58 protein-coding genes (2 of these 58 running past the window's edge) are annotated in these 55,422 nt (G+C 60.0%); 32 read left to right on the forward strand and 26 right to left on the reverse strand.

The features are described 5' to 3' along the window. Positions 1-1,245, forward strand: the 3' portion of a protein-coding gene (locus HCG46_RS01090) for an APC family permease (protein WP_023000893.1). Its footprint begins 333 nt before the window's first position; 1,245 of the gene's 1,578 nt are visible here — the last part of the coding sequence; its start codon lies beyond the left edge, outside the window; its stop codon occupies positions 1,243-1,245. Between the two features lie 18 nt (positions 1,246-1,263). Here the strand turns inward: HCG46_RS01090 and HCG46_RS01095 are convergent, their stop codons facing one another. Next, positions 1,264-1,746 carry an NUDIX domain-containing protein gene (locus HCG46_RS01095; protein ID WP_031269247.1) on the reverse strand — a complete coding sequence of 161 codons (483 nt, stop codon included), beginning with the start codon at positions 1,744-1,746 and terminating at the stop codon, positions 1,264-1,266. Between the two features lie 158 nt (positions 1,747-1,904). Here HCG46_RS01095 and purB point away from each other — a divergent pair, with 158 nt between their 5' ends. The 5 genes from purB to HCG46_RS01120 all read left to right on the forward strand — a co-directional run bounded on the left by purB (position 1,905) and on the right by HCG46_RS01120 (position 6,019). Then, positions 1,905-3,233 carry an adenylosuccinate lyase gene (purB, locus tag HCG46_RS01100; RefSeq protein ID WP_023000891.1) on the forward strand — a complete coding sequence of 443 codons (1,329 nt, stop codon included), beginning with the start codon at positions 1,905-1,907 and terminating at the stop codon, positions 3,231-3,233. Between the two features lie 237 nt (positions 3,234-3,470). Then, on the forward strand, positions 3,471-3,872 hold the full coding sequence (locus tag HCG46_RS01105; RefSeq protein ID WP_168684170.1) for a DUF4260 domain-containing protein: 402 nt from the start codon (positions 3,471-3,473) through the stop codon (positions 3,870-3,872). Between the two features lie 3 nt (positions 3,873-3,875). After that, positions 3,876-4,625: a metallophosphoesterase family protein gene (locus HCG46_RS01110; protein ID WP_168684172.1), complete on the forward strand. Its 750-nt coding sequence runs from the start codon at positions 3,876-3,878 to the stop codon at positions 4,623-4,625. 94 nt (positions 4,626-4,719) lie between these two features. Beyond that, positions 4,720-5,235: a BA14K family protein gene (locus HCG46_RS01115; protein WP_082444564.1), complete on the forward strand. Its 516-nt coding sequence runs from the start codon at positions 4,720-4,722 to the stop codon at positions 5,233-5,235. Between the two features lie 229 nt (positions 5,236-5,464). Further along, positions 5,465-6,019 (forward strand): alpha/beta fold hydrolase, encoded by a 555-nt coding sequence (locus tag HCG46_RS01120; protein ID WP_075284787.1) that lies wholly within the window; start codon positions 5,465-5,467, stop codon positions 6,017-6,019. A 6-nt stretch (positions 6,020-6,025) separates the two neighbouring features. On the opposite strand, the gene HCG46_RS01125 is transcribed toward HCG46_RS01120, so the two are convergent. The 3 genes from HCG46_RS01125 to HCG46_RS01135 form a co-directional block, all read right to left on the reverse strand. Then, the gene (locus tag HCG46_RS01125) at positions 6,026-6,241 is read right to left on the reverse strand and encodes a hypothetical protein (RefSeq protein WP_168684174.1); all 216 of its coding nucleotides are present in this window, start codon (positions 6,239-6,241) and stop codon (positions 6,026-6,028) included. A gap of 185 nt (positions 6,242-6,426) precedes the next feature. After that, positions 6,427-7,233 (reverse strand): aldolase/citrate lyase family protein, encoded by an 807-nt coding sequence (locus HCG46_RS01130; RefSeq protein WP_168684176.1) that lies wholly within the window; start codon positions 7,231-7,233, stop codon positions 6,427-6,429. A gap of 220 nt (positions 7,234-7,453) precedes the next feature. After that, the gene (locus HCG46_RS01135; RefSeq protein WP_023000884.1) at positions 7,454-7,777 is read right to left on the reverse strand and encodes a DUF1476 domain-containing protein; all 324 of its coding nucleotides are present in this window, start codon (positions 7,775-7,777) and stop codon (positions 7,454-7,456) included. A gap of 307 nt (positions 7,778-8,084) precedes the next feature. Between HCG46_RS01135 and purC the strand changes: the two genes are divergently transcribed. From purC to HCG46_RS01165, 6 genes are all read left to right on the forward strand, one after another. Beyond that, positions 8,085-8,849, forward strand: coding sequence for a phosphoribosylaminoimidazolesuccinocarboxamide synthase (gene purC / locus HCG46_RS01140; protein WP_006932454.1), 765 nt, complete (start codon positions 8,085-8,087; stop codon positions 8,847-8,849). A 121-nt stretch (positions 8,850-8,970) separates the two neighbouring features. Further along, positions 8,971-9,510, forward strand: a complete 540-nt coding sequence (locus tag HCG46_RS01145) for a hypothetical protein (RefSeq protein ID WP_055655057.1) — start codon at positions 8,971-8,973, stop codon at positions 9,508-9,510. Between the two features lie 106 nt (positions 9,511-9,616). After that, positions 9,617-9,859 carry a phosphoribosylformylglycinamidine synthase subunit PurS gene (gene purS / locus HCG46_RS01150; RefSeq protein WP_168685526.1) on the forward strand — a complete coding sequence of 81 codons (243 nt, stop codon included), beginning with the start codon at positions 9,617-9,619 and terminating at the stop codon, positions 9,857-9,859. 28 nt (positions 9,860-9,887) lie between these two features. Next, positions 9,888-9,995, forward strand: coding sequence for a phosphoribosylformylglycinamidine synthase-associated small membrane protein (locus HCG46_RS28490; protein WP_023000881.1), 108 nt, complete (start codon positions 9,888-9,890; stop codon positions 9,993-9,995). A gap of 18 nt (positions 9,996-10,013) precedes the next feature. After that, positions 10,014-10,679, forward strand: coding sequence for a phosphoribosylformylglycinamidine synthase subunit PurQ (gene purQ / locus HCG46_RS01160; protein ID WP_023000880.1), 666 nt, complete (start codon positions 10,014-10,016; stop codon positions 10,677-10,679). A gap of 19 nt (positions 10,680-10,698) precedes the next feature. Further along, the gene (locus HCG46_RS01165; RefSeq protein ID WP_006932460.1) at positions 10,699-10,953 is read left to right on the forward strand and encodes a DUF2164 domain-containing protein; all 255 of its coding nucleotides are present in this window, start codon (positions 10,699-10,701) and stop codon (positions 10,951-10,953) included. Positions 10,954-11,647: 694 nt separating this feature from the next. Here HCG46_RS01165 and HCG46_RS01170 read toward each other — a convergent pair. Beyond that, positions 11,648-12,448, reverse strand: a complete 801-nt coding sequence (locus tag HCG46_RS01170) for an AraC family transcriptional regulator (RefSeq protein WP_023000879.1) — start codon at positions 12,446-12,448, stop codon at positions 11,648-11,650. A 107-nt stretch (positions 12,449-12,555) separates the two neighbouring features. Between HCG46_RS01170 and HCG46_RS01175 the strand changes: the two genes are divergently transcribed. Next, a complete protein-coding gene (locus HCG46_RS01175; protein WP_023000878.1) occupies positions 12,556-13,092 on the forward strand; it encodes a peroxiredoxin-like family protein in 537 nt (178 codons plus the stop codon). A gap of 123 nt (positions 13,093-13,215) precedes the next feature. Here the strand turns inward: HCG46_RS01175 and HCG46_RS01180 are convergent, their stop codons facing one another. Then, positions 13,216-13,455: a DUF1127 domain-containing protein gene (locus HCG46_RS01180; protein ID WP_209009262.1), complete on the reverse strand. Its 240-nt coding sequence runs from the start codon at positions 13,453-13,455 to the stop codon at positions 13,216-13,218. A gap of 102 nt (positions 13,456-13,557) precedes the next feature. On the opposite strand from HCG46_RS01180, the gene HCG46_RS01185 reads away from it, so the two are divergent. From HCG46_RS01185 to HCG46_RS01200, 4 genes are all read left to right on the forward strand, one after another. Continuing rightward, a complete protein-coding gene (locus tag HCG46_RS01185) occupies positions 13,558-15,069 on the forward strand; it encodes a PLP-dependent aminotransferase family protein (protein WP_023000876.1) in 1,512 nt (503 codons plus the stop codon). Positions 15,070-15,092: 23 nt separating this feature from the next. After that, positions 15,093-15,563, forward strand: coding sequence for a hypothetical protein (locus HCG46_RS01190; protein ID WP_168684178.1), 471 nt, complete (start codon positions 15,093-15,095; stop codon positions 15,561-15,563). A gap of 105 nt (positions 15,564-15,668) precedes the next feature. Continuing rightward, positions 15,669-16,181: a hypothetical protein gene (locus HCG46_RS01195; protein WP_168684180.1), complete on the forward strand. Its 513-nt coding sequence runs from the start codon at positions 15,669-15,671 to the stop codon at positions 16,179-16,181. Positions 16,182-16,307: 126 nt separating this feature from the next. After that, positions 16,308-17,273 carry a calcium/sodium antiporter gene (locus HCG46_RS01200; RefSeq protein WP_168684189.1) on the forward strand — a complete coding sequence of 322 codons (966 nt, stop codon included), beginning with the start codon at positions 16,308-16,310 and terminating at the stop codon, positions 17,271-17,273. A 97-nt stretch (positions 17,274-17,370) separates the two neighbouring features. Here the strand turns inward: HCG46_RS01200 and HCG46_RS01205 are convergent, their stop codons facing one another. Then, positions 17,371-18,348, reverse strand: a complete 978-nt coding sequence (locus tag HCG46_RS01205) for a cyclase family protein (protein ID WP_168684191.1) — start codon at positions 18,346-18,348, stop codon at positions 17,371-17,373. 533 nt (positions 18,349-18,881) lie between these two features. Between HCG46_RS01205 and purL the strand changes: the two genes are divergently transcribed. From purL to grxD, 3 genes are all read left to right on the forward strand, one after another. Further along, positions 18,882-21,080, forward strand: a complete 2,199-nt coding sequence (purL, locus tag HCG46_RS01210) for a phosphoribosylformylglycinamidine synthase subunit PurL (protein WP_055655071.1) — start codon at positions 18,882-18,884, stop codon at positions 21,078-21,080. Between the two features lie 42 nt (positions 21,081-21,122). Continuing rightward, a complete protein-coding gene (locus HCG46_RS01215) occupies positions 21,123-21,356 on the forward strand; it encodes a BolA family transcriptional regulator (RefSeq protein ID WP_006932469.1) in 234 nt (77 codons plus the stop codon). Between the two features lie 89 nt (positions 21,357-21,445). Beyond that, positions 21,446-21,781 (forward strand): Grx4 family monothiol glutaredoxin, encoded by a 336-nt coding sequence (gene grxD / locus HCG46_RS01220; protein ID WP_023000869.1) that lies wholly within the window; start codon positions 21,446-21,448, stop codon positions 21,779-21,781. Here grxD and HCG46_RS01225 read toward each other — a convergent pair. Further along, the gene (locus tag HCG46_RS01225) at positions 21,778-22,329 is read right to left on the reverse strand and encodes a hypothetical protein (RefSeq protein ID WP_168684193.1); all 552 of its coding nucleotides are present in this window, start codon (positions 22,327-22,329) and stop codon (positions 21,778-21,780) included. The genes grxD and HCG46_RS01225 overlap by 4 nt on opposite strands. A gap of 60 nt (positions 22,330-22,389) precedes the next feature. Here HCG46_RS01225 and HCG46_RS01230 point away from each other — a divergent pair, with 60 nt between their 5' ends. After that, positions 22,390-22,671, forward strand: a complete 282-nt coding sequence (locus HCG46_RS01230) for an antitermination protein (RefSeq protein WP_168684195.1) — start codon at positions 22,390-22,392, stop codon at positions 22,669-22,671. Between the two features lie 157 nt (positions 22,672-22,828). On the opposite strand, the gene HCG46_RS01235 is transcribed toward HCG46_RS01230, so the two are convergent. Further along, entirely contained in the window at positions 22,829-24,409 is a 1,581-nt protein-coding gene (locus HCG46_RS01235) for a DUF427 domain-containing protein (protein WP_208992479.1), read from the reverse strand. A gap of 205 nt (positions 24,410-24,614) precedes the next feature. Between HCG46_RS01235 and HCG46_RS01240 the strand changes: the two genes are divergently transcribed. From HCG46_RS01240 to HCG46_RS01255, 4 genes are all read left to right on the forward strand, one after another. Continuing rightward, the gene (locus HCG46_RS01240; RefSeq protein ID WP_062488373.1) at positions 24,615-24,968 is read left to right on the forward strand and encodes a hypothetical protein; all 354 of its coding nucleotides are present in this window, start codon (positions 24,615-24,617) and stop codon (positions 24,966-24,968) included. A 118-nt stretch (positions 24,969-25,086) separates the two neighbouring features. Continuing rightward, positions 25,087-25,368: a hypothetical protein gene (locus tag HCG46_RS01245; RefSeq protein WP_075284709.1), complete on the forward strand. Its 282-nt coding sequence runs from the start codon at positions 25,087-25,089 to the stop codon at positions 25,366-25,368. Then, positions 25,361-25,825, forward strand: a complete 465-nt coding sequence (locus tag HCG46_RS01250; RefSeq protein WP_168684197.1) for a DUF411 domain-containing protein — start codon at positions 25,361-25,363, stop codon at positions 25,823-25,825. Before HCG46_RS01245 ends, HCG46_RS01250 begins: the two co-directional genes overlap by 8 nt. A 79-nt stretch (positions 25,826-25,904) precedes the next feature. Beyond that, complete coding sequence (locus tag HCG46_RS01255) at positions 25,905-26,495, forward strand: L,D-transpeptidase (RefSeq protein ID WP_077292536.1); 591 nt, start codon at positions 25,905-25,907, stop codon at positions 26,493-26,495. 93 nt (positions 26,496-26,588) lie between these two features. On the opposite strand, the gene HCG46_RS01260 is transcribed toward HCG46_RS01255, so the two are convergent. Together HCG46_RS01260 and HCG46_RS01265 are read right to left on the reverse strand one after the other, a co-directional pair. Continuing rightward, a complete protein-coding gene (locus tag HCG46_RS01260) occupies positions 26,589-28,013 on the reverse strand; it encodes an aldehyde dehydrogenase family protein (RefSeq protein ID WP_152506201.1) in 1,425 nt (474 codons plus the stop codon). Further along, entirely contained in the window at positions 28,010-29,005 is a 996-nt protein-coding gene (locus HCG46_RS01265; RefSeq protein WP_168684199.1) for an NAD(P)-dependent oxidoreductase, read from the reverse strand. The genes HCG46_RS01260 and HCG46_RS01265 overlap by 4 nt, the downstream gene beginning before the upstream one ends. A 114-nt stretch (positions 29,006-29,119) precedes the next feature. Between HCG46_RS01265 and HCG46_RS01270 the strand changes: the two genes are divergently transcribed. Next, entirely contained in the window at positions 29,120-29,998 is an 879-nt protein-coding gene (locus HCG46_RS01270) for a LysR substrate-binding domain-containing protein (protein ID WP_168684202.1), read from the forward strand. A 461-nt stretch (positions 29,999-30,459) separates the two neighbouring features. Here the strand turns inward: HCG46_RS01270 and ttcA are convergent, their stop codons facing one another. The 8 genes from ttcA to HCG46_RS01310 all read right to left on the reverse strand — a co-directional run bounded on the left by ttcA (position 30,460) and on the right by HCG46_RS01310 (position 38,715). Next, positions 30,460-31,398, reverse strand: a complete 939-nt coding sequence (gene ttcA / locus HCG46_RS01275) for a tRNA 2-thiocytidine(32) synthetase TtcA (RefSeq protein ID WP_062488367.1) — start codon at positions 31,396-31,398, stop codon at positions 30,460-30,462. 107 nt (positions 31,399-31,505) lie between these two features. Then, positions 31,506-32,888 carry an FGGY-family carbohydrate kinase gene (locus HCG46_RS01280; RefSeq protein WP_168684204.1) on the reverse strand — a complete coding sequence of 461 codons (1,383 nt, stop codon included), beginning with the start codon at positions 32,886-32,888 and terminating at the stop codon, positions 31,506-31,508. Between the two features lie 6 nt (positions 32,889-32,894). Then, the gene (gene rhaM, locus HCG46_RS01285; protein ID WP_168684206.1) at positions 32,895-33,209 is read right to left on the reverse strand and encodes an L-rhamnose mutarotase; all 315 of its coding nucleotides are present in this window, start codon (positions 33,207-33,209) and stop codon (positions 32,895-32,897) included. Between the two features lie 3 nt (positions 33,210-33,212). Continuing rightward, positions 33,213-34,229, reverse strand: a complete 1,017-nt coding sequence (locus tag HCG46_RS01290; protein WP_075283903.1) for an ABC transporter permease — start codon at positions 34,227-34,229, stop codon at positions 33,213-33,215. Further along, complete coding sequence (locus tag HCG46_RS01295; protein ID WP_168684208.1) at positions 34,226-35,209, reverse strand: ABC transporter permease; 984 nt, start codon at positions 35,207-35,209, stop codon at positions 34,226-34,228. The genes HCG46_RS01290 and HCG46_RS01295 overlap by 4 nt, the downstream gene beginning before the upstream one ends. Then, a complete protein-coding gene (locus tag HCG46_RS01300) occupies positions 35,206-36,759 on the reverse strand; it encodes a sugar ABC transporter ATP-binding protein (protein WP_168684211.1) in 1,554 nt (517 codons plus the stop codon). Before HCG46_RS01300 ends, HCG46_RS01295 begins: the two co-directional genes overlap by 4 nt. Before the next feature lie 101 nt (positions 36,760-36,860). Further along, entirely contained in the window at positions 36,861-37,853 is a 993-nt protein-coding gene (gene rhaS / locus HCG46_RS01305; RefSeq protein WP_023000853.1) for a rhamnose ABC transporter substrate-binding protein, read from the reverse strand. 55 nt (positions 37,854-37,908) lie between these two features. Then, entirely contained in the window at positions 37,909-38,715 is an 807-nt protein-coding gene (locus HCG46_RS01310) for a DeoR/GlpR family DNA-binding transcription regulator (protein WP_031269240.1), read from the reverse strand. 184 nt (positions 38,716-38,899) lie between these two features. Here HCG46_RS01310 and HCG46_RS01315 point away from each other — a divergent pair, with 184 nt between their 5' ends. Further along, entirely contained in the window at positions 38,900-41,002 is a 2,103-nt protein-coding gene (locus tag HCG46_RS01315; protein ID WP_168684213.1) for a bifunctional rhamnulose-1-phosphate aldolase/short-chain dehydrogenase, read from the forward strand. Between the two features lie 153 nt (positions 41,003-41,155). Then, positions 41,156-42,439 carry an L-rhamnose catabolism isomerase gene (gene rhaI / locus HCG46_RS01320; protein WP_168684215.1) on the forward strand — a complete coding sequence of 428 codons (1,284 nt, stop codon included), beginning with the start codon at positions 41,156-41,158 and terminating at the stop codon, positions 42,437-42,439. Between the two features lie 51 nt (positions 42,440-42,490). On the opposite strand, the gene HCG46_RS01325 is transcribed toward rhaI, so the two are convergent. The 7 genes from HCG46_RS01325 to HCG46_RS01355 form a co-directional block, all read right to left on the reverse strand. Next, entirely contained in the window at positions 42,491-43,498 is a 1,008-nt protein-coding gene (locus tag HCG46_RS01325) for a LysR family transcriptional regulator (protein ID WP_023000849.1), read from the reverse strand. A 59-nt stretch (positions 43,499-43,557) separates the two neighbouring features. After that, positions 43,558-44,469: a dihydrodipicolinate synthase family protein gene (locus tag HCG46_RS01330; RefSeq protein ID WP_077292526.1), complete on the reverse strand. Its 912-nt coding sequence runs from the start codon at positions 44,467-44,469 to the stop codon at positions 43,558-43,560. An 81-nt stretch (positions 44,470-44,550) separates the two neighbouring features. Then, entirely contained in the window at positions 44,551-45,723 is a 1,173-nt protein-coding gene (locus HCG46_RS01335) for an L-rhamnonate dehydratase (protein WP_023000847.1), read from the reverse strand. A gap of 13 nt (positions 45,724-45,736) precedes the next feature. Next, entirely contained in the window at positions 45,737-46,759 is a 1,023-nt protein-coding gene (locus HCG46_RS01340; RefSeq protein ID WP_168684218.1) for a 4-hydroxythreonine-4-phosphate dehydrogenase PdxA, read from the reverse strand. Then, positions 46,756-48,036 carry a TRAP transporter large permease gene (locus tag HCG46_RS01345; RefSeq protein WP_023000845.1) on the reverse strand — a complete coding sequence of 427 codons (1,281 nt, stop codon included), beginning with the start codon at positions 48,034-48,036 and terminating at the stop codon, positions 46,756-46,758. Before HCG46_RS01345 ends, HCG46_RS01340 begins: the two co-directional genes overlap by 4 nt. Further along, a complete protein-coding gene (locus tag HCG46_RS01350) occupies positions 48,033-48,596 on the reverse strand; it encodes a TRAP transporter small permease subunit (protein ID WP_023000844.1) in 564 nt (187 codons plus the stop codon). The genes HCG46_RS01345 and HCG46_RS01350 overlap by 4 nt, the downstream gene beginning before the upstream one ends. Before the next feature lie 65 nt (positions 48,597-48,661). Further along, positions 48,662-49,645, reverse strand: a complete 984-nt coding sequence (locus HCG46_RS01355) for a TRAP transporter substrate-binding protein (protein WP_023000843.1) — start codon at positions 49,643-49,645, stop codon at positions 48,662-48,664. Positions 49,646-49,942: 297 nt separating this feature from the next. Between HCG46_RS01355 and HCG46_RS01360 the strand changes: the two genes are divergently transcribed. The 4 genes from HCG46_RS01360 to HCG46_RS01375 all read left to right on the forward strand — a co-directional run. Next, positions 49,943-50,845 carry a LysR family transcriptional regulator gene (locus HCG46_RS01360; protein ID WP_168684220.1) on the forward strand — a complete coding sequence of 301 codons (903 nt, stop codon included), beginning with the start codon at positions 49,943-49,945 and terminating at the stop codon, positions 50,843-50,845. 116 nt (positions 50,846-50,961) lie between these two features. Further along, a complete protein-coding gene (locus tag HCG46_RS01365) occupies positions 50,962-52,617 on the forward strand; it encodes a sulfatase-like hydrolase/transferase (RefSeq protein ID WP_168684222.1) in 1,656 nt (551 codons plus the stop codon). A gap of 1 nt (position 52,618) precedes the next feature. Beyond that, positions 52,619-54,730, forward strand: a complete 2,112-nt coding sequence (locus HCG46_RS01370; RefSeq protein WP_168684224.1) for a TRAP transporter fused permease subunit — start codon at positions 52,619-52,621, stop codon at positions 54,728-54,730. 28 nt (positions 54,731-54,758) lie between these two features. Next, positions 54,759-55,422 carry the 5' portion of a TAXI family TRAP transporter solute-binding subunit gene (locus HCG46_RS01375; protein ID WP_168684227.1) on the forward strand. Its footprint extends 311 nt past the window's final position, so only the first 664 of its 975 coding nucleotides appear in the window; its start codon is at positions 54,759-54,761; its stop codon lies beyond the right edge, outside the window.

The raw sequence follows: 55,422 nt of genomic DNA on the forward strand, positions 1-55,422 counted from the left end.
GCGCCCTGGCTTTACGGGTCAGACGGACTCCTCAGCCCTGCCGGTCTGGCGGTTGCCTGCGTCCTGCTGGCGGTCTTCACGGTTCTCAATGCCTTTGGCGTCCGCTTCTTTGCCCGTCTCAACACGGCGCTCACCTGGGTCAAGATCCTTGTTCCGGCCGGACTGGCCGCCGTAATCCTCACCTCCGAGTTCCGATACGCCAATTTCAGCGAATACGGCGGCTTTGCCCCCGAGGGACTGAAGGGCATCCTGTCGGCGATCTCAACCGGCGGCGTGATCTTCGCCCTGATCGGGTTCCGCCACGTGATCGATATGGCCGGGGAAGCCCGCAATCCGAAGGTGAACGTGCCGCTGGCGCTGGTGATCAGCCTGGTCGTCTGCCTGCTGATCTACGGCGGGCTGCAGCTCGCCTTCCTAGGCGCCCTTGATCAGTCACAGCTCAAGCAAGGCTGGGCGGCGCTCAGCTTCCCGGGCGAGCTGGGCCCCATGGCGGCCCTTGCGACCGCCGTCGGCGCGCTCTGGATCGTCAGCATTCTGGACAGCAGTGCCCGCATCTCCAGCTTTGCCTCGGCGCTTGTTTCCGTCGGCTCGAATGCCCGCCTCGGCCTTGCCATGGCCCAGAACGGTCTCTTTCCGAAGTTCATGGAAACGCTTTCGGCGCGCGGCGTGCCGCTGTTCGCTTTGCTGATCAACTTCGTTGTCTCGGCTCTGTTCTTCTTCATTCTGCCATTCAACGAAGTGCTCGCCCTCAACACGTCATCCATCGTGTTGTCTTTCGTCGTCGGCCCTGTCGCCGTGCTGGCCTTCCGCCAGCTGATGGCCGACGCCCCGCGCGCCTTCGTGCTGCCGGCCGCGCCTGTCACCGGGTGTCTTGCCTTCGTCGTCGCCAGCCTGATCATCTACTGGAGCGGCTGGGACACCATGCTGCATCTGGGCGTCTGCCTGGTCATCGGTTTCCTGCTGATGATCTACCGCAACAGCAGAGGCGGCTTCGACAGCCTGGACTGGCGCGAGGCGGCCTGGCTTGCTCCCTATCTTGCAGGTCTTGTGCTCATTTCCTGGCTTGGTTCCTTCGGCGGCGGCGCGGGCTACCTGCCGGTCGGGCCGGATATCGCCGTGGTTTCTGCTCTGGCAGTGGCGGTCTACATCCTTGCGGTGCGACTTCGCCTTCGCCAGGACAAATTCGATCTCTACATGGCCGAGGAAAAGGCTGACGAGCGGATGGAATACGGCGACGGCGCGTGAAGCCTTTCAGGATCCAGCCTAGCTGAAACGACGGCCCGGCACGGGTTTCCCCGCCTGCCCTGGCAGCTTGTCCTTCAAACCCGAGGGATAGAGCTCAAGACCCTTGGCGGCCAGCTCGTCAAGCGTGATCCAGCGGGCTGTCCCGACCGTGTCATCATTCACCTCGTAAACGATGGTATCGGTCCGGTAGTAGCTGTTGTCGGTAAAATGGGCGTGGCACAGGAAAACGATCTCGTGGCCTGCCACGCCATGATGATCGTAGATGTTCTCCATGACGATATACTCGTCGAGCAGAGTGATCCTTGCTCCCAGTTCTTCCAGGAACTCACGCTGGAGCGTATCGCGCCAGGGCTCGCCAAACTCCACGGTGCCGCCGAGCGGCCGCATGCCGGTGATACGTCCCGTATCGTTCCGCACGTCTGACAGAAGCAGCGCGTCATCCTGCCAGATCAGGGCAAGAGCCTTGACCGCAATCGTGTTAGCCGGCCGCCAGATTGTCATCCGTGTCTCCTCAAAGACAGTCGCATCGCGCTCGTGTGCACCGTAAAATTCACATTCGGGCACTTTGCTGCAAGCAAAAACCGCGTCTCCGCATTGAAGGGGCAGCGCCCCTCTGCTATTCCGCAGCCAGATTTTCCACATACGAGGTCCATTCGCCGATGATCCCGCGCTATTCCCGTCCCGACATGGTTGCCATCTGGTCGCCGGAATCGAAGTTCCGCATCTGGTTCGAGATCGAGGCCCATGCCTGCGACGCACTGGCCGAGCTCGGGGTCATTCCGAAAGAAGCGGCCAAGACCATTTGGGAAAAGGGTGGCAGCGCCACGTTCGACATCGACCGCATCGACGAGATCGAGCGCGAGACCAAACACGACGTCATCGCCTTCCTGACCCATCTGGCGGAAATCGTTGGCCCGGATGCCCGTTTCGTGCACCAGGGCATGACCTCGTCCGATGTGCTCGACACCTGCTTCAACGTCCAGCTGGTCAAGGCAACCGACATGCTGTTGGCCGACATGGACGCCCTGCTTGCCGCGATCAAGCGCCGGGCAATGGAACACAAGGACACCGTCTGCATCGGCCGCTCCCACGGCATCCATGCCGAACCGGTAACCTTTGGCCTGAAGATGGCCGAAGCCTATGCAGAGTTCGACCGCTGCAAGAAGCGCCTGCTGGCAGCTCGTGAGGAAATTGCCACCTGCGCCATTTCCGGTGCGGTCGGCACCTTCGCAAACATCGACCCGGCCGTGGAAGAACACGTCGCCAAGGCCATGGGCCTCCAGGCTGAACCGGTCTCCACCCAGGTGATCCCGCGTGACCGTCACGCGATGTATTTCGCAACCCTCGGCGTGATCGCCTCCTCCATCGAGCGCGTGGCAACGGAAGTCCGCCACCTGCAGCGTACCGAGGTTCTGGAAGCCGAAGAATTCTTCTCCAAGGGCCAGAAGGGCTCGTCGGCAATGCCGCACAAGCGCAACCCCGTCCTGACCGAGAACCTGACCGGTCTTGCCCGTATCGTCCGCGGCTTCTCCATTCCCGCAATGGAAAACGTGGCTCTCTGGCACGAGCGCGACATTTCGCATTCGTCCGTCGAGCGCATGATCGGTCCGGACGCGACCATCACCCTGGATTTTGCTCTGGCCCGCCTGACCGGCGTTATCGACAAGCTGCTGGTCTATCCGGAGCGCATGATCGGCAACATGGACCGTCTCGGTGGCCTCGTGCATTCCCAGCGTATCCTGCTCGCTCTCACCCAGGCCGGTTCGTCGCGCGAGGACGCATACCGTCTGGTCCAGCGCAACGCCATGAAGGTGTGGGACAGCTACCAGGTGGCAGGGGCCGCCTCGGTCGACTTCCTGACCGAACTTCTGAATGACGCGGATGTGCGCAAATATCTGTCAGAAGAAGAAATCCGCGACCGCTTCGACCTCGGCTACCACACCAAGAATGTCGATGTGATCTTCGAACGGGTGTTCGGCGAAGCGTAAGGCTTCCGCCATTTGGCGGCGTAAATTTGCTTTCCGTCGTCATCCCGGCCAAGCGAAGCGCGAGCCGGGACCGGGGAGCCACAGAATTTTGTATTCGCACAGGAAGTTTGACCGATAGACCTCGGCTCCCCGATCCCGGATCTCCGCTTCGCTGCGTCCGGGATGACGATCCGAGGTCTGTAGTCGGGCTTCGGGGAGGCATCGGCCTCCCCTTCTCTTTCCGCGGAAGGTAAAGCGATGTCCGGCGAAAAATCCCTTGTTGCCTGGCAGCGCATCGAAGCGCTTTTTATCCTGATTGCTTCGCTGGTCCTCTATTTCTGGACAGGGGCGCCGTGGCTGACGTTTGTCATCCTCATTCTGGTGCCCGACCTGTCGATGCTGGGCTATTTTGCCAATCCACGCGTTGGCGCCGTGATCTACAATCTCTTTCACACCTACATCGGCCCGGCCCTCCTGATGGGGCTTGGCGTCCTGCTCACGGATTATGATCTGGATCCCTACGCCTTCTGGGATTTTGCTCCAATCGCGATCATCTGGACCGCCCACATTGCGTTCGACCGGGTTCTGGGCTACGGCCTGAAGAGCCCTGAAGGGTTCAAGATCACTCACCTTGGCCGGATCGGCCGTCAGGATAGCTGAATCATGAAAATCGCCGTTGTCTCGGACATTCACGGCAATGTCCTGGCCCTTGAAGCCGTGCTTGCAGACCTGAAACTGGAAGCACCGGACCTGATCGTCAATCTGGGTGACTGCATTTCCGGTCCGCTCTGGCCGGAGGAAACTGCCGCCATCCTGCGTGAGACTGCCTGGCCGACTGTTCGCGGCAACCATGACCGCATCGTCCTGGACGATCCGATCGACAAAATGGGACCGACCGACGTCTTTGCCGCTGAGCGTCTTTCCCAGTCAAGCCGCGACTGGCTGGCAACAAGTCAGCCGACCATACGCCTGACGGACGAGATTTTCCTGTGCCACGGCACCCCGGACAACGATGACCGCTACCTGACTGAAAAGGTGGAGGGACCGAAGGGACACCTGCCGGACGAACAGACCTTGCTGGACGAGTTGAAGGGCGAAACCGCTCCCGTCATCTGCTGCGGTCACACGCATATTCCCAGGGTCATCCGACTTCAGAAAACCGGGCAGATCCTGCTCAATCCGGGCAGCGTCGGCTTGCCGTCCTACGAAGACGACCATCCGCACCGGCATGTCATGGAGGCCGGCAGTCCGCATGCCCGCTATGCCCTGATGACAAACAATCACGGAGCATGGAACTTTCAGGAAAAGATCCTGACATACGATTGGGACACAGCCTCCGCCGAGGCGGAAAAGAACGGGCGACCGGGTTGGGCCCGGGCTCTGAAACACGGTTTTTACGGCCCACTTTCCTGAGATCTTCGCGATCACAAATGACGGAGCATGAGCATTTCGGGGAACGAAGCCGGGCGCTCCACGTTTTATACCCATGATTAGCATGGAGTATGTGATGTCGATCTGGAAATCCGTTTTAAGTCACGCCGCTATCGGCGGTCTTGCCGTGAGTCTGGCTTTGCCGGCCTTCGCCGCTCCGCTGCCGCTGCTCAAAACCGCGCCGGTGCCGGTTCAGACGCACTCGGAAGCCCCGGCGAACGTCCTCAAGGTCGACCACAGAAGAGGTCATAACCCGCATCGCGGCTACAACAATCGTAACGGACGCCACTATTACAACGGGCACCGGGGTTACCGGAAATATCGCCAAGGCTATCGCCAGTATAACGGCTGGTGGTTCCCGCCGGCAGCTTTTGCCTTCGGCTTCGGCGTTGCTCCCGGCCCCCGCTATGCGGCCCCACCTCGCTACGCAGCTCCCCCGCGCTACGCCGCCCCGCCTCGCTACGGCCGCGGCTACAGCCCCGCGCACTATCAGTGGTGTGGTCAGCGTTATCGGTCTTACCGCCCTGGCGACAACAGCTTCCAGCCCTATCACGGACCACGCCGTGTGTGCGTCTCGCCCTATGGACCGTGATTCAAGCTGAAGCCGACAAACATCGAGCCGGTCCTTTGGGCCGGCTCCTTTCATTTGCCTCAGCCGTCAGCCCGAAGGCTTGAACGCAAACGGCGCTGAGATCCGAAGGCCTCTGGTTGCTTTTCCAGCCTTCCGAACATCCGTCACCTTCCTTGCCGCGATTGACAAGCGCCCGGAAAAACTGCGAGACAGCGGCACATCTTCGACAGCCACGCAAAAGGTGTAGCCCGTGAAAATTTCAGACACCGATATTCTGCTTGTTCCAGGTTACGGTCAGACGCTGCCGGGCCATTGGCTGTTGCGCTGGCGCGACAAGATGCCGACAGCCCGGGTCGTGAAACAGGCAGAGCTGCATCGTCCGAGCAAGAAGGAATGGCTGGAAACGCTGGTGAAAGCGGTTGATGCCGCCGAACGGCCCGTTGTGCTTGTCGCACACTCGCTTGGCTGCATCCTGGTTGCCCACGGTGCCCATGCGCTGAAGGACAAGATTGCCGGCGCCTATCTCGTTGCTCCTTCCGACTGGGACCGCGAGGGGCTGGTGGCGGAATTCGATGGCGGGGACTTCAAGCCCATTCCCGAACATCCGTTGCCCTTCCCCGCGCACCTTGTCGCCAGCCGGGACGACCCATATTGCGACTACGCCCGTGCCGAGCATTTCGCCAAGGTCTGGGGCACCACCTTCCAGGACGCCGGAGCCGCCGGTCACATCAACCTGGAAAGCGGCCACGGCCCGTGGCCGGAAGGCATGATGTCCTTTGCCCATTTCATGAAGAAGCTCGGCTGACGGCTGTCAGGTCCGTGCAGAGGAAGCGTCCATCAACGCTCCGAGGCGCGTGGCCACCCAATAGCTCACCGGAATGGCGATCGCGGCGCCTGTCGCCGCGCCGCCGACCAGAAGCAGAGCATTGAATGAGCCGACACCGTAGATCGATAACGGAACCAGTGCACCAAGGCCGGCAAGCGTCGGGCCGATGATGATGAACAGGATCATTGCCAGTTTCCACATGAGGATCTCCCATCGGGAAAGCGGCGGTTCTCCGTCCTGAGCTACAGCGGCAACAGTGGTTGATTATGAGACATAATCAACTTTGTCGTTGAAGCTCAGAACCGTCGCGGTTTCGATACCTGAATACTTTCGCAATATCGAAACTATAACATTGACCCAGGTCAAGCTTCCGCAAGAAGAGCAAATCAATATCCGGCGGCGGGTCTCGTGCCCTGCTCCGCCAGCCAGGCCACTTCCTTGAGCGCCGCCCTGGCGGAATGATCAAGAAAGAGCGTATCGACGCCGTGTGACATCAACCGGAACCCCTGATTATAGGCTTCCTCGACCTTGTCGGCGTTGAGGCAGAATATCCCGGCAAGTTTCCCGGCCGCGAGCGCCTTTTCCGCAATCTCACCGGCAACTTCGCCGGTATGTGCCCCGTTCGGATCGAGCGAAGCGCCTTTCGACAGCGCAAGGGAAAGATCGCTCGGACCAACAAACACGCCATCAAGACTGTCGACGCTCAGGATCTCGTCCAGCGCGTCGATCGCGTCCTGGGTTTCGATCATGGCAAAGGCAAGGGTCTGGGCATTGGCGTTTTCGAGATACTGGTCCCGCGTCTGGCCGCTCAGCATGGCTGCCCGGAACGGCGACCAGCTGCGGTCGCCGATCGGCGGATACTTGACAGCCCGCGCAAAGGTTTCCGCGTCCCGAAGGGAATTGATCATCGGCGCGATGATGCAATCGGCCCCCATGTCGATCAGCCGTCCCGCAAGGGCGTTGTCACCGACGGGAATGCGGGCGATGCGGTGCGCCCCGGCAAGAGCAATGGCTGCCATCGCCTCGCACGCCGATGCAAAATCATACATGCCGTGCTGAAGATCGAGCGTAACCGCCTCGTATCCCGAGCGCGCAAACAACTCCGGAACCATGGGCGCGGACAATTGGGACCAGCCGGTAATGACGGCTTTTCCGGAACGCAACTTGTCGGCAAGAAAGGCATTATCTGACACGGGTCGTCTCCTCCGATAGAGGAGGTATCAAATCCGTCTGCCGACACAACCGCAAGCGCTGTTTTTGCAATTCTGGGAGCTTGGTTGACGCAAAGGGAGATGGGGATTTTCTTCTTCCAGGCCGGAAAAGCCCCAACTTGCCAATCATCATGCCCGTCAAAACAAAAACGCCCACCGTTTCCGGCGGGCGTTTGAAACTGACAATCGAAGAAAGCTTCGATCAGCCTTCTTTCTGCAACTGGTCGACAGCCGTGTGCATGAGTTCGTCCATGGTGCGACGAATCTGATGATCGGACTGCTCGACCTTGTTTGCGTCGAAATCTTCGCGAAGCTTGCGGAAAACGTCTTCCTCGCCCGGCTCTTCGAAATCGGCCCGGACAACTTCCTTGGCGTATTCGTCGGCCTTCTCGCCTTCAAAGCCCAGAAGACCTGCCGCCCACAAACCCAGCAACTTGTTGCGGCGTGCGGTTGCCTTGAACCGCAGCTCCTCGTCATGCGCAAACTTGTTTTCAAACCCCTGCTCGCGCTTGTCGAATGTGCTCATACTCATCGTCTCCTGAACTGCGCTGATGCACTTCCCCCCATATGGGGCTGATTTGGTCTCTTGCATATCCCCGCAAGCCGATCAAATCAACGCAGTACGTACACTCATGCGTCAAAAGCATAACCGCCCTGCGAACTCTCCGGAAACATAAGATTGTACTTTTGCCCGGCTTCGGTTAAGTTCCGCGCCGCAAAACAGGGCCTGCTGCCTTCAAGCATCGGCCGGTTGACGACAAACGTCCCGGTGGATTTTCAGACAAGGTAAGCAAGTTCCGTCAAAGGTTTCTCTAAAAGATACGGTATAGCCTATGAACCGCCGCCGGCGCATTTACGAAGGTAAGGGCAAGATCCTTTACGAAGGTCCGGAACCGGGAACCCTGGTTCAGCACTTCAAGGACGACGCGACTGCCTTCAACAACAAGAAACACGAGATTGTTGACGGCAAAGGCGTGCTCAACAACCGGATTTCCGAATATATCTTCAATCATCTGAATGCCATCGGCATCCCGACTCACTTCATTCGCCGCCTCAACATGCGCGAACAGCTGATCCGGGAAGTCGAGATCATTCCGCTGGAAGTGGTCGTGCGCAACGTCGCCGCCGGTTCCATCGCCACTCGTCTGGGCCTGGAAGAAGGCACGCAGCTGCCGCGTTCCATCATCGAGTTCTACTACAAGAACGATGAGCTCAACGACCCGATGGTCGCCGAAGAACACATCACCGCCTTTGGCTGGGCCACCCCGCAGGAACTGGACGACATGATGGCGCTTGCCATCCGCGTCAACGATTTCCTGTGCGGCCTGTTCCTGGGCGTCGGCATCCGTCTTGTCGATTTCAAGATCGAATGTGGCCGTCTGTTCGAAGGCGACATGATGCGCATCGTCGTCGCCGACGAGATTTCCCCGGACAGCTGCCGCCTGTGGGACATCGAAACCAACGACAAGATGGACAAGGACCGCTTCCGCCGCGACATGGGCGGGATGCTGGAAGCCTACCAGGAAGTTGCCAAGCGGCTGGGGATCATGATCACCAGCGAGCGTCCGGCGGGCTCCGGACCGACCCTGGTCAAGTAAGACGCGCTGCTGATGCAGTATTGACACAGGCCGGCGCAATCGCCGCTAACGGCCCTAACGTCAGTATTGCAACCAAAGGTATTGCAAACTATGACGCCCCCTTGTTCAACGAGGGGGCGTTATGTCTTTTAGATTTTCTTTCATTTTCAAAGCCGTATCGATTGCACTTCTGTGCGGCTTTCTTGCAGCCTGTCAAACCACGGGCCTGAAGCCCGGCAGCATATCTTCCAGCTTTGCACCCAAGGGTTGGGCCAGCAAGCAGAACGGCAACAAGGCCGTCTATGTTTGTCTGCCATCCACCTGCAAATCGCCTGAAGTTGTCGTTGTGGGTCCGATCGAGGTCAAGGGCGACACGGAATCGGCCATCCGGCAAAACCTGATCTCTGCCGAATTGATGAATGCCGTTGGCAACATTGCGAACGTGGCCTCGAAGGGGCAGGTCCGTCTCAAAACCAATCGCCGAGTCGTCACCAAATCCTATTCCGGCTTCGACATGACTGCCAGGTACCGGACGGACAAAGGCAACGTCTATGTTGCCGCACGCATCATCATTCAAAACGACCGCGGCAGCACCGTTGCCTCCTTTGCGACATCAAGCTCCAGGGCAAAGACAAATCTCGACCGCTTCCTGAAGCAGACAACGATCAAACGCCTGCCGTAAATCGCAGGTTTTCTGCACACAGGCCTTTCGCAAATGGGGCTCCTCGTGTATGGGGAGCCCCAAAGTCATTCAACTGCAGAATCTGCAGTCTGCTGCGGGGATCCCAATCATGAAAGCACGTGTGATCGTCACCCTGAAAAACGGTGTTCTCGATCCTCAGGGAAAAGCCATCGAAGGCGCGCTCGGCGGCCTCGGCTTCAGTGACGTCGGCTCTGTTCGTCAGGGCAAGGTGTTCGATGTCGAACTGACCGGCACCGACAAGGAAGCCGCCAAGGCTGAACTGGAGCAGATGTGCGAAAAGCTGCTCGCCAACACCGTCATCGAGAACTACGCGATCGAGATCGCCTGACCGAAACTTCGACACCGGGGCACCACCGATGGATGACGATACCCGCACGGCCCTGATCTTCATGGCCACCAAAGCGGCGATATTCATCCTGGTGCCCGCAATCGCGGCCTTGATAGCCGTACTTGTTCTGCTCTGAACCGACTGGATTGCCCACATGAAAACCGCAGTCATCGTTTTCCCCGGCTCCAACCGCGACCGTGACATGTTCCACGCACTGGAACTGATCACCGGCACCAGGCCGCAGAGCGTCTGGCACACGGAAAGCACCCTGCCGGATGTGGATCTTGTGGTTGTTCCCGGCGGCTTTTCCTACGGCGACTATCTGCGCTCCGGTGCAATTGCAGCCCGCTCCCCGATCCTCAAGGACCTTGTTGCCAAGGCCGACAGCGGCGTCGCCGTCCTTGGCGTTTGCAACGGCTTCCAGATCCTGACCGAGGCTGGCCTGCTTCCCGGCGCCCTGATGCGCAACGCCGGCCTCACCTTCGTCTGCCGCGAAGTCCTGATGGAAACGGTCAACACCGCGACGAGGTTTTCCTCGAAGTTCGAAAAAGGTCAGGTCTGGCGTTGCCCGGTTGCCCATCACGACGGCAACTATTTCGCCGACGCTGACACGCTGAAGCAGATCGAAGACAACGGCCAGGTCGTTTTCCGCTATGCGGGCGACACCAACCCGAACGGCTCCATCAACAACATTGCCGGCATCATGAATGCCAAAGGCAACGTTCTGGGCATGATGCCGCACCCGGAAAACCTGATCGAGCCGCTCAATGGCGGCCTCGACGGGCGCCTCCTGTTCGAAAGCCTGCTGGAAGCAGCCTGAAGCCATCCGGGAGGCGGACATGACGGACCTGACACTCGACAAGGACGCCAGAACCCGCCTCGCCTCCGAGATCAAGCATTATCTCGAAACAGACCTGGACATCGACATCGGCAACATGGATGCCGAATTGCTGATCGATTTCCTGACACCATCCCTCGGGGCCAGGTTCTACAACCTCGGCCTCAAGGACGCCCAGGCGCTGCTTGCCCGCAAGGTCGACGACATCAACGACGAACTCTACGCCCTGGAAAAACCGGTTCAGGATCGCGGTTGAGCTGCACTGGGCGACGTGGCGTTGGTTCGTACCGTCCACATTGATTTCCGCTGCGCCGGGCGCACCCTACCCCCAGCCTCCTTGTCATCCCCGCGCAGGCGGGGATCCAGTAACCGACCGCCTGGACCGCTTTGCCCATTCCCTCAGCCCTGAAAGCTACTGGATCCCGGTCTTGGCGCTCTGCGCCAAACCGGGATGACAAGCGGGTTGGGAAAGTCGCTGTAGCCTGACCATCGATGAGCGAAAGCAGTACCTCCTGCACTCCAATCCGCCAGCACCTCTCAAACCCGAGCCGCCCTCCACCTCCCTTGTCATCCCCGCGCAGGCGGGGATCCAGTAACCGGCTGCCTCGGTCACATCGCATTATCCTGCCAGCGCCCGCGACTACTTGATCCCGGTCTTGGCGCTGCGCACCAAACCGGGATGACAAGCGGGGTTGGGAAAGTCGCTGTAGCCCGACCATCGATCAGTGAATGCGGTACCTACACGCGCTCCAATCCGCCAGAACCTCACGAACCCGAGCCGCCCTAACCTTCCTTGTCATCCCCGCGAAGGCGGGGATCCAGTAACCGGCTGCCTTGGTCACATCGCATTATCCTGCCAGCTCCCACGACTACTGGATCCCGGTCTTGGCGCTTTGCGCCAAACCGGGATGACAAAAACAGGGGCTAGTGGGGCACAGCGAACAGACGGTTCAGGCCGCCTGGCTGCGCTTTTGTTTGGGGGAATAACCAAAACGGCGGGAGAAGGCCCTGGAAAAGGCCGCAGGACTTGCGAAGCCGCAGAGGCTCGCGACGGCCTTGACCTGCCTGCCCGTTTCCAGCTCCGAGCGGGCAATATCCAACCGCCAGTTCGAGAGATAACCCATGGGTGTCGTCCCGACGAGTTCCTTGAACGTAACCGCGAACTGGGTGCGTGACATGCCGGCGGTCTCGGCCAGTTTTTCCAGTGTCCAGTGTTCTCCAGGCACCTCGTGGATTGCCACCAGAGCGGCTGCGATCCGCGGGTTTGCAAGACCGTTCAGGAGGCCGGTATCGGCCTTGCCCTCTTCCATGGCATGGCGCAACAGGCGGATCACCACCACTTCGCACAAACGCTGGAAGGCAGCCTGCCCACCGCACCTGGGCATGGTCGCCTCCTCGATCAGCGGCGTCACGACAGCGGTCAGATATGGATCTTCCGACATCGGCACTGAAATGCAGTCCGGCAAGGCACTGACCAGCTGCCTGCCGACACCTGATATCGTGATCCGGGCAGCGACAAGCGACGTTTCGTCGGGGGCTGCTTCCATGCCGGCACGCACGGCAGATCCGTCCCGCTCCGGGCAGAAAACCAGTCTCAGCCCTCTCTCAGGACTGTCATAGACCCTCAGGTTGGCATCGCTTTCGCTCCCGTCCGCTGCCAGTGAAATGTCCACCTGCACGCGGAGCCGGTCGATGAGCGAAGACAGCCGGTCCAGCCTTCCATTAAAGGACGTGCGATATGGGACCGACATTTCCGTACTCCTGAGCATATTTTTTGAATGTTTATAGCGCTTGCGTTCACTACCTTACAGCCATCCGCAGGGAAAAGTGAAGCCTTGCCTAGCCAAATGAGGAAAACATGCTCGTTCCACGCCAACCGGTACCCGGCCTCACGGTCGAAACCCTGAGCTCCGGCACCTTTGATCTGTCCAAGGATAACGCCGACTTTGCAACGCTGGTAGTGTTCTACCGCGGCCTTCATTGTCCGATCTGCGCCACTTACCTCAAGGAACTCGGCCGTCTGACCGCCGACTTCGCGGCCAAGGGCGTCAAGACGATCGCAATTTCGTCGGACGACAAGGACCGTGCGGAAAAGATGGCGGAAAAGGTCGGCCATGCCGATCTGCGCTTTGGCTACGGCCTGCCGCTGAGTGTTGCGAGGGAATGGGGACTTTATGTTTCAACCAGCCGCGGCACCACCTCGATCGGCATCGAGGAGCCTGCGCTGTTTTCCGAACCGGGCGTCTTTCTTGTCAGACCGGACGGCACGCTCTATTTCGCCTCCGTCCAGACCATGCCTTTCGTGCGTCCGCACTTCCAGGAAATGGTCGGTGCACTCGATTTCGTTCAGAAGAACGACTATCCGGCACGCGGCGAATATACCGGCGCGGTCTGACGGCACCTTGATACGGAATTGAAAACAAGGATGCCGGACACGGGCTGCATCGTGTCCGGCATCAACAAAGACTCGCCAGGGGTAGCAGGTCCTTGTTTGGGGGGATCGCCAAAGATCTCCGCATCAATACCAGCCCTTGCGCCGGCTTTCGGTATCCCAGAAGGGGCGCATTGCCTCGGCAAGCGCAGCTTCCCGGGTCAGTCCGAGGTCCTCAAGGGCCGCGTCTGACAATTCCAGAAGTTCCAGGCGGGTCCGGCGCCTGACAAACCAATCCTTCAGATAGCTGAAAGCCGTTTTGGTAAAACCGCCGGGAATCCGGAGCCGCGATATCGGGCGCCCGGATATTGTTTCGATTGAACTCATTTGAGACATCTCCAGGGTGACAATTGCATCAATTGGGCGCATTGTTGCGCTACAATCATATGAATTGACTCCATTCGGGATGCAATATATTAAATTGTCACCATGACAAATTGGCACCCAGAGATTCCCGAGGGCCAAGGGCCCCTCTACATCCGGCTGGCGGACCGCATCGCCGAGGATATTGCCACTGGCGCGCTTGGTGCCGGTTCCAAACTGCCGCCGCAGCGCGACCTTGCGTATGATCTGGGTGTCACTGTCGGCACCATAGGACGCGCCTACGCCCTGATCCGACAGCGTGGCCTCGTCAGCGGCGAAGTCGGGCGCGGCACATTCGTGCTCGGCAGCACCTATGAACCGTCACTCGAAGAAGACACCAAACCGAACCTTGACCGGCCGACACAGCAGACCAACGGCTCCGCCGCGCATGACATGTCCGCCTCTTCGTGGACCCAGGGCGCGATGCACATGCCTAAGGATGTCGCCTTTGGCGGCACCAGGGTCATGGTGCCTTCGCCGGAGGCAATCCGCTTCGACAGCACATCCGCTCCCGAGATCGGCCAGGCCGGCGTCATCGGAAGGCTGACGGCAGACATCACCCGTGATGCTCCTTACGAAATTGCCAGCTATACCCGTTCCGTGCCGGAAAGCTGGCGCCAGGCCGGGCGGATCTGGCTGTCCCGTGCCGGCTGGCAGCCGCCGGAAGGCAGCATCGTGCCGACGACGGGTGCCCAGGCGGCAATCATGGCAATCATCGCGGCAACGACCGCGCCTGGCGATCAGGTCGCCTTCGAGGAACTGACCTATAGCTCGATCGCCCGTGGCGCGGCTCTCTCCGGCCGCAGGCCGGTGCAGATCGCGCGGGACGACGAAGGTCCCCTGCCCGAAGATCTTGCAAGGGTCTGCGCGCAGAAACACCCGAAGCTGCTGTTCGTGATGCCGACCATGCATAATCCGACCCTCGGCATGATGGGTGAACAGCGCCGTGCGGACATTGTGACCATCGCCCGCCAATACAATCTCTGGATCATCGAGGACGAGGTCTACGGTTCCTTGCGCGAAACCTCGCCGCCCCCGCTCGCCGCACTGGCACCGGAGCGTACCTTTCATGTCGGCTCGCTGTCCAAGTCCGTGACGGCAGGCGTGCGCGGTGGCTGGGTTTCCAGCCCGCTGTCTCATGCACAGCGGATCTACACCGCCCACAAGATGCTGACCGGCGGCATATCCTTTCTCCTGTCGGAACTGTCATCCCGGCTGGTTCTGTCCGGCGCTGCCGACGAATTCCGCCAGAAAATCCTCGCGGAAGTCTCCGCCCGTTTCGAACTGGTGCAGAAATATCTCGGCGCCTACGACATGTTTGCCGCCGCCGACGCGCCGTTTCTCTGGCTGAAGCTTCCCGAACCCTGGCTCTCCGGCACTTTCAAGGCGGCGGCCGCTGCCGCCAATGTGCTGATTGACGATGAAGACGAGTTCAAGACCGGCCGATCCGGCAAGGTCTATCACCGCGTTCGTATCGGCATCACCAACCCGATGACCCGGCAGGAAACCGCGAAGGGTCTGCTGATCCTGCAAAATTTGCTGGAGGACAGCGGCGCCTGCTACGACAGTTTCGAATAGCGACCCTCTGAAGGCGGAGAAACATGTCTGAAACCAGCTTGCTCTTCTTGATCCTGCCAGCCTTCGCAGTCGTCTTCGGCCTGTTCTGGTCCGTGATCGTCTTTGTCATTGCCCATACAGGTGGCTGGGCGGGACTGGCAAAAGCCTACCCGGCAAACCGGAAGCCGGAAGGCCGCACCTGGAACTGGCGCACCATCCGCTTCGGTCTCTTCGGCAACTACCGCAATAGCGTGGATGTGACCCTGTCCGATGCAGGGCTCCACTTGTACCCGATCTTTGTCTTCAGGATCGGCCACAAGCCGATACTCATCCCCTGGACCGCAGTCTCGGACGCATATCGCCGCGATCTCTGGTTTGCACCAACGCTGACGCTTTCAGTTCCTGTGACGGGAAACGGCAATGAAAGACGAGTGTCCTTTTACGGTGCGGAGTTCGTCGAGGCGATCGAGGACTGCCTGAGGCGCAATGGCAACGGCAACGCTCTCCGCAGGTAAGCAATCCGCCGGTTTGCCTGCCTCACATCGCTCGATACGGAAACACGTTTTCCTTGTCCTGCACCAGCGCTGCTGACAATGTGAACCGACTACCGGGAGGTTGTGATGACAGGGTCTGTGCCTTTGTGGGTGAAACTGGCCGGCGTGGCAGCGGCTGTCTATTGCATTGCCGTCTTCGGAACCGTCTACCGCTACAATCAGTCCATCCTGGAAAGCGCCAGCTTCGCCGAAATCACCGGCGGTGGCTTCATCTACAACTACCGCATCGCCGACATTCGGGCGGGCATTACGGTTGGCCTCGTAAAACCCCTGCCCCTTGGCACCCGGCTCATTGCCGAGTTTGAAAGCCCGCAAGGTGGCAAGATCGAGGTCGAAAAGGCCGTTTCCCACGCCAAGCGCAACTACAGCTTCGAAACACCGTCCCTCAGCGATGTTGAAGCCGAACGCACCTATGCGGCAGTTCTTCATGTCATCGACGCAAAAACGGGCGAGGAAATAGAGCGTCACGAAAAGGGTCTCAAATCCAGTGTCGCGCCGAAGGCGATGCCGGCAAAACCGCTTACCATCGGCCCCGGGTATCACGTCAATCCGGATATCCGGCCGGTGCCAAAGGGCTAGACCGATAGCCGCCTCGAGAAGTCCTTTTGCTATCGCGCGAAAAAAGTGTGCGCGGCACCTCAAAAGCCATTGTGCGGTGCAACCCGGCACACCATCTGCCAGCGACGTGTCCTCGGGATCTCCAAAATGACTGTCTTTGAAATTGCGCTCGGCCTGGTTCTCCTCGTGGCCGGTGGTGACGTGCTTGTGCGCGGTTCCGTCGGCCTTGCAAAGCGCTTCGGCATCTCCGAACTTCTGATCGGCCTGGTCCTTGTGGGCTTCGGCACGTCGACACCGGAACTGATGACGAGCGTGCTGGCGGCACTCAACGGGTCTGCCGGCCTGGCTGTCGGCAATGTCGCCGGCTCGAACATCGCCAATATCCTGCTCATTCTGGGGCTGACGGCCGTCATCTCACCATTGCTGGTCGACCCCAAAGCGTTGCTGCGCGACGGTCCGGCCAACGCTCTGGCAGCTCTCGCTTTCACGGGCCTTGCATTGTCCGGCTTGATTGGACAGGAAGCAGGCCTGGTCCTGATACTCGCACTGGCGGTCTATCTTGTTGTCACCTACCGGATGGAAAAAGGCACGCATACGCCTTCGGCGGAGCTGCACAGGGGGGAAGTCCAGCTGGTCGCTCCCAAAACCGGACAGCTGAACCTGCTACTCAATCTGGCAATGGCATTTGGCGGACTGGTAATGATCCTTGGCGGAGCACACTTTCTGGTGTCCGGGGCAACCAGCCTTGCGCAGGCTGCGGGCATCAGCGACGCGGTTATCGGCGTCACAATCGTCGCGGTCGGCACGTCCCTGCCTGAGCTGGTCACCTCGGTGATCGCAGCTCTCAAGCGTCAGACAGATATTGCTCTTGGCAACATCCTTGGCTCCAACCTCTTCAATATCCTGGGCATTCTGGGCATTACCGCGGTTATCACCCCCCTCCAGGTCCCGCAGGAAATCATGAGCTTCGACATCTGGGTCTTGTTGGGAGCTACAGTGATCCTTCTGGTCTTTGCCATGACAGGCGGCCGTATCTGTCGGCGCGAGGGCGCCATCATGCTCCTGGCCTATGCCGGCTATACAGGTTACGTCCTCCACAACGCCCTCGGGTAAACCTCCTCAAAAAAGCCAGCCCTACTGCAAAAGGAAGATCTTCTCCTGCCCGCCCAAGCCGGTGGAGGCTTTTGCTCCACCGGCCAGAAGGACAACTTCAACGACTGCTTCTGATCGGAACCGCAATCGGGCGGATCGGCGAGCCGGTGGCGCCACGCAGTTTCAGCGGCGAGGTGATGAAGGCAAATTCATGCACCCCGTCTTTTGCCAGGTCTTCCAGCCACAAGAGCTCGATAAACGAGACACCCTTCTGCGCCAGCAGATAGGAATGGACAGGTGCGAAATTGTCCGGGTTGGTGGACGGGAAACTTTCCAGACCCAGGTTATCCGCGCCCAGCACCATCGCCTTTTGCTCCTCGGCCAGCCACCTTGCCGCATCAAGGCCAAGCCCTGACTGGCTGAACAGCGCCAGTTTCGACCTGTCCGGCCAATGCTGCATCTGGCCGGTACGAATGAGCACCACATCACCTTCCTGCAAGCTGGTTCCTTGCACATCCAGCGCGGTTTTCAGATCATCCACCGTAATGGCGTAGGACGCCGGCAGCACATCCACACCCTTGGCCTTCGCAACGTCGATCAGCACGCCGCGCGCAATGATGGGTGGATACTTGTCCGCACCCGATTTCGCCCACCCGCGCGCGCCCTGCGCCTCGTCGGCGCTAACGTTGTTCCAGATTTTCCCGTGAAGCCCGAAGTGACTGAGCGTGTCGATATGGGTTCCCGTGTGGGTATTCATCGAAATCGCTTCGCTGGAATGGGAAAGAAGCTCCTCGCTGCCATCCCCGCGCGCCGGCGTATGAAGCATCATCATCTGGTAGGTCGGATCGCCGAAGGCGGCACTGCAACAATCTGGCATGCCGACAAAGAGATCAACACCGAGATCATAAATCTTGCCCGTATCGATGCGCTGCAAGATCTCCAACCGGGAGGCATCGCTCATCATGTTCAGCGTGCCGATCTCGTCTTCCGGTCCCCATGGACTTTCACCCACCTGTTCGCCTTCCGCGAAAACCGGTGAACCGGCAAGGGTCGCGGCCATGAGCGTAGCGGCAAAATGCTTTCGGGTCTGATTCATCAAGTCTTTCACCAGTGGAATTCCTTCCTCTCAAAACCCCGTGCATGCAGGAACGACCGGCAAGGCGATTCCGTTCGTGGAGGATTGCTCCACCACGTTTCAGCAGGACGGATTGCCTGACAGGGTTTTCGGTTTTCAGAACGGGCGCATTCGAACGCGCCAGCACGATTAGGACAATTGCCCTAAATTCGAATTAGGACAATCGTCCAAATCTGTCAAGACTGCAACCAAATGCACTGAAACACCCGCATTGCAGCCATCTCCGCTTTGCCGGTGAGACTTTTACGAACCGTATTTTGCCTTGATACCGGGCTTGAATTCGAACTTGCGCCGGTTGGAATGCACTGCGCTGTCAGGTGGAAGAACGTCTGCAAGGCCAATCGCATCGCCCGCGATCAAATTTGTCGAATTTCTTTGCACCGCAAGGCTCCCAAATTGGGGGACAATCTGCTAAACGGCGGCATCATCGTCTGCCCGTGCCGTCGCGGCCCCACCCATTGGCCAGACACACTGGCCAAAAACAGTGAAACGTCATGATCCCGAACGACATCAAGATCACGCCCGACCTGATTGCTTCCCACGGTCTGAAGCCGGATGAATATGAGCGCATCCTGGAACTGATCGGCCGCGAGCCGACCTTCACCGAGCTGGGCATCTTTTCAGCCATGTGGAACGAGCACTGCTCGTACAAATCCTCCAAGAAATGGCTGAAGACCTTGCCGACCGAAGGTCCGCGCGTGCTTCAGGGCCCGGGTGAAAACGCGGGTGTGGTCGATATCGGCGATGGCCAGGCCGTGGTCTTCAAGATGGAGAGCCACAACCACCCGTCCTACATCGAGCCTTATCAGGGCGCTGCGACCGGTGTCGGCGGCATCCTGCGTGACGTCTTCACCATGGGCGCGCGACCGGTTGCAGCCATGAATGCCCTGCGCTTCGGCGAACCCGATCATCCGCGCACCCGTCACCTCGTTTCCGGCGTCGTTTCCGGTGTTGGCGGCTACGGCAACTCCTTCGGCGTTCCGACAGTCGGCGGCGAAGTCGAGTTCCACGCCCGCTACAACGGCAACTGCCTGGTCAACGCCTTTGCGGCAGGCCTTGCAAAATCGGATGCGATCTTCCTGGCCAAGGCCGAAGGCGTCGGCCTGCCGGTCGTCTATCTCGGCGCCAAGACCGGGCGTGACGGCGTCGGCGGCGCGACCATGGCTTCGGCGGAATTCGACGATACGATCGAAGAAAAGCGCCCCACCGTTCAGGTTGGCGATCCCTTCACCGAAAAATGCCTGCTGGAAGCCTGCCTTGAGCTCATGGAAACCGGCGCGGTCATCGCCATCCAGGACATGGGTGCGGCCGGTCTTACCTGTTCCGCCGTCGAGATGGGCGCCAGCGGCGACCTCGGCATCGAGCTGGACCTCGACAAGGTGCCGGTGCGCGAAGAACAGATGAGCGCCTACGAAATGATGCTTTCGGAAAGCCAGGAGCGCATGCTCATGGTTCTGCGTCCGGAAAAGGAACACGAAGCCGAAGCCATCTTCAAGAAATGGGGCCTCGACTTCGCCATCGTCGGCAAGACCACCGACACGCTGCGCTTCATCGTCAAGCACCAGGGCGAAGTCGTCGCCGATCTGCCGATCAAGGAACTCGGTGACGAAGCTCCCGAATATGACCGTCCCTGGGTCGAGCCGAAAAAGCGCCCCGTTCTGTCCGCGTCCGAAATCGAGGAACCGGCAGACTATGCCGAAGCTCTCAAGACCCTGGTCGGCAACGCCAACGGCTCGTCCCGCCGCTGGGTCTATGAACAATACGACACGCTGATCCAGGGCAATTCGGCCGCGACGCCGGGCGGTGATGCCGGTGTCATCCGCGTGGAAGGCACCCGCAAAGGCCTGTCCTTCTCTGTTGACGTGACACCGCGCTATTGCGAGGCGGACCCGTTTGAAGGTGGCAAGCAGGCCGTTGCCGAAGTGTGGCGCAACCTGACCGCCGTCGGCTCCGAACCGCTGGCTGCAACCGACAACCTGAATTTCGGCAACCCGGAAAAGCCGGAAATCATGGGCCAGTTCGTCGGCTGCATCAAAGGCATCGGCGAAGCCTGCCGGGAACTCGAGTTCCCGATCGTCTCCGGCAACGTGTCGCTCTACAACGAGACCCATGGCGAAGCGATCCTGCCGACCCCGGCCATTGGCGGTGTCGGACTGCTTCCGGACGTCACGGTGCGCGCAGGTGCGGCCTTCGTAAACGAAGGTGACGCAATCCTGCTCATAGGTGGCAAGGGCACCCATCTGGGCGCATCCCAGTATCTCGCAGATATTCTGGGTCGCGAGGAAGGCGCTCCGCCGCCGGTCGACCTGGCGGCAGAAAAGCGCCGTGGCACGCTGGTTCGCCAGCTCATCGGCGCGGCCCGTCTGACGGCTGTGCACGATATTTCTTCCGGCGGCCTGGGTGTCGCTCTCGCCGAGATGGCGATGTCCAGCGGCATCGGCGCAACGGTCAAGATCGATGGTCCGGCCCATGCCGCGCTCTTCGGTGAAGACCAGGGACGCTACGTCGTCACCGTTTCCCAGGACAAGGTGGAAGCCGTTCTGGAAGACATTCTGGACGGCGGTATCGACGTTCAACAAATCGGCACCACCGGTGGCACGGATTTGACTGTTGAGGGCATTCTCACCATATCCGTTGCAAACTTGAAAAAAGCGCACGAAGATTGGTTCCCGAATTACATGGCAACGGCATAAGCCGTTTGACCTTCAGGAACTTAACAACAGGACGGACGCACGATGCCGATGAACGCAAATGAGATCGAGACCCTGATCAAGGCGGCTTTGCCCGATGCTCAGGTCGAGATCCGGGATTTGGCTGGAGACGGCGATCACTATGCAGCGAATGTTGTCTCGGAATCCTTCCGGGGCAAAAGTCGCGTGCAGCAGCATCAGCTGGTTTACGAGGCACTGAAAGGCAACATGGGCGGCGCTTTGCACGCCCTCGCCCTTCAGACCAAGGCACCGGATTGAGTTGACACATTGCCGCGCAGGCAGCGCGAGCACTTGAATCTGCCGCCGGATCTCGCCAGATAGGCGGCAAAGAGACAAAGGACGGACCCATGAGCATCCAGGACTGGATCAAGAACGAAGTCGACACCAACGACGTGGTGCTTTTCATGAAAGGCACGCCGAATTTCCCGCAGTGCGGTTTTTCCGGTCAGGTCGTACAGATCCTTGACTATGTTGGCGCTCCTTACAAAGGCATCAACGTTCTGGAAGACGACGATCTGCGCCAGGGCATCAAGGAATTCACCAACTGGCCGACCATTCCGCAGCTTTACGTGAAGGGTGAATTCGTCGGCGGCTGTGACATCATCCGCGAAATGTTCCAGAATCAGGAACTGCAGGGCCTTCTCACCGAAAAAGGCATCGAGACCACTCAGCAGACCGCCTAAGCCGGCTGCAAGTTCCGATCGAGGCTTTCAAGGGGCGGTTTGACCGCCCCTTTTTCGTGTCTCAGAGGGTTCCCGCAATGGTAATAATCCGGAAATGGAGAGCCGGGCGACGGTTCAAGATGCGCTTTTTGGCGTGTTGAGTTGCGCCTCACCTTCCCGTCATTCCGGACAAGTGAGGCAACGCCGAACGCCGAACGCCGATCCGGAATCCAGACATATTTCGCGCCGGAGGCGCGGCCTTCCATTGAAATAAAGAGTTCGCTTTGCTCACGATGACATCTGGTTTCCGGATCGGCGCGCAGCTTCGCTACACTTGTCCGGAATGACGGGTGCCATAAGGCACTCCGGAACCATTCGCCGGGTAAATCAGAATGATGCCAATCGGGCTCAAACCCCGTCAAAACCACTTGGACTTGCACTTTATCCAATGTTAACCGGAATCGTTTGCGGTCGAATGCAGGCACCATCTCGGCAAAAATTGCCGAATCACCTAAGCTGAACGCAAGGTGAATGCGGATTTCAGGGTGAGTACAGGTGCGTTCCGCCATTCTCCGACCATATCGCAGGGCTCCATCAAACAACGGAGCCGGGAAATGGGACCGGGGACAATGAACAAGATTGCAGTTGCTGCCACCTCCACTTTCGTTCTGGCACTTGTCGGAGCCGGCATCGTCATGTCTGGTGGCGTAAAGACCGATGGCGAACTGCGCCGCGTCGACTGCCAGGCGCTCACCATGTTTACACCAGCCAAAACCAAGAGTGCCGAAGAACTTTGCGCCAACTACGGCGGTGTTGCACTGAAGGATGCCGAGCCCAGCAAGGAAGGCCTCGTAATCCTTGTCCGCAACCAGCCGATGGGCGGATTTGACGGAGAACACACCGTCCGCTGAATTCAGGCGCGCTTCAGGCTGAGCGTTCGCTCGCTGAGCACTCGGCAGATGGTGACAGGCATCCCCTGAAACGTTGCCGCATCCCGAATAGATCTGTGAAACAAGAGCGGAAAACGACTTTGTAAGCTGGCCGACTTGAAGAAATCAGGTCTTTTGCTCAGTCATCCCGCGTCGTGACCGCATGCGCTGCCACAGGCCCGGCGACATTGTGCAGGTCGACCGATCCGAGCGGGATCGAAGGCAGCCCTGCTTCCAGGGCCACTTCCGCCGTCGCAACGATCTCCTGCCCGATAACCTTGCCGTAATCCCCAAGTCGCGCCGCGATGTTGGCTGCATGGCCGATCACCGTGAAATCAAGCCGCTCCCTTGATCCGACGTTGCCGTAGGTGACCTCACCAAAGGCGATGCCGATGGCACAGTGCATGGAGATGCCCTGTGTGTCCGGGTCTGGCACCTTCAGACGGCGAACGATCTCCTCGGCACTGGCAACTGCTTGCCGGCAGGCCTCTTCCAGGCCGACGCCCGCAGGGAAAATCGCCAGCACTGCATCGCCGATAAATTTCAGGACCTCGCCTTCATGCGCGTTGACGATGTCGGTCGTGACTTCGAAGAAACGGTTGAGTTCACCGACGTAGGCTTGCCGGCCAAGCTCCGTTTCGAGCCGAGTGGAATGCCTGAGGTCGCAGAACAGGATCGCCGCGTCGATGACATCACCGTCCCCACGCCGGATATCGCCGCCCAGAACCCGCGCGCCTGTCCGCTTGCCCAGATAGGTTTCCAGAAGGGATGTCGCATTGGAGGTCAGCGCAAATACCTCGAATAGCCGGCTGATAAGGGCCGAACATTCGAACACCAGCCCGAGGTTTGCCGTGGTGAAACCGGCAGGATGATCCGAAGCGAGGGTCATCACATTGATCCGCCCGTCGGAAAAAGGCAGAGGCATGGCGACGTAGTCGGTAACGCCCTGCTGCCTGAGGTCTTCCATGATCGGGAAATTGAACTCGTCGGGGTTCGAATCGATCTTTTGCCGAATGCCTCCCAAACCGTCGGCCACATGTTGAAGCGGGCTCAGGCGAAAGGCCGGGCTCTCCAGTGTCTCGTAGGACGGAGCAAAGCTCTGCACGGTATCGTCGTCGCGCGTCCACACATAATGACGGCCGGCAATCATCGGGTGCAGTGACCAGATCAGGATGCTGATTCGGCAGACGGCTATCCCGTCCTCCACCAGCTTTCGGCCAAGGGCGGCTGTAAGTTCTTCCGGCGTTTTCGCGGCCCAGGCTTCGCGCAGCAACCAATCGACCGTAGGCCCCGTGATGTTCCCGACAGGCAGCGGATCAATCGGGGCGCCCTGAAAATCGACCCGGCTCGCCACACCCGGCATGAAGGCCACAAGTCCATCAACCGCCTTTCCTTCCGGCAACGCATTGAGATAACTCCAGGCGCCGTTCTCCAGCGTTTCATTGCCGACCCGGACGTGGCTGTAGCTAGCCGTTCCCTTGAACGGGCAGAAGGTTCTGCGCTCCGGAGCCGGTTCGAGGTCTGCCAGAACGTCGTCGCGCGGGAAATAGATCGCAGGTGCAAGCCGGGTTTCATACATCACCCGTGCCTTTGAAGACCGCGCCAGCAACTGGTCCCCCCGCCAGGCCGTCACTTCGCCGGCAAGCGGTTCCACAAGGATCCCGTAGTCGTTCGAGGTTTGCTGCGCGTGCACGGTCATGAAAAAAGAGATATGAAACACATGGCGAGCTGTCCAGTGCACATGCACGCGCCCCCTCTGCTCACACCTGTGTGGCGCGCCCCAGTCGCCGACACTTGCAAAAAACGCATAGGTGGTACCCGGGGCAGACTTCGTGGCAAGCCACGGTTTGACCTCAATTCGCGATTACGCGCTTGTGAGCAGCCAAGGTATGGAAATTGAGACCCCTGTCGGGTACTGAGATTGAATGCGCAACGTCTTGATCACATTGTTGATCTGCTTTTTTGCCGGGGTCACAACCGCCGCAGCCTACACGCATGTTCCAAAGAGCATTCGCGCTCTGGAACGCTCGATGGCGGTGGAAACGGACCTGGCCGCAAAGACGGTGCAATTTACCGCGCATCATGCCCAATGTTGCCAACCGGACAGCCAGACCGGAAAAACCACCAAACCCTTCGGGTGCGGCCCGGATTGCCTGTCTCATTTCTCCGTTGTGGCACTGCAATTCCAATCCGCGGTGACCGGGCCGGAAACCACGTCACCTCCCGTCCTGACGGACGCTCTGCCGTCCGCGGAAGATCAACCTCCCATTAAAGGCTGACAATCCAACGGAACACGAAGTTCCGGCTTAGCCAACACTATTGGAAGGTTGAACGACATCTTGCCGGGGCGCAATTGACCGGCATGAGAACAGTTCGCCTGAAAGACAGGAAAAAATCATGAGTCTTCAGGAAAACGGTACACAGGCATCCTATGCCGCGCCTGCATTTCGAATTCGGAAAAATCTGAACAGGAACAATCTCTTCATGTTCGGCAGCTGCCTGCTGATGGCGGTGGTGACCGGTCTGCTGATCGTTTCCGCACCGACCGGACTGACGGCTGGTGAAGCGTTGCTGCTGGCCGTGCCGATGTTCGGCTGCGTCGCCATGCATGTGATTCTGCATCGTGTCATGGGCAAGCCGTGCCATGCGCACGCACGAAAGGAGGCCGACCATGTCTAGAAGACCTTTCGCTTTTGCACTTGCCGGTGGGTTCCTGGCGTTGACCTCGGTCGCCTGGGCTGCGGAAGACAACACAATCACGGTCTACAAGTCACCCTGGTGCGGTTGTTGCGAGCTGTGGACCGAGGCTGTCGAGGCTGCCGGCTACAAGGTCGCCGTTCACGATATGGAAGACCTGAGCTCCATCAAGGCGCAGGCAGGCATTCCGGATGACATGCAGGCCTGCCACACGGCGGTGACCGGCGGTGACCGGAAATACATCATCGAAGGACACGTGCCGCTGGAAGCGGTTGAAAAAATGCTGTCGGAGCGTCCGGACATTCGCGGTATCGCGGTTCCGGGCATGCCCCAGGGGTCGCTCGGCATGGGCGACGACCCGACGGCGCAACACACGGTTTACACCCTCGGCCAGAATCCGGCCGATCCTCCCGTCCCTTATCTAGAAACAGGCCAGTAGCCTTCAAATGACGAACCTTACAAGAAGATCATTTCTTGCCGGGTCGGCGAGCCTTACAGGGCTCGCCGTCAGCGGCTGTATGACGACCGCTCCCCAGCAGCCACTTGCCCCCTGGCAGGATCCGTCCGTCCTTGCCATGTACCGTGCGATGCCGGAAGAGCAGTTTCCGATCCCTGCTCCGGATTTGAAGAAGGTACCGGAACGCTACTACCGCAAACAGGTCGATTATCAGACCAGCGAGAAGGTCGGTACGCTGGTCGTCGATACCAGCAACTACTACCTCTACCTCGTCCAGGAAAACGGCAAGGCGATGCGCTACGGCGTCGGCCTGGGTCGTGCCGGGTTCGAATGGTCCGGCCGGGCGCGGATCGCCCGCAAGGCCGCCTGGCCCAAATGGACACCGCCGGAAGAGATGATCCAGCGGCAGCCGGAACTGGAAAAATGGAGCTGGCGTAACGGCGGCATGCCCCCGGGCATCGAAAACCCGCTGGGTGCAAGAGCGCTCTACATCTTCCAGGGCAACAAGGATACCCTCTACCGCATCCACGGCACGGGCGAATACTGGACCATCGGTTCTGCGGTTTCCAGTGGCTGTGTCCGCCTGATCAACCAGGACGTCATCGATCTTTACAGCCGGGTTGCTGACGGATCCCAGATCGTCGTTTTGTAAGGTTCAAGACACGCTTGCGGAAAAGGGGCCGGCCAGCCGGTCCCTTCGCCATCTCCAGCCATCAGCAATGGCTGGTGCGTCCGCTGCCTGGTATCAGCCTGTAATGGCTTTCAGTTCCAGAAAGTCTTCCAGGCCGAATTCGCCATATTCGCGGCCATTTCCGGACTGCTTGTAACCGCCGAACGGCACATCCCAGTCCGGGCTGTTGCCGTTGATATAGACGCTGCCTGCGCGCAGTTTGCGGGCTACGCGTTTCGCCCGTTCCGGATCGCCGGTCTGGATATAGGCGGCAAGGCCGTAAGGCGTATCGTTGGCAATCGCGACAGCCTCCTCTTCCGTGTCGAACGGGATCATCACCAGCACGGGCCCGAAGATCTCGTTACGGGCAATCGACATCTGGTTGGTAACATCGGCAAAGACTGTCGGCTGAACGAAATATCCTGTCTCGAACCCCTTCGGTTTACCTGGACCTCCGGCAACAAGGCGGGCACCGTCTGCCAGACCGCGCTCGATATGACCCTGGATCTTTTCGTATTGCAGGTCACTGATCACCGGCCCGATGTGATCTCCCTCCTCCGCCGGATCCCCGACCTTGGTTTCCGCCGCAATCTTTCCGGCAAGCGCAATAGCCTCGTCATAGACGCTTCGCTCCACGAGCAGACGGGTCGGTGCATCGCAGGACTGACCGGTGTTGGAAAAGCAGCCCGACAGCGACGTGCGCAGGGCCGTTTCCAGGTCCGCATCCGCAAAGAGCAGGTTGGCCGACTTGCCGCCGAGCTCCAGAGCAACACGCTTGACGGTCGGTGCAGCATTCTGACTGACCGCGACGCCGGCACGGGTCGAACCGGTAAAGGACATCATGTCGATATCCGGATGCGAGGACATTGCAGATCCGACGCCCGGTCCATCGCCATTTACCAGATTGAAAACACCAGCCGGGCAGCCGGCCTCATCCAGGATCTCGGCGAAGAGAAGCCCGGAGAGAGGCGCAATTTCACTTGGCTTCAGCACCATGGTGCAACCAGCAGCAAGCGCGGGCGCGACCTTTGCCGCAATCTGGTTGATCGGCCAGTTCCAGGGTGTGATCAAGCCACAAACGCCAATCGGCTCGTGCCGCAGCACGCTGCCGCCACGCGGGCTCGGACGTTCGAACACATGATGCTTCAGGGCTTCCAGTGTCGCTTCCAGGTGGCCGGATCCGGCAGGTGTCTGGCTGCCGCGCGCAAAGCTGCGCGGCGCCCCCATTTCAAGCCGGATCGCTTCGTCCATTTCCTCCGACCGGCGTTGGTAGATCGCGATGACACGCTCAAGAAGCGCGGCACGTTCCTCGACACTTGTTTCCGACCAGCCTGCAAAAGCGGCCTTGGCTGCAGCAACTGCCTTGTCCACATCGGCGGCACTGCCCAGGGAGATCACGGCAACCGGCTTTTCCGTCGCCGGGTTGATCACCTCGAGCGTTTTTGCCTCGACCGGATCGACCCAGGATCCACCGATATAGAACTGCCGCTTTTCAATCATCCGCCTGCTGCTTCCCGTCTGTTCAGTTTCATGTCGTCGCCACTTCTTGGCAGAACCTCATATCCGGCTTCTTCCGGCTCCTCGTCAACCATCTCATCCGGAAAACCCGGTGCCCGGATATCAAGACCGGTTGCATCTTCAAGGCGTTTGATGATGTTGGGCGACAATTCCCGCGGACCATAGCGGTCGATCCCGTCTGCAAAAATCCGGTTGAGAAGCGGCGACACTTCCAGCGGAACCTGATGATCGTCTGCGATTTTCTGGAACAGGCCGATGTCCTTGGCAACAAGATCCATGGTGAAGGAGATGTCGCGCGAGCCGTTGAGGATGACCTGGCTCTCCGTTTCATGGACAAACGAATTACCTGAGGAAATCCGGATTGCCTCGTAAGCCGTGCCAAGATCCATTCCGGCTGCCTTGCAGGTGGTCAGCGCTTCGACCAAAGACACCAGATTGGCCGTTGCCAGATAGTTGGTGACGACTTTCAGAACAGATGCCGAGCCGATCTCGCCGGTGTGCAGCACGCGCCGCCCCAGAACGGTCAGGAGCGGCAGCATGCGCTCGAAGGTTTCCCGCGGACACCCGGCAAAGATCGAGATATTTCCGGTAGCAGCCCTGTGGCAGCCGCCCGAAACCGGGCACTCGATCGCTTCCGCCCCTCTGGCGACGACAAGCCCTGCCAGACGGCGCACTTCGCCGGCATCCGTTGTCGACATTTCCGCCCAGATCCTGCCCGGGCCAATACCTTCCAAAATACCGTCCGGACCTTCCACGACCGCAGCACAGGCTGCCGGACTGGGCAAGCAGGTGATGACGACATCGCAGCTTTCTGCAAGCTCCTTCGGGCTTTGGCCGCGTAGGGCTCCCCTGGCCGCAAAGCTTTCCATAAGCAGCGGATTGAGGTCCAGCACCATGACCTCAAGACCGTTGCGCAGCAGGCTGCCAGCCAGTTTGCCGCCGACATTGCCCAATCCGATGAAACCGACCTGCATGAGAAGCGCCTTTCGTGAAACAGGGTTTGATGCCCTCACTTTGCGCCTCGCCTATAAAATAGAGAAATGATATTAATTCAGCCAATTACCAAACTATTTTTATGAATGAAGAAAATGTCGGCACTCCCCAATCTCGTATGGCTGAGAAGCTTCGAAGCCGTCAGCCGGCTGGGCGGCTTCACCGCAGCGGGCGCGGAACTCGGCCTCACCCAGGCCGCTGTCAGCACGCATATCAGCGCACTGGAAACCCAACTCGGCCATCAACTTTTCGAACGCACCACGCGAAAGCTGGAGCTTACCGCCAGTGGCCGGGCTTATCTGCCGTCGGTACGCAAGGCCTTGCAGGACCTTGCCGTCTCCACGGACAGCCTCTTCGGCAACCGAACGGCCGGCTCCGTAACCATTCGGGCGCCGATTTCCGAAACTGTTCTCATCATCGCCCCTGCCCTGGCGGAGTTCCAGAAGACCCATCCTGAACTGGACATCCGGCTCTTGTCGGCAATCTGGGCCGACACAGCCCTTGAGACCGGCACCGACATCGAGATCCGCCTCGGCACAGGCAATTGGCCAGGTGCGCATGCAGAACCGCTGGGACCGGAAAAGATCGTGCCGGTGTGTCATCCAGCGCTGGCCGAAAGATTGAAGGAACCGGCGGATCTGATGGATCTTCCACGCATTCACATTCTCGGCTTCGACGATCACTGGCCACGTTTTTTCGAAGCTCAGTCCCTCACGCAGCCATCCGGACACTCGGGCGTCACCGTCGACACCTCCCTCGCGGCGGTTGAACTGGCGGCTGCCGGCGGCGGTGTCGCCCTGCTGCTGGGCAAGGTTGCAGCCCGGCTGGTGGGAAGCGGACGGCTGACGACCCCTCTGGACCCGGGGCTGCCTTCCATGCGCACCCATTACCTGCTGAACCGCGACAATTCCTCACCGCGAAAACCGGCGGTTCAACGGGTGGAAACCTGGCTGCGAGACCTGTTTGCAGCATAGGCCGGTGGCTATTCCGGTCAGGTCAAGCGCTCACCTGCGCGCTGGAAGTGGGCAAGAGGCTCATATCGTTTTCAATAGGTGCACGTCTCCGCGTTCACAGGCACTCACCCCAGCGAAAAACCGATAAGATTTTGAAATACATTTCTTTTTAGAGGTCCAATCGCAGGGCATACTGGATCCCGGTCTTGTCGCTGGTGCGACAAACCGGGATGACAAGCCAAGGACGTGTGACAATGACGGAGCAGGCTGAGCTGCGAGATCCTCCCTGTCCGTACCACACCCTCGTCATGCCATGGCTCGACCATGGCATCCATGCCGATGCAAAACGACACGGCAACGCCTATCGATTTGGAAAGGCCAGGGAATGGATTGCCGGATCAAGTCCGGCAATGACGGGGAGCGTGGGGATTAGGAATGGGGCTATCTGAACGCCGTTGTTACCGCGGATGCGCCTCAGAAGGTCACTCCGCTGCGAACAGCTTTGCCGTCATCGCCAGGCTTGCGCCACAGGGTTCTTCTGCTTCGCCGCTCACCTCTACCCCGCCCTCGGCAGGGCGCAGGTTGACGAAGTCGTAGAGCGAGCGGTCGAGGAGATGCGACGGCCGGGTGTGGCCGAGAGCGCGGGCCATGACGCCAAGGCGGCCGGGTGTTGCCTTTTCCCAGCCCTGCAGCATGCGTTTCACTTCCTCGCGCTGCAGGCCGTCCTGCGAGCCACAGAGATTGCAGGGAATGATCGGAAACTGCATGCCGTTGGCAAAGCGTGCGATGTCGCTTTCAGCCGAATAGGCAAGCGGGCGGAGCACCAGAAGATCGCCCTCGTCGTTGATCAGCTTGGGCGGCATGGAGGCCAGACGGCCACCGTGGAAGAGGTTCATGAAGAACGTCTCCAGAATATCTTCCCGGTGATGGCCGAGCACGATGGCCTCGCAGCCCTGCTCCCGTGCGATCCGGTAGAGAATTCCGCGGCGCAGGCGCGAACACAGCGAACAATAGGTGCGGTGCTCGGGGATCTTGTCGGTGACAATGGAATAGGTGTCTTCGCGCACGATGATGTGCTCGATACCGTTGTCCTCGAAGAATTTCGGCAGGATGTCCGCCGGAAAACCGGGCTGAGCCTGATCCAGATTGCAGGCGATCAGGTCGACCGGCAGCAGCCCCCGCCATTTCAGTTCGACCAGCACCGCCAGCAGCGTGTAACTGTCCTTGCCACCAGACAGGCAGACCAGCCACTTCGGCCGCTTTTCCTGCGAAGCCCCTTCCGGCAGCATCCCGAAGTCGGCAATCGCCTCACGCGCCTGGCGCAAAAGGCGCTTTCTCAGCTTCTTGAACTCGACGCTCGCAGGTGCATTGCGAAGCAACGCGGGTACGTCGATGTCGGTACTGTCGGCAATATCGTTCATTTGAGAAGCTCGGCGGCTTGTTGGGTTCGCTGTCTTTGCGCTGACATAGCGGATCAAGGCTGCCGGGAAAAGGGAAAAGCCGTGCGTATCAGGGGATGGCAGTTCGCTCACTGGAGCTGTTCTTGCCATTTCCCAGCGTATTGCTTCAGCCGAGAGAGACGTTCGCCGCCGCGTCCGCGTGGGCCAGCCTGCGGCCGTTTTTCAGTATCACCGTCCGCCACCAGCAACGCGGCGCCGATACTGGTTCCGGTGAGCGACCCAGCCGATGCTTCAACTGGCCGCCCTGTCGCAGCCTCCAGCATGTCAAGGTAAAGCCCGTTCTGAGCGAACGGCCCCTCCACAACAATTGGACCTTCTGCTCCGGTCATCGCCAGGCACTCTGCCGTCACCAGCGCCAGATAGAAGGACAGAGCCGCAAAGCATTCGCCGTCGCTCAGGAGCGATTCATCCACGCTCCAGTGATACTCCCTGCCCTGGAAAGGGCCGGAGCGTGGGTCGACAGCGGGAAAAAGCATGATCTCGCGAGAAAGCACCGTATCAATCTGTTCTTCCGAACAGCCCTTTTCACGACCCTTCAGGATCAAGTCGAACTCACGCCCCCCCATGAACCTTGCCGAAGGCACAGGATCACCGAAAGCGTTGACGTTGATCAGCGTGTCGCGGGACGGGTCGAGGAGCACCCGACCGCCTCCTATCGCCAGCACGATCACCCAGGTGCCGGTAGAGACGACCGAAAACGGAGGCTGTCGCTGGATCAGATGCGGATAAAGCGACGCGTTGGAATCGTGAATGCCGCAGGCGACCGGAATATCCTTCGGCAATCCGGTCCGGGCCACAACCTCCGGCAGGACGGACCCGAGACGATCACCCGCCTTGCGCACGCGAGCCATCTTCTCCTCCAGACCGAGCCGGTCCACAAGCGAGGAGAACCGGTTTTCTGATGGGCACCACAGGTCGGTATGACAACCGAGCGAAGTTACCTCGTTGGAAAGAACGCCGGTGAGCTTGTAGGTCCAGTATTGCGGATAAGTCAGAACGGTCGCCACCCGGTTAAGCAGACCCGGGTCCGTTTTCAGTTGCCAATGGAGTTGCGCGCCCAGATTGAGGCCCATGCCGAGCCTGGGTGACCCGGTTTCCGCAAAGTCCGGCCGGATCGCATCATAGGCGGCCGCCAGGTCGTCCGGGCCGGTGAATTCATAGTCCAGCATCGGCGCGGCAAGGTTCCCTTCCGCGTCCAGAAGAACGGCGCTGGCACCATGCGTCGTCACCGACAGCGCATCGATACCCTGGGCCTTGTGCAGCTCCCTCAGCGCGTCGCAGATGAAATCCCAGTGGCCTTCCAGGTCGAAATGCGGATAGGGCGGCCCCGGCAGGACCGAGTTGGGCCGCGTCAGGACGCCAAGTTCCCTGCGCAGGTCCAGATCGACCACGGCAACCTTCGCATTGGTCTTGCCGATATCGATGACGCCCACATTCCGGATCGCTGCCATCAACGCTCAATCCATGTGAAAAACGGTTGTGAGCGGTGTTGCCACTGGTTCGTTGTCCGGTTTTGTCGCCATCACATCGGCCATATGTGCCCACCATTTCCGCATCACCGGGTGGTTCGGCAGATCGTCCATCTTGTGGCCTTCCTGGCGCCAAAGCACGCCGAAGAGGATGTCGGTCTCGGGATCCAGATGAATTGAATAGTCGCTGATGCCTGCGTCTTTCAACAAGGCCACCAGTTCCGGCCAGATTTCGTCATGGCGCTTCCGGTATTCCGCTTCCATGCCCGGATTGAGCTTCATCTTGAAGGCATATTTTTCCATGGTTCAGGCCTTCCGCTTTGCGAGAACCCGGTGGGCGATGCGCGGCAAGGCAATGACGGCAATCAGCAGCAGACCGATGAAGATCGACATGACGATGCCCGGTACGTTGAGCAGGCCAAACCCGAAGGTGACCATGCCCATCACAAAAGCAGCGATCACCACGCCCGGAATGGAGCCGGAGCCACCGAGAATATTGACGCCGCCCAGCACCACCATTGTCACGATCTCAAGCTCCCAGCCGAAGGCAATCGATGGTCTTGTCGCCCCGAGGCGCGAGGTCAGGCAGATGGCGGCAACACCGGACATAAGCCCCGTGAGCAGGAAAAGCGCGAATTTGACCCGCGGCACGCGAATACCGGAAAAAAGCGCACCGACCGGATTGTTGCCGACAACATAGACCGCACGGCCAAAGTTCGTCTTGTGCAGAATGACAGCGAAAACAATGGCGAGCAGCGCGAACAGGACGAACTCGAAGGAGATCACCCACCAGACGTAACCCTGCCCGAAAAAGGCAAAGTCGGACGGATAGCCGGTGTAGGCCTTGTCGCCGAGCACGATATAGGAAATGCCGCGGAACAGGCTCATGGTGCCGATGGTCACCACGATGGACGGCAGGCCGAAGCCGGTCACCAGGAAGCCGTTGAAGGCACCGCACAACAGCCCTGTGCCGAGGCCGATCAACACCAGAACCGGCGTATCGGCCCCCATCTGGACGGCAAAGCCCATGGCCGTGGACGAAAGCGCGATAATCGAGGCAACCGAAAGGTCGATCTCGCCGGAAATGATCAGAAGCCCCATTGCAAAGGCGATCATCGCCTTTTCGGTGAAATTGAAGGTCGCGTCTGAGAGGTTCCACGGGTCGAGGAAGTAAGGCGAGGCAAAGCTGTTCAGCGTGAAGACGGCGACGGCGACCACGAGTAGCAGCAGTTCCCAGCTCACCAGAAACCGCTGCAGCGGCGACTTCAGCCTGTCCGGAATCTGACGCCCCTGCGCGCCGGTGTCTGGGGTGGCGAGGCTCATGCTGCGTGCTCCGCTTTTTTCAGGATCACCCGGCCCTTGGTCCGGTTGGACGTGGCGTTGAAGGCTACGGCGATGATGATTGCGCTGCCGGAAATCGCGAGTTGCCAGAAGGGCGAGATATTGATCACCGGAAGGGCGTTCTTGACGATACCGAGGAACAGCGCACCGAGCAGAGCCCCGCCGACAGACCCGATACCGCCGGCAATCGAGATCCCGCCGATGACACAGGCCGCGACCACCTCAAGTTCGAAGCCGCCGGCGATATCGACATAGGCAACGGCATAGCGGGCAACCCAGAGATAGCCGGTGAGACCGGCAAGCGCGCCGGAAATGACATAGGCGGCGCATTGGGTGAGGCCGACATTGATGCCCGTATAGACCGCCGCGTGCGGATTGCCGCCAACGGCAAAGAAAGCCCTGCCAAGTGGTGTCCGCCCGACCAGAACGATAAACCCGATCACGACAGCGATCGCGATCCACGACAGAACCGGTAGGCCAAGCACGACCTCACGCGGGAAGGCCTTGAAGGCGTCACTCATTTCATGGGCGTTGATCCACTCCCCGCCGGAAATGACGAAGATGATGCCCCGGTAGATGGTCATCGTGCCAAGGGTGACGACAATGGGCGGAATATCCAGCTTCCAGACAAGCAGTCCGTTCGCGAGCCCCATCAAGGCCCCAAGACAGATCGCCAGGGCCAGGATAACCGGCACCGGCAGACCGGGCATGGCCATGTTGAGCATGGAAACCACCATGCCGGTGAGCGCCAGGTTCGCGGCAACGGACAGATCGATACACCGGGTGAGGATCACCACCATCTGGCCGAGTGCCAGAATGATCAGCGGAGCCGTGTCGTTGAAGACATTTGCCAGGTTCGACGGAGCGACGAAGCCGGGAAAGCGAGTGGCGATAGCGAGAACCAGAACCAGGATGGCTCCGGCGAGAATGGTCTCGCGCGATTTCATCAGCGAGCGGATCATGTGCGCACCTCCGTGATGCCGGCAGCCGCCCGCACCAGATGTTCGGGCGACAGGTCAGCGCCTTCAAATTCGGCGGCGATACGCCCCTCCCGCATGACAATCACCCGGTCGGACATGCCGAGAATTTCGGGAATTTCGGACGACACCATGATCACCGCCAGACCTTCGGCGGCCAGTTCCGCCATGAATTCATGCACCGCGGCCTTGGACCCGATGTCGATGCCCTTGGTCGGCTCGTCCAGGATGATCACCCTCGGCTTGGTCGCAAGCCATTTGGCGATGACAACCTTCTGCTGGTTGCCGCCGGACAGTTCGCCGATATCCTGGTCAAGCGCTGCTGCGCGCAAGTCCAGCCGCCGCGTGTAATCGCGGGCCAGCTTGAATTCCTCCGCAAGCCGCAGGAACCCCTTGCGCGAGGTTTCCTTGAGCGACGGCAGCGAGACATTCTGGAAAATGGGCAGGCCCTTGATGGCCCCCTGTTTGCCCCGATCCTCCGGGACATAGACGATGCCCTGCCGGATAGCCTCGTTGGGATCGCGAATGACGGCGATCCTGTCGTCTATCCGGATTGCCCCCTTGGAAGGCCTGGTCACGCCGAACAGCGCCTGCATGAATTCGCTGCGCCCGGCCCCCACAAGGCCGTAAAACCCAAGGATCTCTCCCGCACGAAGCGTGAAACCGATGTCCTCGAATTCCGTCGGGTGGCAATAGCCGACAACCTTCAGCACTTCCTCACCCAGTTGCGGTGCCCGTTTCGGGAATACCTGGTCGACCGACCGGCCGACCATGAGCTTGACCAGCTCCTGTTCGGAAACAGCCTCGATCTTGCCCTTGCCGACCATCTGGCCGTCCCGGAAAACCGTGTAGCGGTCCGCGATGCGGAAGATCTCGTCGAACTTGTGACTGATGAAAAGGATCGCCTTGCCTTCCGCCTTCAGGCGTTCCACCAGCTCGTAGGTTTCCTCGATTTCCTTGTGGGACAGCGAGGCGGTCGGCTCATCCATGATGACGATCTTGGCGTCGATGGAGAGCGCCCGGGCAATCGCCACCAGGTGCTTGTTGGCAATACCGAGATCCTTCAGAGTGACATTCGGATCGATCCTGGCGCCGACCCGGTCGAGCAGCGCTTGTGCCTTGCGCAGCATTTCCTTGCGGTCAATCAGCCCGAAACGGGTTTTCGGCGCATGGCCGATGAAAATGTTTTCTGCCACCGACAGGTCGTCGAACAGGACGGTTTCCTGGTGGATCGCCGTCACCCCTGCCCGGCCCGCGTCCTGGGCAGTGGGAAAGGAAACCGGTGCGCCATTGATCGCGATTGCGCCCTCGTCCGGCTGATAGATGCCGGTCAGGATCTTCACGATGGTGGATTTACCCGCGCCGTTTTCCCCCACCAGGGCAGTAACTTCCCCCGGGAACAGCTCCAGCGATACCTCGGAAAGCGCCTTCACGCCCGGGAACGATTTGGAGATACCGCTGAGCGTCAGTACCGGCCCCGCGCCGTCTTCCGTTTGCGGATGCGTGTCCGCTATGCCCTGCGTGTTCGCAAGCATGACCATTTCCCGGAGCCTGGAGTTTCGTTGCTGGTTTCAAAGACCCGGTGCGCATGGCACCGGGTCTGACATGTTTCTATCGTCCGGTCCTGGCGACCAGCTTAGAAAATGTCCTTGAAGTCGTCGATGTTGGAGCTGTCATAGACGAACGGGTCCGCCATCGCGCCTTCGTTGCTGTCGTTGAGCGTCAGCGTGCCCATACGGCCCATCGGGATTTCCGCACCCGGCTTTGCTTCCGCGGCGCCGGTGGACAGGTTGTAGGCCAGCATGGTTGCCGAATAGCCGAGATCGATCGGGTTCCAGATGGCGAACGACTTGGATGCACCGGATGCGATGTGGCCAGCCATTTCTGACGGCAGGCCGAGCCCGGTCACGTTGACCTGACCGGCTTTTTCGGCGTCAGAGACCGCCTGAGCGGCCGCAACGATACCCACGGACGTCGGCGCGATGATCGCCTTCAGGTCCGGATAGGTCTGCATCAGGCCCTGGGCTTCACGGTAGGACTTGTCGGCAAGGTCATCACCGTAGACGGTGGCGACCACGTTGATGCCCGGATAATTGTCCTTCACCTTGTTCATTTCCTCGATCCAGATATTCTGGTTCGTGGCGGTTGCGGACGCGGACAGGACGGCGACATCACCGCCATCGGGCAGATGATCGGCGGCCAGCTTGATGATCATGTTGCCGATCAGCGGATTGGAAGACGGATTGAGGTGAAGCTGGCGACCTTCCGGTGCAACGCCGCTGTCCCAGGAAATCACGGTAATGCCGCGGTCCATGGCTTTCTTCAGTGCCGGAACCAGGGCGTCCTGATCGTTGGCGGAGATTGCAATGGCATCGACCTTCTGGGCGATCAGCGCGTTGATGACCTCGATCTGACCTTCTGCGGTCGTGTCGGTCGGGCCGGTGTAGATGATCTCGACATCACCGAGTTCCTTGGCGGCCTCTTCAGCGCCCTTGGCGGCAGCTTCAAAGAAGCCGATGCCGAGCGCCTTGACGACAAGGGCGATGCGTTTTTCCGCGGCACTGGCCGGTGCGGCGATGCAGACGGCGGCGACTGCTGTTGCCGCCAGAAGTGACTTGAGCAATTTCATGGTCTTCCTCCCTAAAGTGCTGCCGGCCCCTCCCAAGGTCCGGACAGTGTGCCGGCTACCCGTTCGAGGTTGCCTTGGTCTGTGCGGCGCTTGTTTCCGCCACGATCAGATGGATGTCGGCCTGTTCCAGCATGTTGGCCGCGCTGTCGGGGATCCTGTCATCGGTGATGACGGTGGAAATCCGCTCGAGCGGGCACAGGATAAGGCTGGAACGTGCGCTGAATTTCGACGAATCCGCCAGAACCACCAGTTCATCCGCCTGGCCGATCAGCTTCTGCTCGGCCTGAATGAGCAACGGATCGGCCTCCATGAGCCCAAGCGGCCCAAGCCCCTGAGCGCCCATGAACATGCGCGTCGCGTAGAAGTTCCGGGTCACGTCATTGTCGAAGGGGCTCAGGATGATGTTCTGTTCGCGATAGATCACCCCGCCCGAGAGCATGATGGTGTTCTTGGAATTCTTGAGGAGATGCTCGGCAATCGGAAACGAGTTGGTGAACACCTGGCAGCGCTTGGTTGCCAGCGGATGCACCATCTGAAAGGTGGTTGTGCCGCCGTTGATGATAATGGCATCGCCATCCTCGCACAGCTCCACCGCCTTTTGCGCGATTGCGCGTTTCTGAGCGATGTTGATCGTTTCGTTGACACTGAACGGACGCCCCGCCAGCCCGACGAACTGCGGCGGATGAATGCTCTCCGCCCCACCCCGCACGCGGCGCAGCTTCTTCTGTACATGCAGCTGGGCAATATCACGACGGATGGTCGCTTCTGAGGAATCCGTCAACGCCACCAGCTCCTGCACCGTCACGACCGGACGATCCTGGACTGCGGACAATATGATCCTGTGGCGTTCTTTCTCGTGCATCTGGTCCTCCCATTGATCAAACGTTTCCACCAACACCGGTCAATGTCAATCATAAAAAATCAAAAATGATCATTTTGCAGCGCAATATGATTGATATTGATCGTTTTTGATTGACAACCCGATCCGTTCAAGCGAGTTTCTAAACAACGAGACGCAAGCCGTCAGGCTTACCTGGGAGGAAAAGATGTTGAATTCCGCTGCCGGTTCCCGGCTTGCAAACCTGTGGGATGACCAGAAGGCTTCCGGCATGAGCGAAGCGGAGCTGCTGCTCTATCGCTCCAACCTCCTGGGCTCCGACAAGCGCATCACCAACTACGGTGGCGGCAACACCTCCGCCAAGGCGATGGAAAAGGATCCCCTCACCGGCGATCAGGTCGAGGTACTGTGGGTAAAGGGCTCCGGCGGCGATGTCGGCACCATCAAGATGGATGGTTTTGCGACACTCTACATGGACAAGCTGCGGGCACTTAAAGGGCTCTATCGCGGTGTCGAGTTCGAAGACGAGATGGTCGCCTGCCTGCCCCATTGCACCTTCAACCTGAACCCGCGCGCCGCCTCCATCGATACGCCGCTTCATGCCTATGTGCCGAAAAGTCATGTCGACCATATGCATCCGGACGCAATCATCGCCATTGCAGCGGCAAGCGACAGCAAGGCAATCACGCAGGAAATCTTTGGCGCCGACATCGGCTGGCTGCCCTGGAAGCGTCCAGGCTATGAACTGGGCCTGTGGCTGGAAAAATTCTGCCTGGAAAATCCGGACGCCCGCGGTGTCGTTCTGGAAAGCCATGGCCTCTTTACATGGGCTGACGACGCCAGGACCTGCTACGAAACCACACTGGAGATCATCAACAAGGCGATTGCCTGGTTTGAGGAAAAGACGGCAGGAAAAGATGCTTTCGGCGGCTCGAAACACCGCGCCCTGGCCCCATCGGACCGGCGTGCCGTTGCCGCCCGCCTGATGCCTGCAATCCGGGGGATGGTCTCCGGCAAGCAGCATATGGTCGGTCATTTCGACGACAGCGACGCTGTGCTGGAATTCGTCTGCGCCAACGACATGGAAGCCCTTGCCGCCCTCGGCACAAGCTGCCCGGATCATTTCCTGCGCACCAAGATCCGCCCGCTTGTGGTCGATTTCGATCCCGCGACCCCGGACATCGAGGCAACGCTCGCCGGGCTCGGTCAGGCTGCAGAAGCTTACCGTGACGACTATGCGGCCTATTATGAGCGCTGCAAGCACGACGACAGCCCCGCCCTTCGCGACCCGAACGCCGTTGTCTACCTGGTGCCGGGCGTTGGCATGATCACCTTCGCCAAGGACAAGGCGACGGCACGCATTTCAGGCGAGTTCTACACCAACGCCATCAACGTCATGCGCGGCGCTTCCAGCGTTTCCACCTACCGCGGCCTGCCGGAACAGGAAGCCTTCGACATCGAATACTGGCTTCTTGAAGAAGCCAAGCTGCAGCGCATGCCCAAACCCAAGAGCCTTGCAGGCAAGATCGCGCTGGTCACCGGCGGTGCCGGTGGCATCGGCTCGGCCACCGCTGAACGCTTTCTTCGCGAAGGCGCCTGTGTGGTGCTGGCCGACATCGACGCGGACGCACTCGGGGCCGCCGCCGACAATCTCACCGCCCGCTATTCCAGAGACGTCGTGCGCACGGTGACGATGGATGTCACCAGTGAAGACGCAGTGGCAGACAGCTTTGCCCGAGCTGCACTGGAATTCGGCGGTGTCGACATTCTCGTTTCCAACGCCGGCATCGCGTCTTCCGCCCCGATTGAGGACACCACGCTCGACCTGTGGAACCGGAACATGTCGATCCTGTCGACCGGTTATTTCCTGGTGTCCCGTGAAGCCTTCAAGGTCATGAAGACGCAAGGGGTTGGCGGCTCCATCGTGTTCATCGGATCGAAGAACGGCCTTGCCGCGTCTCCCGGTGCCAGTGCCTATTGCACGGCCAAGGCTTCCGAACTGCACCTCGCCCGCTGCCTTGCCCTGGAAGGCGCTCCGGAGGGGATCCGCGTCAATGTGGTCAACCCGGACGCTGTCCTGCGCGGGTCCAAGATCTGGTCCGGTGACTGGCTGAAGGAACGCGCCGAAGCCTACGGCAAGGACACGTCGGAGCTGGAGGAACATTACCGCCAGCGCTCGCTGCTGAAACTCTCCGTGCTGCCGGAAGACATCGCCGAGGCAACCTACTTTTTCGCCTCCGAGTTTTCCGCCAAGTCGACCGGGAACATCATCAACGTCGACGCCGGCAACGTTCAGGCGTTCACGCGGTAAACGTCACATCCACAAAGCAGACCTCATCCTGAGGAAGCGCGAAGCGCTGTCTCGAAGGATGGGCGGCACACTCCAGACAAGCGGCCCATCCTTCGAGACGGGCCTCGCGGCCCTCCTCAGGATGAGGTTCTTCGGGCAGGAAAGGATCTTCTCATGATGATCGACACATCGCTGGTCGCCGGGGAAAACGAGACCCGCACAGCCGACCTGAAGCGTGACTATGAAACCCTGGGCGAAAGGCTCGACCGGCGCGGCGTTTCCATCGATGCCATCAAGGCGAAGGTCGCCGCATATGGCGTCGCGGTGCCGTCCTGGGGTGTCGGCACCGGCGGCACGCGCTTTGCACGGTTTCCCGGCAAGGGCGAACCACGCCATATCTTCGACAAGCTGGAAGATTGCAGCGTCATCCAGCAGCTTACCCGCGCAACACCAAACGTTTCGCTGCATATTCCCTGGGACAAGGCCGACCCGGCGGAGCTGAAGGCCAAGGCAGGTTCGCTCGGGCTTGGCTTTGACGCCATGAACTCCAACACCTTTCAGGATCAGGACGGTCAGCCTCTTTCCTACAAGTTCGGCTCGCTCAGCCATACGGATGCCGGCACGCGCAGACAGGCTGTCGAACACAATCTGGAATGCATCGAGATCGGCAAGGCCATCGGCTCCAGAGCCCTGACCATCTGGATCGGCGACGGATCGAACTTCCCGGGACAGACCCACTTCACCCGTCAGTTCGAGCGGTATCTGGACGCGGCAAAAGCCATTTATGCGGAACTGCCGGACGACTGGCGGCTGTTCACCGAGCACAAGATGTATGAGCCGGCTTTCTATTCCACCGTGGTGCAGGACTGGGGCACCAACTACATGATCGCGCAGGAACTGGGTGAGAAGGCCTACTGCCTTGTCGATCTCGGCCACCATGCCCCCAACGCCAATATCGAGATGATCGTTGCCCGGCTGATCCAGTTCGGCAAGCTCGGCGGATTCCACTTCAACGACAGCAAGTATGGCGATGACGATCTGGATACGGGCTCCATCGACCCGTATCGGCTGTTCCTGGTGTTCAACGAACTGGTGGACGCCGAAACGCGGAAGGCGCCTGGTTTCGATCCCGCGCATATGCTCGACCAGTCTCACAACGTGACCGACCCCATCGAAAGCCTGATGGTCTCCGCCATGGAGGTGCAGCGCGCCTATGCCCAGGCACTGCTGGTCGACAGGTCTGCCCTGGACGGATTTCAGGACACGAATGACGCCTTAATGGCGACGACCACGTTGAAAACTGCTTTCCGCATCGATGTCGAGCCGATCCTGGCCATGGCAAGACTGGAAAACGACGGCGCTGTCGACCCTGTTGCGGCCTACCGGAGTGCAGGATACCGGCAGAAGGTCGCGGAGATCCGCCCGGAAGTTTCCGGGGCCGGCGGCGGGATCGTCTGACCCAGGAGTATTGACCAGAAAAGACCGGCCGGGAGGGGGCCCCCTTCCCGGTCAGACAGAGGCGCGAATGAGCGAGACCAGGGCCTCGACTTCCGGGTCGAATTCATCCTTGTTCGGGATCAAAAGCCCGTATCGGCTCATGTGCTCTTCCAGCCTGACCGGCAGAATGCGGATCAGGCCGTTTTCCTGATAGTAGTCGGCAACCGATTGCGGCAGAACGGCAAGCATGTCGCTTTTTCCGACCGCCAGCGTCGTCATCAGCATCGACGACGTTTCAAGGCCGTAATGCGGTGCGGGCAGATCCGCATGAGCAAAAGCAAGCTCGATCGACATGCGCATCGGGCTTGGCCTTGGCTGCAGGATCCAGCTGAAATCACCAAGATCCACCAGACTGAGCTGTTTGCTTGGCACCAGCGGGTGCGACGGCGCCGCCACGACAGCGAGCCTCTCCTGCCAGAGCGGTTCAAACCGAATGCCGGTCATGTCGAGATGTTCCACCGGCCGCCCCAACACGATATCCAGCGCACCTTCGTTGAGCGCGGAAATGAGATTGTCGGAAGTCGACACCATCAGGCTGATCTGTGGGCCGACATTGGTTTCCATCAGGTTCATCAGAAGCTCGGATACCTGCCCTGGCAACGCTTCCATGATCGCGCCAAGCCGCACCTTGCCATATTCGCCGCGCTGCATCGCCGACAATTGCGCCTTCAGCCGCCCTGTCTCGGAAATGATCTGGCGGGCATGCCGGGCGACCACCACGCCATAGGCCGTTGGTTTCATGCCCCTGGAAAGACGCTCGAACAGCGTGACCCCGAGCGTGTCCTCCACTTCCTTCAAAAGCTTTGTCGCCCCGGGCTGGGAAAGGTTCAGCTCGCGCGCGGATTCGTGCAGATTGGTCGTGACTTCCAGGCTCGCCACAAGGGCAAGCTGTTTGAACCGCAGGCGAGACAGGATCGCCATGTCGAAGGTTCCATGCATATCGATCGATCCGCTCAGTCGTTGGCGTACCCGCTTGGCGGTCTCAATCGATACCGGATTTTTTCCTTTCCAGACAGTCAAATACCCGGCCTCATGTCTTTAGGTGGATCAAACGACGGCTGATCGCCCCGGAGTTGTCCTCACTGCCCCCAGCGCAAAACCAGGGGATCGAGGCGGCGCAGAAGCGTCAGTAGCCTCTCGCGGACCGGCTGCGGCAGCGGGTCAATCGGATGCCGGCAGAAATCGGATTTGATGACACCGCCTTCGACCATCGCCGCCTTGCAGGAGCGCCAGCCGCACAAGCGGTTCTCGTGATTGATGACGGGCAGAACCCGCGCATAGGCATCTGCTGCCTCGTCGGTTTGGCCCGCGTGATAGAGATCGATGACGGGCTTGATCTGGTCGACGATCATCCCCGAGGTCATCGAACCGCGCGCGCCTGCGTCCAGATCCGCCAGCAACGTGATGCCTTCTTCGCCATCAAATGGGCCTTCGATGGCAGGGCCGCCTTCAGCAATGAGAGACCGCAACTTGTTGGCAGCCTGCGGGCATTCGATCTTGAAGAGCTTCACCATCTCGATCTCGCGGGCCATCTTCACCAGAAGCGGCACCGGCAAGTCGACGCCGGACAGGGGCGCATCCTGGATCATGATCGGAATGCCGACCTCGCCAACGGCAGCGAATTGATCAAACGTCTGCTGGGCGTTCCCTTTCAAAAGAGCACCGTGATAGGGCGGCATCATCATGACAATGGCTGCGCCAAGCGACTTGGCAAGCTGCGCCCGCTCTACCGCGATCCGTGTCGCGAAATGGCTGATCGTGACGATGACAGGAACGCGGCCGTCGATATGCTCGATGCAAAGCCGTGTCAGCAACTCGCGCTCTGCATCCGACAACAGGAACTGCTCGGAGAAATTCGCCAGGATGCAGATGCCATCCGCGCCCTGGTCGATAAGGCAATCCAGCACGCGGCGCATGCCCGGTTCATCAAGCGAACCGTCTTCGTGAAAGGGTGTCGGGGCGACAGGCCAGATTCCGGAATAAGGGGTCATGGGGCTACGTGCTTTTTTCTTTCAGGATATTGGATGAGCTTCCTGCCCCGGTTCGCTGGCCGGAGCAGGAAACCCGAAAGGTCACTCGGCAATGTCGAAGTGCTGGAGATGCTTGTCCGAGATCGTGATGCCGAGGCCGGGCAGATCGTCGTCAAGCTGCAGATAGCCGTCCACGGCTTCCGGGTCGCCTTCGAAGATGTAATAGAAGAGCTCGTTGCCGACCTCGACATCGAACACCGGAAAATACTCGCTGATCGGGCAATTCGTGTTGGCCATGGTCAGATGGTAGTTGTGCATCTGGCCCGCATGGGGAATGACCGGGATCTGGGCAGCTTCGGCAATGGCGTTGATCTTCTGCGCCGCCGTGATGCCGCCAACCCGGTTGGTATCATACTGCAGGATGCTGACGGCCTTGCGGTTGATGAGCTCGGCACAGCCGATCACCGAAAACTCGTGCTCGCCGCCGGAAATCGGCACGATGTTCATAGCATTGAGTTCGGCATACCCGGCAACGTCATCCGCGATCACGGGCTCCTCTAGCCAGCGTGGCTCGTAAGGAGCAAGTTTCGGCAACATGCGCTTGGCATAGTCGAGGTTCCAGCCCATGTAGCATTCCAGCATGAGGTCATTGTCGTAACCGATGACCTCGCGAACCGCCTCGACCCGCTTCAGGTTTTCCCGCATGCCCGGCATGCCGTCCTTGGGGCCGAAGCCAAAGCGGGACTTGAAGGCCTTGTAGCCGCCCTTCATTGCCTCCTCGGCTTCCTTCTGCATCGCCTCGATCGACCCGGCGTAGAGCTTGGAATAATAAACCGGGATCTTTTCCTTGGTGCGGCCGCCCAGAAGCTTGAAAACCGGCTTGCCGACCAGCTTGCCCATCAGGTCCCAGATCGCGATATCGATGGCCGAGATAGCCGTCATGCCGATCCCCTTGCGCCCCCAGGCGTGGCTGCGCCGGTACATCTTTTCCCAGATGTAGGCATAGTCGAACGGGTCTTCGCCGATCACCAGTGGTGCGTACCAGTCGTCGATGGCCTTCTTGACGACCGAGGGAGCCAAGGCGGCGTTGCCGATACCGATGGTGCCGTCTTCCGTCTCGACTTCACATGTCAGCCACTGGTGAAAGCGGAAGGACGACATGGCATCGCCCTTCATCCACAGGGCATCGGAAGCGTTGGTGCAGAAGTTGCCCTGCGGCGGGACCGTCGGACCTTTCCAGGTCCAGACGCGCGTGCGTACGGATTTGATTTTCATATGACTGATCCACTCAATTGGAAATTCGGGACGTCCGGCGCCGCGTTCCCATGGCGCAGGCGATGTTCCAGGCGTTGCGCATCGGGCCGACATTGGCGGTTCCCTTGCCGCGAATGTCGAAGGCGGTTCCGTGTGCCGGTGTGGTGATCGGGATCGGCAGACCGCCCTGCACCGTCACCCCCTGCCAGAAGCCCAGCAGCTTGATCGCGATCTGCCCCTGATCGTGATAGAGCGTCACGATGGCGTCGAGTTCCTTGGCGACCGCTTTCAGGAAAATGGTGTCGGAGGGATAAGGCCCTTCCACAGGCAGGCCCAGCGCCTTGGCACGTTCGACTGCGGGCGAAATGATCTCGATTTCTTCTGTTCCGAAATTGCCGTTGTCGCCATTATGCGGATTGAGGCCGCAGACACCGATCCGCGGGCTCTCGAACCCGGCATCCTTCAAGGCCGAATGGATCAGGCGTGCAGCCTCGATGATCTTGTCTTCGGTGATGAGGTCAGCCACATCGCGCAGGGCGATGTGGCTCGTTACCCGGCTGGTCCATAGACCGTCCATCACGTTGAGTTCCGAGACACTGCCATTGTGGCCCAGCCGGCCGGCAAACCAGTGCAGCTCGTCCGACTGGCTCATGCCGGCCGAATGAAGTGATGCCTTGTTGAGCGGGGCGAAGACCAGCGCATCCGCCTTGCCTGCCCGAACCATGTCGACACCCATGCCAAGCGTTTCCAGGCAATGTGCGCCACCTTCCGCGCTCACCTCGGCACGTTTCCAGCCACCTTCCGGAGCCTTGCCAACCTGCAGGAATGCCGGAACCCCGGACCCTTGCTCGGGCAACGCAGCCGCTGAGACGACCTGATAGTCGAAACGGACACCGGCGATCTCCATGCCGGTTTTCAACTCTCCCTCGTCTCCAAGGATCAGGATATCCGCCGCCTGGCGGGCTTCCTCCTCGGCGAGAAGCCGGGCGACCAGTTCAGAGCCGATACCCGCCGGGTCACCAAGGGTCAGAACCAAACGCGGTTTGGGCGTCGTCATTGAATAAACTCCGTCAAAGCAAGGGAAACCTGGGGAACGTAGGTCACCAGAAGCAGGATCAGGGCGAGCACGCCGATGAACGGCAGGTTGGCACGGGACGTTTCCCAGATGCCCGCCTTGGCAATCGAGCAGGACGTGATCAGCACCGAGGCGACCGGCGGTGTCTGCTGACCGATGGCAAGGTTGAGTGTCACCATGATGCCGAAATGGATCGGGTCGATGCCAACCGCATTCACCAGCGGCATGACCACCGGTACGACCAGGATGATTGCTGCCGCCCCGTGCAGGAACATGCCGAGCACCAGCAAGAGCAGGTTGAGCAAGGCCAGCACGATGAAGGGATTGGTGGTCAGTTCGGTGATCTGCGCGGCCAGTTGCTGCGGCACCTGGGCCTGCGTCAGGAACAGCCCCAGCGCGGCGGATGTTGCCACCAGCAGCATGACCACACCCGTCTGGCTGATACCTTCCAGCATGGTCTTGCGCAGGCGCCGGACATCGAGATCCCGGTAGATGAACAGGCCGATCACCAGGGCGGCCAGTACCGCCAGCCCGGCGCCTTCCGTTGCCGTCACGATACCGGAGAATATGCCGCCCAGGATGATCACCGGCATGGTGAGCGCCCAGAACGCTTCCCGGAAGGTCCTGGCAACGTGGCGAAGGTCGAAGCCTTCGGCGCGCGGCAGGTTGTAGCGAACCGCCAGAATGTAGGTGACGATCATCAGCAGTCCGCCGCCGAGAACGCCCGGAACGATACCGGCCACGAACAGCTTCAGCACCGAAGTTTCGGCAATTGCACCATAAAGGATCATGGGAATGGACGGCGGAATGATGATGGCAAGGGACGCCGAAGACGAAGTGATTGCCGCCGCAAGCGTCCGGGAATAGCCGCGTTTCTTCATTTCCGGGATCAGCACCGTACCGGTGGCGGCCACATCGGCCACGGCTGACCCGGAAATTTCGGCAAAGACCATCGAGACACCGATGTTGACCATGCCCAGCCCGCCCCGGACAAAGCCGATGAGAGCAGTGACAAAGTTGATCAGCCTGACGGAAATGCCTGACGTGTTCATCAGGTTGCCGGCAAGGATGAACAGCGGGATGGCGATCAGCGGAAAGGAGGTCGAGCCCGAATAGAGCGCGATGGCCATGTCGTAGAGCCGGTCCGTACCCGAAGTCAGGACGAACCCGCCGAGAGCGACAATCCCGATTGCCACGGCAATCGGCACGTTGATCAGGATCAGACCGATGAGGACGATTGTTGTCAGAAGAAGGATCATCGCGTGCCCTCCCGTGCGTGCATGGCCTGGGCCTCTTCTTCAGCCTCGGCAATTGCGTGTTCGATTTCCGCGTGTTCCCGATCAACCCCGGCGGCAGCGTCGCGCAGAGTGCGTGGCAGCGTCAGCAACGTTCCGATGATCATGAGACCTGAGGTGATGGGGATGACCGATTGCACGATGTCGAGCGTCATCCACGGAAGGCTGAGGAGTGAATCCCACTTGGCAACCGCCAGAACCGCATAGCCGTACCAGGCAACAATTGCGAAGAAGGCGATGACGAGCAGTTCCGAAAAGGCTGTCAAGGCCACCGCCAGCCCTCTCGGCATGGCAGTCACCAGGCCGGAAAAGGACATGTGATGCCGCATGAAGACAGCGTAGGTCGCGCCGAAGTAGGTCAACCACGCCAGCATCACGCTGGCCAGTTCGTCGTACCAGGACGGCGAAGCCCCCAGGTAGCGCATTGTCGTCGAGTAGATGACCGCTCCCGTCAAGGCGAGCAGAAGTGCGATGCAGACAGCCTCGATTGCGCGCAACAAAAGGCGCTCGAACAAAGCAATCATGGCTCCTCCCAGAGAAATTGCCGGCCGGTTGACCCGGCCGGCTGTTTTGTCAGTGTCTTGTTTGATCAGTCGGCAAGGCTCTGCGCCAGCCCCACCAGCTTGTCGCCACCCTCAACCTTTGCTGCAAAGGCTTCGTAGATCGGCGCAGACGCTGCGATGAAAGCGGACTTGTCGGCCTCGTTCACCTCGACCCCGGCGGCACGCACCTTGTCGACCAGCTCCCTGTCCGCAGTCTCGCCTTCATTGAGCGACCAGTCCTGCACCGAAGCTGCAACTTCGGATACGGCCGTCTTGACGTTTTCCGGCAGCTTGCCCCAGGTTCCGGCACCCGTCGTCAGGTAGGTCGGCGAATAGACGTGACCTGTCAGGCTGAGATACTTCTGAACTTCCTGGAAATTGGCGCCGACAATGTTGGTGAGCGGATTTTCCTGGCCATCCATGGTGCCGGTCTGCAGGGCCACGAACACTTCCGAAAATGCCATCGGCGTCGGGTTGGAGCCCCACTCCTTGAACATCGCGACACGCCACTCGGAAGACGGTGTACGGATCTTCAGCCCGTCCAGGTCGGCCGGTGTGTTGATCGGGCGGGAGTTGTTCGTGATCTGGCGGAACCCGTTTTCCCAGGTCGAAATCACGTGAAGACCGGCGGCTTCAGCCTTGGGAGCCAGTTCCGTCTTGACCAGATTGGCATCGATGGCCTTCAGATGCTCGCGGTCCTTGACGAGGAACGGCATGTCGAACAGAGCGAATTCCGGCGCCACGTTGGTCATGATGGACGAAATCAGGGTGAACTGCACGGTGCCGAGACGCAGCTTCTGCATCAGCTCCTTCTCGTCGCCCAGCTGCGCGTCGGCATAGAATTCGACCTTGTCGGCATCACCGAGGCGCGCCTGCAGCTCCTCGGCAAACTTCTGCGCGCTGCGGCCCTGCAAGCTGTTGGAAGCTGCGCCAACGGCAACGATGTAGGTCTCGGCCTGCGCGGGCAGCGCACCGAAAGCAAAGACGGACGCGAGCAGGCCTGCACAAAGGCCCTTGTGTATCTTGTTCATTGATGTCTCCTCCACTTGACGGGACCGACGACCGGCGACGGACGTCAACTCCCACCTAAGGGAACCTAGTGAAAGTCCGTTGCCAAGAATAATGGGAAGACAGGATCGACCGATAACCAAATGGAATTGATCACACCTGTTGCGAAAACCATGAGAGCAAGTACCAGCACCTGCTGCAAGCCCGATAACGGCGGTTTCCGCCCCTTGTCCCAAGCCGAAATGCAGCGTTCTGTAGCCTGATCAACCGAACTTTGGCACAGTCTGGCTCTGCCAGAAATCAACCGGAAGGCCCATGGCGTGAAAGCCCAATATGTGGAACTGATCGACGCTGTCGCGACCCTTGGAAGCCTGGCGGCCGCCGCGAAGGTCCTTGGAAAATCTCAGCCTGCAATCACCAAGGCGTTGAAGAAGATCGAGGGCGATCTCGGCGTTGTTCTGTTTCACCGGGTGCCGAGCGGCATCGTGCCGACACTGGAAGGCCAGACCGTTATCGACCGTTGTCGCCGCATCCAAAGCGACCTGAAAAAGCTTTCGGAAGATGTCGCCCAGTCACGCGGGCAATATGTCGGCATGATTTCAGTGGTGGTGTCACCGCTGGCCGCACTGAAGATCATTCCGCCGGTGTTGCGCCGGTTTCAGAACCGGTTTCCGGGCATCGAGCTGAACATCACCGGAGGTCACGCCCCGAAGGCCTTTCACGCGTTGAGGTCGGGCGAAGCGGATTTCGTCATCGGCCCGGCTCCTGACGGACAGCCCAAGGCTGGGCTTCATGTCGAACCGCTGCTGACGACATCGGTGACCTTCCTTGCGGGCCAGCAGTCTTACCTGAAGGACCTGTCAAAACCGCAGGACCTGTTGAACGCACGATGGGCCGTTATCGGCCCGAGCAGCCGCCGCCCTCTTTTTCAGGACTTCTTCCGCCTGCACGGTCTGCAAGGGCCCGCCCCTGTTATCCGCTCCGATTCGATCCTCAGTATTCTGTCCGTTCTGGAACAGTCCGACATCGTCTGTTCGTTTCCATCGCTCATTGTGGACGAGGTCAGGGAACGGTGGTCCGTGACGGCGCTGCCTGTCGACCTGAGCATGCTGACGGTGGATATTGCCCTTACCTGGACCAAGGAAAGGCTGCTGACGCCTGCGGCCCTCGCCTTTGCAGACATCGTTCGCGAAGAAGGCCGCAATTGCGCTCCTCAGACATGATTGGATATAACCTGAAGTTATATCCATGAGTTCGAGTTAATTGAGGGATATACCTCTGGAGTGCTAATCTTCCCCCCAAGAAGGCCGCAGAAGCGGCACCTTGGGAGGACATCTGAGTGAATATCCTGTTCGTCATGTACGACCAGCTGCGCTTCGACTATCTGAGCTGCGCGGGACACCCGTATCTGCACACACCGAATTTTGACCGGGTTGCTGCCAGGGGCGTGCGCTTTACCAACGCATATGTGCAATCCCCCATATGTGGCGCCAGCCGGATGAGCTTCTACACCGGGCGCTATGCGTCCTCCCACGGGGCACAGTGGAATGGCTTCCCGCTCCGGGTCGGCGAACACACGCTGGGCGATCACCTGCGCAAGGCCGGCATGGACTGCTGGCTTATCGGCAAGACGCACATGAAAGTGGATGCGGAAGGCATGACCCGGCTGGGGCTGTCCCCGGACAGCATCATCGGCGCCCGGCAGGCCGAGTGCGGATTTGATGTCTGGGTGCGGGACGACGGTCTCTGGGGCGAAGGGCCGGACGGCTTTTATGACGAAAAACGTTCGCCTTACAACGAATACCTTAAGTCCCGCGGCTATGCGGGAGAGAACCCCTGGGCGGATTTCGCCAACGCCGGCGTCGAAAACGGCGAGAAGGCGTCCGGCTGGATGTTCGACAATGCGGACAAGCCCGCCAATATCCGCGAGGAAGACAGCGAAACACCCTGGCTGACGACCCGCACGATCGAATTCATTGAACAGGCAACTGCCCCCTGGTGCGCGCATGTCAGCTATATCAAGCCCCATTGGCCATACATCGTGCCGGCGCCCTACCACGACATGTACGGGCAGAACCACGTTCCCGCCGCGGTTCGCGCCGATGTCGAGCGCGACAACGCCCACCCTGTCTACGCGGCCTTCATGGCCAACAAGATTGCGGCCGCCTTTCAGCAGGACGACGTGCGCCGAAAGGTCATCCCCGCCTACATGGGCCTGATCAAGCAATGCGACGACCAGCTCGGCAGGCTCCTGGACTACCTGGAAGAGACAGGCCGAATGGAGGACACGATGATTGTGCTCACCTCCGACCACGGCGATTATCTCGGAGACCACTGGCTCGGCGAAAAGGACCTGTTCCATGAGCCTTCCGTCAAGATCCCGATGATCGTCTATGATCCGCGATCCGAAGCCGATGCCACAAGAGGCACCACCTGCGACGCACTGGTGGAGGCGATCGACCTTGCCCCGACATTTCTGGAAGCTGCCGGCGGGGTCGAAGCCGGCCACATTCTGGAAGGCCGCAGTCTGAGCCCCTGGCTGCGCGGGGAGACGCCCGACTGGCGAGAGGCGGTCATCAGCGAATACGACTATTCCGTCACCCCCATGTGCGCCTCCCTTGGCGTCAGCACCAAGGATGCCCGTCTCTTCATGGTGTTCGACGGCCGCTACAAGCTGATCCATGCCGAAGGCGGTTTCCGGCCGATGCTGTTCGACCTTGAGAACGACCCGGAAGAATTCCACGACCTGGCCAAGGCCGACGGCCATGAGGCCGAGATCGCCCGCATGTACGACCTACTGGCCCGCTGGGGCCGGCGTATGTCGCAGCGTGTGACGCGGTCGGATGCCGATATCGCCGCCATGCGCGGCAAGTCCGCCCGGCGCGGTATTCTTCCCTTCCTGAAGGATGGATCGGAAGTGCCGGAGGAACTGACCGAGGCCTATCGCGGCCCTGCCCTGCAGGATCATGTTTCGCCCGAAAAGGGAGGACGTTGAGGTGAGCACGGCAACAGGCGACACCCCGGCCATTGCCCGTAGCGACAAGTGGATTGCCGACTGTCTCGCCGTGCTTTTCGTGCTCGTGATCGTTACCTATGCGGCCTCCGGCCCGATCACGGATTTTGTCCGCTGGTTCATTGAGATCACAACACAAGGCTTCGATGAACTGTCGCGCCGCGATCAGCGCGCTCTGCTTCGCGACCACTGGCTTGGGGCTGGTTACCGCTCGTTCGAACGATCCTTCCTGCTGCCGACCGGGCTGATCATCGGCCTGCCAATCGTCTTTTCCTTTGCCATCTGTCTGCTGACACTGCACCGGGGCCGCGCCTGGCGCTGGCTCAACTGGGCGCTGACGCTGCTCGCGCTCGCCGCCTTTGTGTCCTGGATGCTGAAGATCTTCGCGACTGACGGCGGTGCGCTGCCAAGCGCCAGCCCCATCGACTTCGTGATGTTCCCGATCGCCACCGCCATTACGCTTTATCTGACCTGGCGCATGTTCGGCGGCTTCATCGTCGCCTTCTGCCTCTTCTGGGTGGTCTATTTCTTCATTCGCGGCTACCTGCCGGACTGGACCGGCATTCTGGCCGGATCCGACTCCACATTCGGGCAGAGCCTGCGCGCCATGGTGTTGAACTTCTGGGCCCAGACCGGTGGCCAGTTCGGTCAGCCCCTGCAGGTCGTCTCCGGCAGCGTGCTGATCTTCATCGTTTTCGGTGCGGTGATGATGGCTTCGGGCGCGGGCGACCTGCTGTTGAAGATCGCCAACCGGCTCACCGGCGGGCTCGTCGGCGGTGCCGCTCACGCGGCGGTCGCCTCCTCCGCCCTATTCGGCACGCTTTCCGGCGCCGCGATTTCCAACGTGGTCTCCACCGGCGTGATGACCATTCCCGTCATCAAGAAGTCCGGCTTCAAGCCGGCCTTTGCCGGGGCTGTGGAAGCTGCCGCTTCCACGGGCGGTCAGATCATGCCGCCGGTGATGGGGGTTGTCGCCTTCTTCGTCGCCGGACAGATCGGGCTGGAATACCGCTACATCGTTGTGGCCGCCATCCTGCCCGCGATCATGTTCTACTTCGCCACCTTCCTGACGGTCTATTTCGAGGCCCGGCGTCTTGGCATCGGGGCCCTGCCGAAAGAGCAACGGCCGCCACTGACAGGCAAGGAATGGGTGCAGTGCCTCGTGTTTGTCGTGCCACTGGGTGTGCTTACCTATTTCCTGTTCAGCCAGCCGTCCGTACCCAAGGCGGGGTTCTACGGCTTTGTTGCCGCCATCGTCTCCGCGCTGGTCCTGTTCCGCGAATTCCGGTCCCGCACACGCCTCTGGCAGGCGTTCGTCAACGCGGGTCGCATGGCGGCTACGATCGTCGTCATCGTCACGGCGATCGGACTGATCGTCGGCCTGATCCAGGTGTCCGGTTTTGCCGGTCGCCTTGCGCTGTTGCTGACACAGCTCGCCAGCGGGCCGCTGCCGCTCGTACTGGTGGTCGTTGCCCTCGGCGCCATCGTGCTCGGCATGGGTCTGCCGCCTGGCGCAACCTATTTCATTATCGTGATCGCGCTCTCTTCCGGCATTGATGCGGTTGGTATCCCCGAACTGACGCTGCACCTGTTCGTGGTCTTCTTTGCGGTCATGTCCACGGTTACCCCGCCTGTTGCGCTCGCCGCCTTTGCCGCCGCCCCGATTGCCGGGGCCGACCCGATCCGCACGGGTTTCGAAGCGGCCCGGATCGGCATTGCCGGCTTCCTGATCCCCTTTGTCTTCGTCTATCACCCGGCGGTTCTCTACAAGCTGCAGGTGCTGTTCGCCTGGTTCGGCACCGGCGCGCCGGACAGCAAGGCGATGGTCGATCTCGCGACAGTCTCCTGGGGAGCGTTCTTCTGGATCATCGCCGCTTTCGCGCTCGCCATGTGGTCGATCGCTTCCGCTTTGGCCGGGTTTGACCGGGGGCGCCTGCCGTACTGGGAGCGTATTTTGCGCATTTGCCTCGGCCTGCTGGTTCTGGTGCCGCACGTGGCCATTGCCGGTGCAGCCGCGATTCTGACCCTGGCGGACTTCGCCTTTCACGCAATGCGGCACCGGAGCCCTGACGCCGCGCCCAATCCATCACAATGAAAAGAGCAATTTTCCACGGGAGGACGGAATGAAACGATTTGCCTTTACAGCCCTTGCCGGCCTGATGCTGGCCGGCTCTGCGTCGGCTCAAGACACCACGCTCAAGATGCAGACCATAGAGCCAAGCCTCGGTCAGGCAATCACCATGGCGACCTTCGCCAACATCGTGACGGACAAGCTCGACGATGTTTCCATCGAAGTCGCCGGCGGCGGCGCGGCAACGCTGCACCAGATGGAAACCGCTCGCGGCAATCTCGACATGTACATGATCTCGCCCACCATCCACATCCTGATGAGTAACGGTGCGGCCATGTACAAGAACGAGCCGGAAGCCCCGGAACTTGCCAAGAATGTGCAGGTGCTGATGTGGTTCCCCTACGGCCAGTATCACTTCGCCGTTCGTGGAGACAGCGACATCACCGTTCTGGATGACATCGAAGGTGCAACGGTCTTCCTCGGACCGCAAGGTGGCGGTGCGTACAACGCAGCCAAGGGCTGGATCGAGGCCACCACCGGACTTGTCGCCGGCGAGGACTACGACGCCATGAAGGCCAACTGGGCAACCGGCTTCCAGTCCTTCCTGGACGGCAAGGTGGAAATGTATGTCAACGGCTGCATCGACCCGTGCCAGCAGTTCATCCAGTTCACCGAAACCGAGACAGTCCGCTTCATCGGGCCGGAAGACGACCAGG

Source organism: Labrenzia sp. PO1 (assembly GCF_012273635.1).
Taxonomy (GTDB): domain Bacteria; phylum Pseudomonadota; class Alphaproteobacteria; order Rhizobiales; family Stappiaceae; genus Roseibium; species Roseibium algicola.

What these genes read in the sequence shown, in the direction of transcription:
- HCG46_RS01230 (WP_168684195.1), top strand. Translation starts at nt 22,390, where the DNA reads ATGAACAAGATTGCAGTTGCTGCCACCTCCACTTTCGTTCTGGCACTT.
- HCG46_RS01245 (WP_075284709.1), top strand. Translation starts at nt 25,087, where the DNA reads ATGAGTCTTCAGGAAAACGGTACACAGGCATCCTATGCCGCGCCTGCA.
- HCG46_RS01310 (WP_031269240.1), bottom strand. Translation starts at nt 38,715, where the DNA reads ATGCACGAGAAAGAACGCCACAGGATCATATTGTCCGCAGTCCAGGAT.
- HCG46_RS01265 (WP_168684199.1), bottom strand. Translation starts at nt 29,005, where the DNA reads ATGCAGGTCGGTTTCATCGGATTGGGCAATGTCGGCGGCAAACTGGCT.
- HCG46_RS01110 (WP_168684172.1), top strand. Translation starts at nt 3,876, where the DNA reads ATGAAAATCGCCGTTGTCTCGGACATTCACGGCAATGTCCTGGCCCTT.
- HCG46_RS01105 (WP_168684170.1), top strand. Translation starts at nt 3,471, where the DNA reads ATGTCCGGCGAAAAATCCCTTGTTGCCTGGCAGCGCATCGAAGCGCTT.
- HCG46_RS01170 (WP_023000879.1), bottom strand. Translation starts at nt 12,448, where the DNA reads ATGTCGGTCCCATATCGCACGTCCTTTAATGGAAGGCTGGACCGGCTG.
- HCG46_RS01165 (WP_006932460.1), top strand. Translation starts at nt 10,699, where the DNA reads ATGACGGACCTGACACTCGACAAGGACGCCAGAACCCGCCTCGCCTCC.
- rhaM (WP_168684206.1), bottom strand. Translation starts at nt 33,209, where the DNA reads ATGGAAAAATATGCCTTCAAGATGAAGCTCAATCCGGGCATGGAAGCG.
- HCG46_RS01350 (WP_023000844.1), bottom strand. Translation starts at nt 48,596, where the DNA reads ATGATTGCTTTGTTCGAGCGCCTTTTGTTGCGCGCAATCGAGGCTGTC.
- HCG46_RS01175 (WP_023000878.1), top strand. Translation starts at nt 12,556, where the DNA reads ATGCTCGTTCCACGCCAACCGGTACCCGGCCTCACGGTCGAAACCCTG.
- HCG46_RS01355 (WP_023000843.1), bottom strand. Translation starts at nt 49,645, where the DNA reads ATGAACAAGATACACAAGGGCCTTTGTGCAGGCCTGCTCGCGTCCGTC.
- HCG46_RS01135 (WP_023000884.1), bottom strand. Translation starts at nt 7,777, where the DNA reads ATGAGCACATTCGACAAGCGCGAGCAGGGGTTTGAAAACAAGTTTGCG.
- HCG46_RS01255 (WP_077292536.1), top strand. Translation starts at nt 25,905, where the DNA reads ATGACGACCGCTCCCCAGCAGCCACTTGCCCCCTGGCAGGATCCGTCC.
- HCG46_RS01215 (WP_006932469.1), top strand. Translation starts at nt 21,123, where the DNA reads ATGCCGATGAACGCAAATGAGATCGAGACCCTGATCAAGGCGGCTTTG.
- purL (WP_055655071.1), top strand. Translation starts at nt 18,882, where the DNA reads ATGATCCCGAACGACATCAAGATCACGCCCGACCTGATTGCTTCCCAC.
- HCG46_RS01095 (WP_031269247.1), bottom strand. Translation starts at nt 1,746, where the DNA reads ATGACAATCTGGCGGCCGGCTAACACGATTGCGGTCAAGGCTCTTGCC.
- HCG46_RS01200 (WP_168684189.1), top strand. Translation starts at nt 16,308, where the DNA reads ATGACTGTCTTTGAAATTGCGCTCGGCCTGGTTCTCCTCGTGGCCGGT.
- HCG46_RS01115 (WP_082444564.1), top strand. Translation starts at nt 4,720, where the DNA reads ATGTCGATCTGGAAATCCGTTTTAAGTCACGCCGCTATCGGCGGTCTT.
- HCG46_RS01225 (WP_168684193.1), bottom strand. Translation starts at nt 22,329, where the DNA reads ATGGCGGAACGCACCTGTACTCACCCTGAAATCCGCATTCACCTTGCG.
- HCG46_RS01185 (WP_023000876.1), top strand. Translation starts at nt 13,558, where the DNA reads ATGACAAATTGGCACCCAGAGATTCCCGAGGGCCAAGGGCCCCTCTAC.
- HCG46_RS01270 (WP_168684202.1), top strand. Translation starts at nt 29,120, where the DNA reads ATGTCGGCACTCCCCAATCTCGTATGGCTGAGAAGCTTCGAAGCCGTC.
- purC (WP_006932454.1), top strand. Translation starts at nt 8,085, where the DNA reads ATGAACCGCCGCCGGCGCATTTACGAAGGTAAGGGCAAGATCCTTTAC.
- HCG46_RS01300 (WP_168684211.1), bottom strand. Translation starts at nt 36,759, where the DNA reads ATGCTTGCGAACACGCAGGGCATAGCGGACACGCATCCGCAAACGGAA.
- HCG46_RS01345 (WP_023000845.1), bottom strand. Translation starts at nt 48,036, where the DNA reads ATGATCCTTCTTCTGACAACAATCGTCCTCATCGGTCTGATCCTGATC.
- HCG46_RS01260 (WP_152506201.1), bottom strand. Translation starts at nt 28,013, where the DNA reads ATGATTGAAAAGCGGCAGTTCTATATCGGTGGATCCTGGGTCGATCCG.
- HCG46_RS01335 (WP_023000847.1), bottom strand. Translation starts at nt 45,723, where the DNA reads ATGAAAATCAAATCCGTACGCACGCGCGTCTGGACCTGGAAAGGTCCG.
- HCG46_RS01250 (WP_168684197.1), top strand. Translation starts at nt 25,361, where the DNA reads ATGTCTAGAAGACCTTTCGCTTTTGCACTTGCCGGTGGGTTCCTGGCG.
- ttcA (WP_062488367.1), bottom strand. Translation starts at nt 31,398, where the DNA reads ATGAACGATATTGCCGACAGTACCGACATCGACGTACCCGCGTTGCTT.
- HCG46_RS01145 (WP_055655057.1), top strand. Translation starts at nt 8,971, where the DNA reads ATGTCTTTTAGATTTTCTTTCATTTTCAAAGCCGTATCGATTGCACTT.
- HCG46_RS01240 (WP_062488373.1), top strand. Translation starts at nt 24,615, where the DNA reads ATGCGCAACGTCTTGATCACATTGTTGATCTGCTTTTTTGCCGGGGTC.
- rhaI (WP_168684215.1), top strand. Translation starts at nt 41,156, where the DNA reads ATGATGATCGACACATCGCTGGTCGCCGGGGAAAACGAGACCCGCACA.
- HCG46_RS01295 (WP_168684208.1), bottom strand. Translation starts at nt 35,209, where the DNA reads ATGATCCGCTCGCTGATGAAATCGCGCGAGACCATTCTCGCCGGAGCC.
- HCG46_RS01330 (WP_077292526.1), bottom strand. Translation starts at nt 44,469, where the DNA reads ATGACCCCTTATTCCGGAATCTGGCCTGTCGCCCCGACACCCTTTCAC.
- HCG46_RS01180 (WP_209009262.1), bottom strand. Translation starts at nt 13,455, where the DNA reads ATGAGTTCAATCGAAACAATATCCGGGCGCCCGATATCGCGGCTCCGG.
- HCG46_RS01280 (WP_168684204.1), bottom strand. Translation starts at nt 32,888, where the DNA reads ATGGCAGCGATCCGGAATGTGGGCGTCATCGATATCGGCAAGACCAAT.
- HCG46_RS01205 (WP_168684191.1), bottom strand. Translation starts at nt 18,348, where the DNA reads ATGAATCAGACCCGAAAGCATTTTGCCGCTACGCTCATGGCCGCGACC.
- rhaS (WP_023000853.1), bottom strand. Translation starts at nt 37,853, where the DNA reads ATGAAATTGCTCAAGTCACTTCTGGCGGCAACAGCAGTCGCCGCCGTC.
- HCG46_RS01340 (WP_168684218.1), bottom strand. Translation starts at nt 46,759, where the DNA reads ATGACGACGCCCAAACCGCGTTTGGTTCTGACCCTTGGTGACCCGGCG.
- purQ (WP_023000880.1), top strand. Translation starts at nt 10,014, where the DNA reads ATGAAAACCGCAGTCATCGTTTTCCCCGGCTCCAACCGCGACCGTGAC.
- HCG46_RS01190 (WP_168684178.1), top strand. Translation starts at nt 15,093, where the DNA reads ATGTCTGAAACCAGCTTGCTCTTCTTGATCCTGCCAGCCTTCGCAGTC.
- HCG46_RS01195 (WP_168684180.1), top strand. Translation starts at nt 15,669, where the DNA reads ATGACAGGGTCTGTGCCTTTGTGGGTGAAACTGGCCGGCGTGGCAGCG.
- HCG46_RS01290 (WP_075283903.1), bottom strand. Translation starts at nt 34,229, where the DNA reads ATGAGCCTCGCCACCCCAGACACCGGCGCGCAGGGGCGTCAGATTCCG.
- HCG46_RS28490 (WP_023000881.1), top strand. Translation starts at nt 9,888, where the DNA reads ATGGATGACGATACCCGCACGGCCCTGATCTTCATGGCCACCAAAGCG.
- grxD (WP_023000869.1), top strand. Translation starts at nt 21,446, where the DNA reads ATGAGCATCCAGGACTGGATCAAGAACGAAGTCGACACCAACGACGTG.
- purB (WP_023000891.1), top strand. Translation starts at nt 1,905, where the DNA reads ATGATCCCGCGCTATTCCCGTCCCGACATGGTTGCCATCTGGTCGCCG.
- HCG46_RS01125 (WP_168684174.1), bottom strand. Translation starts at nt 6,241, where the DNA reads ATGTGGAAACTGGCAATGATCCTGTTCATCATCATCGGCCCGACGCTT.
- HCG46_RS01315 (WP_168684213.1), top strand. Translation starts at nt 38,900, where the DNA reads ATGTTGAATTCCGCTGCCGGTTCCCGGCTTGCAAACCTGTGGGATGAC.